The sequence below is a fragment of the Photobacterium sp. HL06 genome, assembly GCF_059552575.1.
On the sequence record NZ_CM183914.1, the window covers coordinates 2,822,559 to 2,880,229 of the forward strand.

The window sequence follows — 57,671 nt, forward strand, 5'->3', positions numbered from 1 at the left end:
AAAATTGCATACATGGCACCATTGATGAAAACGCCAGTACCACCAAACATTGAACGTTTCTCATAGCAACCAAATTCGCGAAGATAATTAAATAAGTCATCCTTGATCGATCGCACAATATTTTCCCCCGTTAAACGTTATTGGTCGTTTAATTTCCAGTAACATCAGACAAAATGCGTCAACAAATTGACAATGACACATTGAAGCAATAATTTCCACATATGAAACAGGTAACACCTGGATTTGAGATTTGAGGCATATTACTCAATGCGAAATAAGTAAAAAGGGACAAATTTTGACCATATTTTTTGCGTACAACATCCCAAAAAACGACGGTACAATTCGGTTCCCCGTTATCGTTATTCTTGCCAGTCGAGACTATGGTTATAAATAATAAGTGGAGGGTATATCATGGTCGACATTGCACTCTTTCCGTCATCTAACCATCTTCTGCCTAATGGACGGCTAGAAATCACGATTGCTGAAGAACGATATATCCGAATGGTCAAACAGTCTTTGGCTGCCGAAAGAAGCTTTGCGCTTTGTATGCTTAACGAAGCTGAAGTGCATGACGAAATTAAAAAAATTCCAGCCATTGCCACCGAAGTTCATATCATTGACTTCAATGCGCTTGAGGGTGGGCTGTTGAGTATCCTGGTTGAAGGCCTGCAAACTGTTCGCTTGCTAGCCATTCGGATCGACAGTGACGGATTACTACTAGCAGATTATGAGCCCTATCCACACTGGTCAGCCGCCCCAATAGACCCCACCACCCGCTGTTTATCTGAAAAGCTGAGACTATTTTATGCCACGATGCCAGAAATTGGCTCTTTGTATCCGACTCCTGGATATGACGATATTACTTGGGTCTGCCAGCGCTGGCTCGAAATTCTCCCGTTAGAAGTTCATTATAAACAGCTATTAATCACCCAAGAAAACATAAGGCTCACAGTGCGCTTTTTGCTCAAATTATTAGACAACGACGACCTTCCTACGACAGAGCTTGTATAAGTTAAATCTTTAAGAACTATTTCGATTTTTTTTAGATTCAATCGCTGTCTATCAGTAACAGCTCAAGATAGAATGAAGGCCTCGATTTCAAGTTAGTAGTTGTAATGGCACACGTATCTTTTTTTTGGCTAAAACCAGAGAATGACAAAATCGTAAAAGGGTTGGAATCTGAATTCTGTTCTTTAGTCAAAGACGCTGTCAAACAGAACCGTCTTACCCTACCTCCTATTCCAGATGTCCTCGTTAAGCTCCACGCCCTATGTAATAGCGAAGATACAACCATCCGCGATGTTGCTGATTTATTGCTTGATGATCCTGGTATGGCGGCATCCATTGTCAAAATTTCCAATACCATGATGTTTAATCGACGTAATGTCGTTTGTCACGATATCCAAACCGCGGTTAGTCGACTCGGTATTTTAAGAGTCCGCGATATTATCACAGCACGGGCAATCGAAGAGCTCAAGAGCAAAGGCAACTTCAGCACTGCATGCAATTCACTGTTAATACAGAGTGCTATCCGCTCCAGACAACTCGCTGCAACCATGGCAATTGTTAGCCAAGGGCTAATCAACCACCCCGACACACCTGTTAAGGTTGAGCAGGAAAAGTCGCTACTCGCCGGGTTGTTTGCCGATATAGGCCTATTTAGTCTGATACATGAATACCAAGCCTACTTGGACAACGGCAATTATCTGGATATTGATGTTGCCAAATATGTATTTGAGCATTGCTGCCAGGAAGCCAGCTTAATTATTCTCAAACACTGGGGCTTTGATAATGATTACCTTGAAGTGGCCTGCAACACAGCATTGCCATATCGAGGCCAGCGCCAAGACACCAGCTATTTAGATATTGCACGTATGGCAAATCATCTATTGCTATTCAAAAACAATGATGATGCCATTGAAGACCACCATGTTGAGCTCGACCTGGCTGGTGCCGAAGTCATGTATGAGCTGACTAATATGCCTGAAGCCGAGTTTGACTCCCAAATTCGAAATGTGATTAAAAATAGCGGATTTTAATTGCTGCGCCTTCCCCCAGATACCCTCCGGCCAGTGCGTTACCACAGTTGCTATATTGACCCTGTCTAATTGATACTGATAAGCTGCTTGATTCATGGAGGAGTAGCAGCTTATTCATTTGAATTTATTCAGTTTTGGACAAATTTATCATAGCAAGCCCCTACATAGCATGACTACACAAGTATAGGCGCTACGCAACACACATCAAACTATCGTCGTAAGGATACACATGTTTTCGGGAATGCTTTATATCTTCTTGCCGTTGGTGATCGGTTACCTGATCCCGGTTGACAAGGAATCAGTACTGAATTTTATCAACACACAAACTAGCCGCCTGGTTTTGGTGATCCTTGCGCTTATGGGATTAAGCCTGGCAGGATTGGATAACCTGGGGCAAAACCTAAACCAAATTCTTACCTATACTGCTGTTTTCTTTATCTCTATCAGCGCTTGTAACCTACTCGCACTGCCACTGGTCGATAAACTCTGGCCGACAGCCACTAGCCAGGATCATCGCCAGCTGCCGTTTATGAAAATGATAATGGAATCAGTCAAGCTGGTGCTGGTCGTTGCCGGGGGGCTGGTTATCGGCCTGTTATCAGGTATCGGACTTGACTGGGTCGACCAGGCCAGCGAAGTCATTCTTCTGATCCTGCTGTTTCTGATCGGGATCCAGCTTCGCAATAGCGGAATGACCTTGCGTCAGATCTTACTCAACAAAAAAGGCATTACCATTGCGTTAGTCATTGTCTTGACCTCTTTGCCTGGCGGGATCATCGCAGCTACCATCCTGGATATTCCGATGACCCATGGCTTAGCGATGGCATCGGGCTTTGGCTGGTATTCGCTTGCCGGTATCTTGATGGGTGACGGCCTGGGGCCTATTTTTGGGGGAGCAGCCTTTCTCAACGAGCTACTGCGGGAACTCATCGCCCTGAGCCTGATACCAGTTATGATAAGCCGCTACCCAAGTACCGCGATTGGCTACGCCGGGGCCACAGCAATGGACTTCACCCTGCCGGTGATCCAGAACTGCGGCGGGATCAGGTGTGTGCCAATTGCGATAGTCAGCGGGTTTATCCTCAGCTTGCTGGTACCGTTTTTGATGTTGTTCTTTCTATCGCTATAGGTTTTAGGTAGCTAGTTCCTGGATCCTCGTTCCTAGGTAAAAGCAAAAGCGCGCAGCCGTTATTTATTAAGAGCTTACTTATTTAGTCAAGCTCTTAGCTTTTCCCAGGGCCTGCGCCTCCAAGGACCCGCTTTTTCTCTAGGAACCAGGATCTAGAATCTAGGATCTTCCCCCCTACAACGAAAAAGGGAAGCCGAAGCTTCCCTTTATAATCAGATGATTAAATAACCGTATTAATGATTACGGATCCACTCATCCATATCAGATTTCAGGTTGTCAGACTTAGTACCGAAGATCGCCTGAACACCACCGCCAGCAACAACAACACCTGCAGCACCTAGCTTCTTCAGCTTTTCTTGGTCTACTTTATCAATACTTGCTACCGCAACACGCAGGCGGGTAATACAAGCATCAAGGCCTGTGATGTTTTCTTTGCCGCCAAATGCCATCACTAGCTCTTTCGCTAGCTCAGAACCCGTCGATGCTTCAACGGCGCCTTCTTCCTCATCTTCACGACCTGGCGTTTTTAGATCAAGTTTGGCAATAACAGTGCGGAATATGGTGTAGTAAATCGCCGCGTAAATCAGCCCCATGAATGGGAATAGCCATAGCTTTTGCGAATTAGCAGAAAGTACTACGAAGTCAATAAAGCCGTGCGAGAACGTCGTACCATGAATCATACCCAGCATATTGGTCATCACGAACGCAGAGCCCGCTAGCAGTGCATGGATTCCGTACAGCACAGGTGCAACAAACAGGAAGGAGAACTCGATAGGTTCGGTAATACCTGTCAGGAATGAAGTCAGCGCAGCTGAAATCATAATACCACCGACTTTTGCGCGGTTCTCAGGCTTGGCCGAGTGCCAAATCGCAATTGCTGCAGCAGGCAGGCCGTACATCTTGAACATGTAACCACCCGCCAGCTGGCCAAAGCCGTTACCCGCGATACGTGAGGTTTCATCGGCAACCAAATAACAGGTCAACACGCCATTCTGGGTTTCACCCGTAGCATTTACACAGCTACCCGCTTCGAAGAAAAACGGAACGTTCCAAACATGATGAAGACCAAAAGGAATAAGAGAACGTTCAACGACACCGTATATACCAAAAGCCAGCGTTGGATTCTGATGGGCTGCCCAGTCAGAAAAAGCGGCAATACCGCCGCCAATCGGCTGCCAAATTACCGATAGCAACAGAGCAAGGCCAATTGCACAGAAGCCCGTCATAATCGGAACAAAACGCTTACCCGCAAAGAAACCCAAGTAATCAGGGAGTTGAATACGGAAGAAGCGGTTAAAAGCCCATGCCGCCAAGCCACCGACCAAGATACCGCCTAGAACACCGGTATCTATCTTGTCTACACCCATAACGGAAGCCATAACCGCAAGTGTTGCGGCCATGATGCCATAACCAACAATAGCGGCAAGACCCGCTACACCGTCATTGTTCGTAAAGCCTAATGCTACACCCACTGCGAACAGCAGCGGCATCTGGCCAAATACAGAACCGCCCGCCTGCTCCATAATTTGAGAGACAACGTCTGGTAGCCAGCTAAAATTAGCGGCACCAACCCCCAGCAGAATACCTGCTACCGGCAGAACCGATACAGGCAGCATAAGCGCCTTACCGACTTTCTGCAGGTTAGCAAAAAGGTTCTTAAACATAGTGTGCTCCTGAGTGAGATTGTTTTATTTAGATTTCAAGTCAGTGCAAGCGACCTACCCCCGTAGTCATAATGCTAGCACCACTTTCCTTTTTTATTGCGGCATTAGTATAAAATGCGGCGCTAAATATAACTTGATAACCATCAATAATGCCAACAAAGCATGAAATAAAGTTTCATTATTATCAATAAGAAACAATCAACTCACTACTAAAAACAATCGAAATACACACTTAACCAATTGATAAAACTAAAATAAATCAATAATCACCCACCACAAAGTAAATGTAATTATATTTCACCTTTGTAAGTTAAGTTACTTTACGTAACGAAGTTAAACAGATGAGAAGTTGCAGAATAAATAATCAGAACAGCAGGTTATTCTTTTACACCCAACAAAATAGGCTAAAGAAAAAACAACACTTATAAAAAAAGGAGCCAGAGCTCCTTTTTTTATTTAATAAGTGTTCAGTTAGCGTTCGGGGACCGGTCGGCTCGCGAAAAAAGGGTAAAGAAGTTATTAGTGGTTACTTCTTCAACTTCTTCTGCCGATACACCTTTTAATAAGGCAATATACTCAGCCACTTCACGCACATAGGCAGGCTGGTTCTGCTTACCACGGTATGGGATCGGAGCCAGGTAGGGTGAATCGGTTTCAACCAGTAAACGTTCCAATGGCAGGCTGCTAACGACGTGCTTTAACTCGCTGGCCTTATTGAAAGTCACAATGCCCGAAATAGAAATATAGAAGCCAAGCTCAATGGCTTCCTGGGCCATCTCCAGGCTCTCAGTGAAGCAGTGCAAAACACCACCACACTTTTCAGCCCCCTCTTCGCGTAGGATCCGCATCGTATCTTCACGGGCCATACGGGTATGGATGATCAGAGGCTTATTCAGCTCTACTGCCAGACGTACATGCTGGCGGAATATTTCTTGCTGCTGCTCGGCTAACTCAGGCTGGTAATGATAATCCAGGCCGGTTTCACCAATGGCAACGACACGGTCATGCTGGGCAAACTCCTTCAATTGGTCGAAGTCAAAGCCCGCCTCAATATCTAACGGATGCACACCGCAAGAGGCAAATACATTCTCATACGGCTCAATCATTTCCATCATGGCCGGGAAGCTTTTCAGGGTCACGCCAACAGACAGGAAGTAATCGACTCCCCGCGCCTTTGCCTTGGCTAACACATCATCAATCCCTGTATGCAGTTGCTCGTAATCCAGTTTGTCCAGGTGACAATGTGAATCAACTAACACGGTTCTTTCCTCAAATTTATCTATCTACGTTAATCGGCAATAAAGCCAGTTAGCCACTCAACAATTAGCAGCTCTTCATTCAAACCCGTATGCTTTTCCAGCTTCTGGTGCAGCTCATTGGCCTTACGCACCTGACTCAACAGCACGATCGAGTTTACCTGCGAGGCGACGGCCTGTACTTTATCCAGTGACTCATCATGAACTAAATGAGCTCCGACACCTTGCTGAAGTTTAATACAGTCAACCAGGAAGTAGCTGAGCCACTTGAGGCTAACCACTCCCTCGCTGGTGCAAAGCGCCGCGACATCATAAATGCCGGTAAAGGGGGGCTGCAGAAACCCGCTAAAAGCCTCAAGCAGGTTTCCATGGCGAATGTCCTGCCCCTGCTCAATAAACTGCTGGGTAGCCAGTGGTGCGCCACCGTTTAGGCGTACCGACTCCAGTTTGACTGTCTGCATCATCTGTCTCTCAACCCAGCGTCGGGTTTCTTGCTCATCCGGAACAGGAAGACGCCATTTATTACAGCGGCTGTTAACGGTCGGCAGTAAACTGTCCAGTGACTGGGCCGTCAAAATATACTGGCACCCCGACGGCGGCTCTTCCAGCGTCTTTAGCAAGGCATTGGCTGCCGCTTCACCCAGCGCGTCAGCATGCTCTATCATGATCACCCGCTGTCCGGCCAATTGCGAGGTTTCGACCGCCCACCGGTTACACTGGCGAACCGCATCGACACCAATCTGCTTGCCTTCTTGCAAAGGGGCGATGATATGGAAATCAGGGTGGGTCCCTGCAGCAAACAGCTGGCAACTATGGCACACACCACAAGGCTCGGTCTCACAGTTTTGACATAGGACTGTCTGTGCTAGCTGTTTTGCCAATACTTCACGACCGCTCCCTTTTGCCGCAAGCAGTAGTATTGCATGATGCAGGCGCTCCTGGCCGAGTAACTGCTGCCAGTTTTGCCACAAAGTCTGCTGCCATGGGTAAAGCATACTATTGCTGCTCCAGCCAGATCGTCAGCGCCTGAGCAATATCAGCCGTTACGGCTTCCAATGACTGGCTTGCATCAATGATGACCACCCGAGGGTCATTTTCTGACAGCTCGAGAAAGCGAGCACGGGCACGATGGAAGAAATCAATGTTCATCTGCTCAATACGATCTAGCTCTCCCCGGCCACGAGCACGCTCAAGGCCAAGTACCGGATCAATATCCATGTAGAGGGTAAAGTCAGGACGGAAGTCACCCAGCACGGTATTGCGTAAATTTTCCATCAACGCGGTGTCAAAACCACGGCCACCGCCCTGATAAGCCTGTGATGACATGTCATGGCGATCCCCAACCACCCAGCGACCTTCTGCCAGGGCCGGCTTAATCACGTTGTCGACCAGCTGAATACGCGCCGCATAGAGCAACAGCAGTTCAGCCATGTCCGTAAGAGGCTCATCGGGATGACCTTCCTTGACCAGTGCTCTCATTTGTTCGGCAAGCGGTGTACCACCTGGCTCACGCGTTAACGCCGGGGTTTCAATCCCATGCTTTGCCAATACGTCGGCGACTTGCTTGATTGCCGTACTCTTGCCAGCCCCTTCAAGGCCTTCAATTACGATGAATTTACCAGTCATTATTTTTTCTTTAGTGTTCTTAAATATGCACGTACAGCACGGTTGTGCTCAGTTAGCGTTTTTGAAAATTTATGGCCACCTTTGCCATCGGCGACAAAGTAGTAATAGCTACTGTCTTGCGGTTTCACCGCCGCAAGAACCGATGCCTTGCTTGGCATTGCTATCGGTGTTGGTGGTAAGCCGAAGATGGTATAGGTGTTGTACGGTGTCGGTGTTCGTAAGTCACGCTTGCGAATATTACCGTTATACTTATCACCCATGCCGTAAATTACGGTTGGATCCGTCTGGAGACGCATTTTCTTATTGAGACGGTTCATAAAGACAGACGACACCACTGTACGTTCGTCATCTACCGCCGTTTCCTTCTCAATGATCGATGCCATGATCAGGGCTTCATAGGGTGTTTCCAGCGGGATGGTCTCATCACGGGCATCCCACGCCTGATCCAGTAAACTGGTCATCTGGCGGTATGCGCGTTGCAAAAGCTCTAGATCCGTTGTACCTGCCGTATAGTGGTACGTTTCGGGCAATAAGTAGCCTTCCAGCTTATTGATATCCGCGCCTATTGCCTTGGCAATCTCGGCCTCGGACATGCCTTCAGTCTTGTGGATCACCTCAGGTGCCGTACTCAGCTGTGCCAACCAGTCAACAAAGCGATCGCCTTCAACCAGGGTAATCGCAAATTGGTATTCCTTACCGGACGCAATCAGCGCCAGGACATCACGTAACGTACCTTCGTTGGATATTTGATAAGTACCCGTTTTAATATGGGTAAGCTCTGGCTCTAGCCGGTAAATCCATCGCGTCCATGGCGAGGCTGGCACGATGTTCTTTTCCGCGAGCTGATTCAGCAGGCCACGGAAACTTGTACCCGGGTTTACCGTTACAAATAGTTCTGTGTCATGAGTAACCGGTTGTTGCAACGAAGCCTTCACCTGCTGATATGACCACCCTAGCCCTCCAGCAGCAATCAATCCCATCAAAACAACTGCTATTACCAACTTCTTTAGCACGTATACAACCTCTTGTTTAATGCATTCAGCGCTGTGCGCGCTGTAAATCGAATTCCGTTTATTTCCGTGACTGGCACTAACGCCATCAGGGCATTAGTAATAAAGACTTCGTCGGCGCAAAGCAATACATCGAGCGGCTTTTTGACAAACTCTAAACAATACCCGCTCTTGGCCGCGAGTTCGATCACATGAGCACGCATCACCCCATGGACGCCGGACATGTCCAGCTCTGGTGTATAAAGCGTATCGCCTTTACGCCAGAAAATATTAGACGCGGTCGCTTCTATCACATTGCCATTGATATCAAGCACGATGGCATCGAGCCAGCCTTCCTGATCAACTTCTAGCTTGAGTAGCACCTGCTCTAAACGATTGAGATGTTTATAACCCGCCAACATCGGCGCAAGTGCCAGCCGTTGCTGACAGACACCGAGAGCAATGCCTTGTTGCTGCCACTCGATATAGTGAGCCGGCCAGGCAAAGTCAGAAATGATCACCTGGGTCGCAACACACCCTGCCGAGCTATACCCCCGGCCACCCGTACCGCGGCTAATCAGTACCTTGACCCCACCTTTGTCCGGGTAAGTTGCCGCCAGTTGATGAGCCTTCTCGGTTAACTGTTCCCAATCAGGCTCTTCAATCTGAAATGCAGCCACATTCTTCTTGAGTCGCTGCAAATGCATCGGCCACAGCTGCGGCCTGCCCTGCTCAACAAGAATGGTTGTAAAGCAACCATCGCCATACTGCATGGCACGGTCGGTAATAGGAACTTCACATTGCTCGATGCCGTTTACCAGTATCATCCCAATATCTACCCAGCAAAAATCACAGATAAAAAAAAACGGCCCGGTGCAAAACACCGGGCCGTTCAATGATAACAGGTTATCGCTAGATTTTCTTAAATAGCAACGAGCCGTTAGTACCGCCGAAACCGAACGAGTTACACAGCGCATACTCTAGATTAGCCTGACGAGCTTCACCTGGAACATAATCCAAGTCACAACCTTCATCCGGGTTGTCAAGGTTGATTGTTGGTGGAACAACCTGATCAACCAGTGTCATTGCAGTAATGATAGATTCTACAGAACCCGCTGCACCCAACAGGTGGCCAGTCATCGATTTAGTCGAAGAAACCAATACTTTATCAGCTGCAGCACCCATAGCGCGTTTGATACCTAAGGTTTCAGCCACATCACCTGCAGGTGTTGAAGTACCGTGTGCATTCACATAGCCAATTTCTTCTGCGTTGATACCCGCATCGCGGATCGCCGCTTCCATTGCCAGTGCGCCGCCAGAACCGTCTGCGCTTGGTGATGTCATATGGAAAGCATCGCCACTCATACCAAAGCCAACTAGCTCAGCATAAATTTTCGCACCACGAGCTTTCGCGTGCTCGTATTCTTCAACAACCATCATGCCTGCACCGTCACCTAGTACGAAACCGTCACGGTCTTTATCCCACGGACGTGATGCTGCTTGAGGATCATCATTTCGGGTTGATAGTGCTTTCGCCGCAGCGAAACCACCCATGCCGAGCGGCGTTGATGCTTTTTCCGCACCGCCTGCTAGCATGGCATCTGCATCGCCGTAAGCAATCATACGCGCAGCATGGCCAATGTTGTGAAGGCCAGTTGTACATGCCGTAGAGATAGCGATGTTCGGACCACGAAGACCATGCATGATAGACATGTGGCCTGCGATCATGTTTACGATTGTCGAAGGAACAAAGAACGGGCTAATTTTGCGCGGGCCTTTTTCCAACAGAGCATGATGGTTAGCTTCAATAAGGCCTAGACCACCAATGCCAGAACCGATAGCCACACCAATACGTGGGGCATTTTCTTCAGTAACTTCAATACCAGAGTCTTTTAACGCTTGTACGCCTGCTGCAATGCCGTATTGAATGAACAAATCCATTTTGCGGGCATCTTTCTTGGTCATGTACTCTTCGCAATTGAAGTCTTTGACCAGACCAGCAAAACGAGTAGCAAATGCGCTAGCATCAAAATGCTCAATAGTGCTAATACCGCTAGTGCCGGCCAGAAGAGCTTTCCATGAAGATTCAACAGAATTGCCAACCGGTGATAGCATACCCATGCCAGTAACAACTACGCGACGTTTCGACACGATTAATTTCTCCGGGAATTGAGGATAAAACAGATTTTGAAATAAAATCAGGCGGTCATGGTGACCGCCTGGAGGGTGTTCTTAATTACTCAGATGCGCCAACAACGTAGTCGATAGCAGCTTGAACTGTAGTAATTTTTTCAGCTTCTTCGTCAGGAATCTCAGTATCGAATTCTTCTTCAAGAGCCATTACTAGTTCAACAGTATCTAGAGAATCAGCACCTAGATCGTCAACGAAAGAAGCTTCGTTCTTAACTTCTGCTTCGTCTACGCCAAGTTGCTCAATAATGATTTTTTTTACGCGTTCTTCGATGTTGCTCATTAATCTATTTCCTTAAAACAAGAATTCGCTAATGCGATTTGCTGTAGTTTATTCATTACTGCAAAAGTTGCAATACTCAACCCGCTGGTCAAACCACGATTTTCAGAGAAAACTAGATGAGTTTGACTTGCATCATCAAGTTATGCAACTTTTTTGTTTAAATCATGTACATGCCGCCGTTAACATGCAGTGTCTCGCCGGTTACATAACCAGCATCTTCCGAGGCCAAAAATGCGACGGCTGCTGCAATTTCACGCGGATCACCCAAACGACCAGCAGGAACACCTGCTAGTGTAGCAGCACGTTGCTCATCATTCAGGGCTTTAGTCATATCAGTTTCGATAAAACCAGGCGCAACGGCATTCACAGTGATGCCACGTGAAGCAACTTCTCGTGCCATTGATTTGGTAAAACCAAGCAACCCGGCTTTTGCCGCTGCATAGTTAGTCTGGCCAGCGTTACCCATTGTACCGACAACAGAGCCGATGCTGATGATGCGACCGTGACGTTTCTTCATCATTGCACGCAAAACGGCTTTAGACAGGCGGAAGATAGACGTCAGGTTGGTATCCATGATGTCCTGCCACTCGTCATCTTTCATACGCATTAGCAAGTTATCACGGGTAATACCTGCGTTGTTGACCAGGATGTCAACGTCACCGTACTGCGCTTTGATGTCTTTCAGTACTGCTTCGATTGACTCCGGTGACGTTACGTTCAGCGCCAGGCCTTTACCGTTGTCACCCAAATATGCACTGATGGCTTCTGCACCGCTTTCAGATGTCGCAGTACCGATAACGGTAGCGCCACGCTCAACCAAAATTTCAGCGATAGCACGGCCGATACCACGGCTTGCACCTGTTACCAGAGCAATTTTACCTTCCAGGCTCATTGTCATTCCTCTTTTATAAATAGCATGCAGCCTGCCCGTCTTCTGTCATGGCTGAAACAGCAAAAGGCTGATTCACCCTCCAGAGGCAGGCCACAACCTTACTTGGCAGCGTCCAGGCTAGCTGGATCGTTGACAGCAGCACTGCCAAGTGCGCGATTAATACGTTTAGTCAGGCCGGTCAACACTTTGCCCGGGCCCATTTCAAGTAGTTGCTCGATGCCTTCTTCAGCCATGCGCTCAACAGATTCTGTCCAGCGAACCGGGCCGTATAACTGCTTAACCAGCGCTTGCTTAATGGCAGCGGGATCAGTTTCTGTTGCTACATCAGCGTTGTTGATCACTGGCACTGCAGGGGCGCTAAACTCGATGCTCTCTAGGGCAACAGCAAGCTTGTCAGCGGCTGGCTTCATTAGCGCACAGTGAGATGGTACCGAAACCGGAAGTGGAAGTGCGCGCTTCGCGCCAGCTTCTTTACACAGAACGTTTGCACGCTCTACCGCTTCTTTATTACCGGCAATAACAACCTGGCCTGGTGAGTTGAAGTTTACAGGGGAAACAACTTGGCCCTGCGCCGCTTCTTCACACGCTTTTGCGATAGCATCATTATCTAGGCCGATAATTGCAGACATCGCACCAACACCCGCAGGTACCGCTTCTTGCATTAGCTGACCACGTAGCTCAACCAGTTTCACGGCTTCTTTAAAGTCAATCACTCCGGCACAAACCAGTGCTGAGTACTCACCCAAGCTATGACCCGCTAGCACAGTTGGCTGTTCACCACCCTGCTGCTGCCATACACGCCAGATAGCGACTGAAGCTGTCAGTAGTGCAGGCTGGGTACGGTGAGTCTGGTTAAGATCTTCTGCAGGGCCATTTTGAACAAGTGCCCATAGGTCATAACCCAGTGCATCAGATGCTTCAGCAAAAGTTTGCTTCACGACATCAAACTGCTCCGCTAGCTCTGCTAGCATGCCAACAGCTTGAGAACCCTGGCCAGGGAAAACAATCGCGAACTTAGACATTCGATAATCCTTATTCGTTATTACTGATTATTCAGTATATTGACGAGCTATCCGTTTTGGTAATCATGCTGCTATACAAAAAGCCAAAATGCGACGTTATAGCAAAAAACGAATAGCTACCTATTAATTTAAGCGCGTAAGCGACTTGTTCTAATTCAGAGAACTGAATTAGAACTTCACTAATGCAGAGCCCCAGGTGAAACCACCACCAAAGGCTTCTAACAACAAGGTTTGGCCTCGTTGGATACGGCCATCGCGTACGGCTTCATCGAGCGCCGTCGGTACTGTTGCTGCAGAAGTGTTTCCGTGACGATCAAGCGTTACAACCACTTGATCCATCGACATCGACAGTTTTTTCGCTGTCGCCGAGATAATACGCAGGTTTGCCTGGTGCGGCACCAGCCAGTCAAGCTCAGACTTATCCATATTGTTGGCAGCAAGCGTATTTTTAACGAGGTTCGACAGTTGCGTCACAGCAACTTTAAACACTTCGTTACCCGCCATGTACAGCCATTTGTCATCGCTAAACTCTTGACCGTGGTCTGGTACTGCAACGCTTAGCAGACCGCCAAAGTGGCCATCGGCATGAAGGTGAGTGGAGATGATCCCCTGCTCTTCGCTGGCACCAACAACAACAGCACCGGCGCCATCACCAAATAGGATAATCGTTGAACGATCTTCTGGATCACACTTGTGTGACAACGCATCAGAACCAATAACCAATACATTCTTGGCCATACCTGTCTTGATATGCTGGTCGGCAATACTCAGGGCATAAACAAAGCCTGAGCACGCTGCGGCGATATCAAACGCCGGGCAGCCTTTAATATCGAGCATGCCCTGGACCTGACATGCTGCAGACGGAAAAGAGTGACTCGCACTGGTCGTCGCTACGATGATAAGATCAATATCTTCTTTATCAATGCCCGCCATCTCGATAGCGTTTAAAGAAGCTTGATATCCCATCACAGCTACAGTTTCATCTGCAGATGCAATACGGCGCTCACGAATACCGGTACGAGCAACGATCCATTCGTCGGTGGTATCAACCATCTGCTCTAAATCGGCATTAGAACGTACTTGATCTGGCAGGTAGCTGCCGGTACCTAAAATTTTGCTATACATGAAGACTAATAATGCCTCTCGAGTAAGACTTCTTCCAAACGGTCACTGATTTTTGTCGGTATTTGCCGTTTGACCTCGTATACCGCTTCGCCAATTGCATTTGAGAAAGCGGCAACATCAGCACTTCCATGGCTTTTGACCACAATACCGCGCAATCCTAACAGACTTGCACCATTGTACTGGTCGGGGTTCAACTGTTTCAGACTGGTGAATAGGTCACTAAACAACCATTTAGCCACTAAACGTTTCAGCGGGTTAGTGGTTATTGCACTTTTAATGCTGTCTATGAATAAATTTGCGACCCCTTCGCTGGTCTTTAGACTCACGTTGCCAACAAAACCATCACACACAATGACATTGGCACGGCCACTATAAAGCTCGTTACCTTCAAGATAGCCGATATAGTCTATGTCTGGTGAGTTTGCCAACATTTCGGCGCAACGTTTGACTAGATCATTGCCTTTTATCTCTTCCTCACCAATGTTGAGCAGAGCCACTCTTGGGGAGGCAGACGTATCCTGCTCGGCCAAGACAGCGCCCATCACCGCGAATTGGAACAGAGTATCAGCATCGCATGACACGTTCGCCCCTAAATCCAGCAACCAGGTCTTATTCGCCGTTTTCGTCGGGATCGCACAGACAAGCGCAGGTCGGTCGACACCGGGTAGCAGTTTCAGGGTATAGCGAGACAGTGCCATCAGCGCACCGGTATTGCCGGCACTGACACAGGCATCAGCCTGGCTATCAGAAACCGCATCTAATGCCATGCGCATTGATGTTCCCTTGCTCCGGCGCAGGGCCTGAGAAGGACGGGTATCATTAGCGATAACATGTTCACAGTGAACAATACTGATTCGAGGGTGTTGAAGTTGGTTTAGAAGGGACAGTTGAGATGTGATCGCACTTTGATCACCATAAAGAATAACTTTGAGCTCTGGGTATTGTAACAATGCCTGCACGGAGGCAGGCACTGTTACTTGAGGACCGAAGTCCCCACCCATTGCATCAAGTGCAACGGTTAGACCACTCAAGGTTCAACCTTATTTGTTGATAACCTTGCGGCCACGGTAGAAACCGTCAGCAGTTACGTGGTGACGTAGGTGAGTTTCACCACTTGCAGAATCTACAGATACAGCTGCAGTTGTTAGTGCATCGTGAGAACGACGCATACCACGTGCTGCACGTGATTTTTTGCTCTTTTGTACGGCCATTAACCCTACTCCTGTTAAATTACTTACTTAGATTTTTCAATACTGCAAACGGATTCGGACGCTCATCAGCAACGGGGATCTCACCAAAAGACATGCTTATTCCACTGGCCTTACAGTCAGCGTCATCATGCATGGCAATTTGAGGCAATTCCAGAATCAACTCGTCTTCGACGATTTGAATCAGGTTGATCTCACCATTTTCATCGACCTCAGCCGGCTCATAAGCTTCCGGAAACTCATCAGCTTCCTCTGGTTTGAGGAGCGGACTATAACAGAACTCCACACTGTAAGAGTGTTTAAATCCTTCCTGACATCGCTGACAGGTCAACATCACTTCAACATCTGCACTACCGCGCATAAATGCCAAGTGACGTTGGTCAAAGTCAAATGATAAGGTGACGTTTGCATCACGTGTTACGCTCTGAGTTGACTCGGCTAGACGCTCAAGTAAATCGGCTTTGATGATGCCATCATAGTCGAGTTTTTTCTGAGCAGCGCGAACCGGATCAACCGTTAGCGGCAATTTTACCTTTTGCATAGGGCGCGAATATTAGCCTTCTAATCAGTTTGAGTCAAAGGAAATGTGCGCGAATTAACAGCATTTAGCCAATTCACTTGCTCTCGATAAAGCGTGCTTCGCCAAACGAGGACATTTCCACCTTTTTGTCTGTTATCTGCCTGACTCTCAACAAGTTGAGACCAGCCATTTGAGTGGGCAAATAACACACAAAATATGATTAAAACTCAATCAGGCTTCTTCATTATTAGGCACACCTTCAGTATGGTGCGCGCTCAGAATAAATACCGCTTTTCTTGCAATAGCCAGCGCGCCAATCAGTCATAGCCTCGCGACCATTTGGCCGCTAGACTAACACAACCTCAGACAACCCGGGTACCACTATGACTCAACCCTTGCTCTTAGCATCAACTTCACCATTTAGAAAAGCCTTACTGGATAAGCTGCAGTACCCCTTCGACACCGCTAGCCCAGAGACTGACGAGAGCACACTCCCCAATGAGACAGCCGAGCAGCTGGTTACCCGGTTAGCCGAAGCCAAAGCTAAAGCCTGTGCACCCAACCATCCTAAGCACCTTATTATAGGCTCGGACCAAGTGTGCGTGATCAACGGCTCTATCATCGGCAAGCCCCACACTGCCGAAAAAGCCGTCCTGCAACTACAGGCTGCCAGCGGCCAGGTGGTCACCTTTTATACCGGCCTTTGTCTGCACAATGCGAAAAACGGCCACAGTGATGTGATCTGCGAGCCTTTTCATGTTCATTTCAGGGAGCTGACTGATCAGGAGATCCGCAATTATATAGAGCGAGAAGCCCCCTTAAACTGCGCTGGAAGTTTTAAAAGCGAAGGGCTCGGCATTGCCTTATTCGACAAACTTGAAGGCCGGGATCCCAACACCCTGGTGGGCTTGCCTTTGATCGCCTTGCGCGAAATGCTCGCCAAGCAAGGTGTCCGTATTCTATAAAAGAAAAGGCAAAACCAAAATTGCTAAGTAAAAGGCGAGAAGCTAGTAGCAGCACCTCGCCTGGTGAATACAATAAACCCTAATCCTCAACACACCGCCTGCGATTAGTTTTTCCGCAGCTGCTCTATCGCTTTAGCCAGCATTGGCTCCATCGGTGCACTGATGTCCATCATCTCTTCTGTTTTAGGGTGCTTGAACTTGATGTTCGCAGCGTGAAGGAAAAGACGATTGAGGCCCGCTTTTTTTGTGTAAGCATCAAAGCGCGGATCACCATAGCGATCATCCCAGGCAATCGGGTGGCCGGTGTACTGGCAATGAACGCGGATCTGATGGGTACGTCCCGTCACGGGACTCGCCTGCACTAAGGTCGCCTGCTCCAGTCGCTCAAGGACTTTAAATCGCGTATCCGATGCCTTACCGTTCGGATTGACCCGCACAATACTGTTCACTTCGTTCTTAAGCAATGGTGCCGTGACTTTCTTGCAGCTAGCCTTCCACTCCCCCATCACCAAGGCAAAGTAATACTTCTGTACCGTTTTATTGCGGAACTGCTCCTGAAGCTGGCGCAATGCCGAGCGCTTTTTCGCCACCAAGAGAATACCTGACGTGTCACGGTCGATTCGGTGAACCAGCTCCAGAAAACGCGCATCCGGCCGCAGCGCACGTAATGCCTCAATGGCGCCAAACTTCAACCCGCTGCCGCCATGAACTGCCGTTCCCGATGGCTTGTTCAAGATAAGCATTTGATCATCTTCATAGATGATACAAGATTCTAGCTCAGCAACCTTGTTCAGTTTAGTACTGACTGGCGCCTGCTCTTCTTTCTCAGGCATTTTTACTGGCGGTACCCGGACAAGGTCACCATCCTGCAATTTATATTCAGGTTTTATACGTTTTTTGTTTACTCGGACCTCACCCTTGCGCAAAATACGGTAAATCATACTTTTTGGAACATTTTTAAGCCGAGCACGGAGAAAGTTATCGATCCGCTGGCCTGCAAAGTCATCAGTAATCTCGATGAATTGCACTTTTGGTTTATCATCTTTCATAGGGTGTGATTGTATACCCAAATTACTCCATGATGCTATGTTCAGCGAGATATCAATGGTATTTAAGCAAGGCAGGCCTTTGAATGCTTAGTGGTGCTAAGTAGAAAAGGCCCTAACGCAGCATAAATGACATTGAAGTTCGCCCTTCGGGAGCCTCTCTGAGTTAAGCAACTTGGAGTAGTTTGGGTATAAGACGCATACAAAGCAGATTGCCGCAAAAAAGTCACCCTGCTATCATTGCGTGCAGGAGTAGGAAAAAGTGCCTACTTTTGTAACACGGTGAACAGAATATCACCTAACTGACTATTATTCATACAGCTCTGGCGGAAAGCGCAGCAAATGGCGTAAGACGTTATAACCTCCGGAGTGTTTTTTAGTGTGCTCGATTATAGATTTATTATTGGTGTGACAGATACCGCCGCGTGAAACGGTGATGACAGCTGTATATTTTCTGATCTAATCATCTTGATACAGCTGGACAATACGTGTTGTCAGATAGCACTCCTGAATTCCAGCCGTGAGGCTGCATTTGTAAATCAGACTTGGAGTCAGGCACCACCAATGGTAACTCGCTAATCGAGTCACTAGCACAACGACAAAAACGAGTACAATATAATGAAAAGAATGTTGATTAACGCAACTCAAAAGGAAGAGTTGCGCGTCGCATTAGTTGATGGGCAGAAGCTCTTTGATCTTGATATCGAAAGCCCTGGTCACGAATCTAAAAAAGCAAATATCTATAAAGGTCGTATCACCCGCATCGAGCCAAGCCTGGAAGCAGCGTTCGTTGACTACGGTGCTGAACGCCATGGTTTCCTTCCATTAAAAGAAGTTGCCCGCGATTACTTCCCAGCTAACTATTCCTACCAAGGCCGCCCTAACATTAAGGAAGTGCTGAAGGAAGGTCAGGAAGTTATTGTTCAGGTTGACAAAGAAGAGCGTGGCAACAAAGGGGCCGCACTAACAACGTTCATTTCTCTTGCCGGTAGCTACCTAGTACTGATGCCGAATAACCCTCGCGCCGGTGGTATTTCACGCCGTATCGAAGGTGAAGAACGTACCCAACTAAAAGCAGCGCTAAGCACGCTGGAACTACCACAAGGTATGGGCCTGATTGTACGTACGGCCGGTGTTGGCAAATCAGCTGAAGATCTGGAATACGATTTAAACTACCTGCTAAGCCACTGGGATCGCGTACGAGATGCCGCAGATTCTGCACCTGCACCTTTCCTGATCCACCAAGAAAGCAACGTCATCGCACGTGCTATCCGTGATTATCTGCGCCGTGATATCGGCGAAATCGTCATCGATAGCCCGAAAATCTTTGACCGTGCCCGTGATCATATCCAACAGGTTCGCCCTGACTTCCTGTCTCGTGTGAAACTCTACGAGCACAGCGAAACACCGCTATTTAATCATTACCAGATTGAGAACCAGATCGAATCCGCGTTCCAGCGTGAAGTTCGCCTGCCTTCTGGTGGCTCAATTGTTATTGACCCGACAGAAGCACTGACCTCAATCGACATCAACTCCGCCCGCGCAACCAAAGGCGGCGATATCGAAGAAACTGCACTTCAGACTAACCTTGAAGCGGCAGATGAAATTGCTCGCCAGCTTCGTCTGCGTGACCTAGGTGGCCTAGTCGTTATCGACTTCATCGATATGACCCCTGTTCGCCATCAGCGTGAAGTTGAAAACCGCCTACGCGAAGCTGTTCGTATGGACCGCGCCCGTGTTCAGATTGGCCGTATCTCACGATTCGGTCTGCTTGAAATGTCGCGCCAGCGCCTGAGCCCGTCTCTGGCAGAAGCAAGCCATCATGTCTGCCCACGCTGTACGGGTACCGGTGTTATCCGTGACAGCGAATCACTGTCGCTATCTATTCTTCGCCTTATTGAAGAAGAGGCCCTGAAGGACAACACTTCCCAGGTACTGGCTATTGTACCTGTCGCGATTGCTTCCTATCTGCTGAACGAAAAACGCCGCTCAGTGCAGCACATCGAGAAATCTCATGATGTGCGCGTGATCATCGTACCAAACGCAGAGATGGATACTCCGCATTTTGAAGTACTGCGTGTTCGCTCTGGTGATGAGCAAGACACCCTGTCTTACCATCTTCCACGCACGCTTGAAGCGCTGAAAGAAGCAGAAGCTGCTGAAGCACCTCAGCAAGAACGTATCGTGAAGAAACGTGAAGAGCCTGTTTTACAGGGCTTTGCGGCACCAACCGAGCCTGCGAAAGCGAAGAAGCAAGCACCTGCGAAAAAAGACGTAGCAGTGAAGAAAGAAGAAGAGAAACCTAACTTCTTCGGTCGTATTTTCTCTGCCCTTGCAAACCTATTCTCAGGTTCAACTGAAGCGGAAGCTGAGCAACAGCCTAAAGAAACCCAGGGCAAGCGCGGCCGTCGTGACAGTCGCCGTGGTGAGCGTCAGGATAGCCGCCGTGGTGAGCGCCAGGACAAACGTCAGGATAGCCGCCGTGGTGAGCGCCAGGACAAGCGTCAGGGCCGTAAACGCCAGGAAACTGAGCGCGATGATAGCCGCACTGCTGCTACAGGCGAGCAGCGTCAGCAGCGACGCCGCAGCGAAAAACCAAAACAGGACCGCCAGCAGCAACAGCTAGATAAACAAGCTAAGCAGCAGCGTCCGCAGCGTGATGAGGAAGCTAAAGAGCAGAAACGTCAGTCTCGTCGTGAAGAGATTCAGGCGCAGAAACAACGTCGTCAGGAAGCACAACCAAGCAAAGCTGACAAACCTGTAGCGGAAGAGAAGCGTGAGCACGAGCAGGAAAAAGCGACAAAAGTAAAACAGCGTCGCCAACGCCGCCAGCTACGCAAGAAGATCCGTATTGGCGATGAGCTGGAAACGGCGCCAATTCAAAAGCAGCAAGCAGAGCCTGTTGTTGAAGAGAAGAAACAAGCTTCTCCTCTGCAAGAGCTAGGTACCGCTGTGGCGAAAGAAGCATTGGCCCAAGAACCTCAAACTGAGAAAGATCAGGCAGAGCAAAACAACGAGCAGGAAAACGGCCAGCGCCGCAACCGTCGTTCGCCACGTCACCTGCGTGCAAGCGGCCAGCGCCGCCGTCGTATTCGTGACACTCGCCCTGAGAAAGAGGAAAACGTCGATGCAGCCGTAACAGAAGCCGTCGGCCACGCCGTCGAAGAAGCGACTGATACGCTAAACGCATTGGAAAACGTGGTTTCTGTGGTTGAAAAGCCAAAGGCTAATCGTCCGGCATCTGGTGTAGCTTCACCTGAAATGGCGATGGGCAAAGTATGGGCTCCGGCTCAAAAGCCTGCTGTTGAAGCAGTAACGACACCGGTAGAAGCAGTTGAAGCGCCTTCAGCAACCCCTGCTGAGGAAGTGACGATTGAAACCGCTGTACTGGGTGGTGTTGCAATGCCTGAGCTAGCCATGGGTAAAGCATTCCCGCTACGTACCCCTGTCCAAGCTGACCCTGTTGTTGAAGAGGTGACTTCTGAACAAGATGTGGCTGAAGAAACTACCCCTGAAAGCCCTGTAGCAGTTGAAGTTCAGCCAGCTCCTGTTGCTGAAGCTCCAGTTGTGGAAGTTGTAGAAGAAGCAGCGACTGAAGAACCAGTTTCTACACCAGAAGTGACTGAGGTTGAAGAACCTGCACCTGTAGAAGTCGCTGTTGATGCAGAGCCAGTTGCAGAAGTAAAAGCTGAAGTTGCAGCTGAAGAGAGTGTCGCGGTAACAGCAACCTCTCCACGCGGTCGACATGCAATTTCACCGATGGCTAAAGCCCCAGCTCCAGTAGAAACCGCTGACCGTACTGTTGTGGCTATTGCGCCATTGCGTGAAGAGCACGTGGCTACCCGCCAGGCTGGCAGCCAGACAGCGACTAATGTTGCTGCAGCGCCAATGACGAAACCTTCTATGGACTAAGTCAGTAAAAACACAAAAAAGCCATGCTAAATGCATGGCTTTTTTTTTACTTTATTTCCTGCCAAGCCAAAAATGAAAATTTTGGTGAATTTTCACGATTAACCCAATTGACATCAAAGTTTCTTACAGTTAATGACAATTATGTGCTCAAATCACGCTTGAAAGTTGAACTAAATCACATATTTCTGTAGGATTCGCGTCTTTCCTACGCTCTTTACATAACCGAATCGGAACAAAACTAAAGAAAATGTTTGAATTCCCACAATTTTCGCGTCAATCCGTCAAAAATGACGTACTTTCAGGGCTTACCGTCGCCCTGGCCCTGATCCCTGAAGCGGTTGCCTTTGCCTTCGTGGCAGGCGTCGACCCTATGGTAGGCCTATACGCAGCCTTCATTGTTGGCCTAGTTACTGCTGTTTTAGGTGGCCGCCCGGGTATGATCTCTGGTGCGACAGGTGCGATGGCTGTTGTGATGGTAAGCCTTGTTGCTGAACACGGTATCCAATACTTGTTCGCAGCTATCATGCTGGCAGGTGTACTACAGATCCTTGCAGGTGCATTCAAACTAGGTAAATTCATCCGTATGGTACCCCATCCGGTGATGATCGGTTTTGTGAACGGTTTGGCAATTGTTATTTTCCTTGCTCAGCTTGGTCAGTTCAAGGTACCAGATGCAGCAGGCGTAATGCACTGGATGCAAGGATCACAGCTTTACATCATGCTTGGCCTAGTTGCCCTTACCATGTTTATTATCCACTTCCTGCCAAAAGTCACGACCGCTGTACCGTCTTCGCTGGTTGCTATTATCACTGTAACCGCATTGGTTCACGGCTTGGATCTCGATTCACGTACTGTTGTTGATTTTGTCCGCAGCATGAGCGGCGATGAAAATGCCACCCTAGCAGGTAGCCTACCAACTTTTGCTATACCTGAAGTTGGCTTCAATATGGAAACGCTGCAGATCATTCTGCCATACTCATTGGTTCTTGCAGCCGTTGGCCTGATTGAATCACTACTGACACTAACTGTTATTGACGAAATGACGGGAACTCGTGGCCAGGGCAACCGTGAATGTGTGGGCCAGGGCCTTGCTAACATCACCTGTTCTGTATTTGGTGCAATGGGTGGCTGTGCAATGATCGGCCAGTCAATGATCAACATTAACTCAGGCGGCCGTGGTCGACTATCCGGTATCACCGGTGCTGTTGGTCTATTGCTATTCATTCTGTTTGGTTCTGCACTGATCGAAATGATCCCGCTCGCGGCGCTGGTTGGTGTCATGTTCATGGTGGTGATTGGTACCTTCGAATGGGCTAGCTTCAAGATGGCACGCAAAGTACCGAAGCACGACTTCTTCGCAATTATCCTGGTTACCTGTGTCACCGTTGCTGCAGACCTTGCACTCGCCGTTATTGTTGGTGTGATTTACTCGGCACTTGTTTTTGCTTGGGATCACGCAAAACACATCTACGCCTCAAGCCAAATCAACGAATCCGGCTCTAAGGTATACGAAGTCAATGGTCCGCTTTTCTTTGGCTCTGCCTCACACTTCCTGGAGCTGTTTGATGCCAAAAATGACCCTCGTGATGTGATTATCGACTTTGCAAATTCACGTGTTTCCGATCACTCGGCAATCGAAGCTATTGATACCATCGCAGAGCGTTATGCAAGCCAGGGGAAAACCCTGCACATTCGCCACTTGAGCCCAGAGTGCCGCTCGCTTCTTAAGAAAGCCGGTAATCTGGTAGAAGTGAACATGATGGAAGATCCAACCTACAAGGTTGCGACCGATACCTTGGGTTAATCAACTTTTTCATAATAAAACGCCCGCAGATGTGGGCGTTTTTTATATCAGAGGCCTAATAATTCTTGTCATTAAGCGAGAGCTAAACCCTTTCCAGCAAGCACTCTGAAGCTTCTTCGATCAGATCTAAAACAGCCTCGAATCCATTCTGCCCACCATAATAAGGGTCAGGAATTTCATTAATCTCGTCCTGCGAATAACTGAGATACAAGGCCAGCTTGCTTTGGTATTGTGCTGGGCAGATAGCTTCTAAATCTCTCAAATTGGCTTTATCTGCAGCCAGAATCAGATCGAAATATTCAAAATCACCTGCCTTCACTTGTCGGGCGCGGATGCCAGCAAAGCTGTATCCCCTCGCCTCGCCTGCCGTCTTCGCCCGAGGATCCGGCTTCTCTCCCTGGTGATAACCAATGGTTCCTGCAGAGTCTACTTCTAAGCCTACGCCCTTCTCAGCAGCTTTCGCACGCAGAACAGCTTCTGCTGTCGGAGAACGACAAATGTTCCCCATACAAACCACCAGTACCCTGTAGGTATTATTAGACATATCCATTCCTAATGATAATATCCTCACCAGCAATAAAAAGTTATTGCTTAGCTACTCATTGCATTTAACTTGACACCTTTAACACTATACATTTCATCTTATCGAAGAGGGAACATCATCGTGGTAAATAAAGTCGCTGTTTTATATGGTGGTTCTTCAAGTGAGCGTGACGTCTCACTAATGTCTGGCAAGGCAGTCTCTCAGGCCTTAAAGCGAAAAGGCTATGATGTTGTAGATATCGACGTTGATCACAGCTTTGATATCACATCGCTGCCGAGCATGAGAATAGAAAAGGCCTTCCTCGCCTTACATGGCGGGGATGGTGAAGACGGTACCCTTCAAGCTGCACTCCAACTGCTCAAAATCCCCTACACAGGGAGTGATCACCGAGCATCAGCGATTGGCATTGACAAGGCCATGACCAAAAAAGTTTGGCAAGCTTCTGGTATTGCTACCCCCCGCTTTTTTGAGCTGCACAAATCACGTTACAACTCAGACTCCCTGCCAAGCTTCATCCAAGATTATTCCTTCCCTCTTGTTGTCAAACCTGCCACCCAAGGTTGTAGTATTGGCATCAATAAAGCCCATAATATTGACGAGCTCCATGATTTCATTGAGGAAGCTTTCAAGTACGAGGGCAAGGTACTGGTTGAACAGTATATTTCAGGGCGAGAGTTTACCGTGGGGATCCTTAACCAACAGGTACTTCCAACAGTAGAAATTGAACACTCGCACTCTTTTTTCAGCCATGAAGCCAAATTTAAAGCAGTGGATACCCAATATCACTGTCCCGCCAATCTATCTGCAGATCAAGAAAAGGCTATTCGTGCCCTGGCTCTATCTGCGTTTCAGGCTATCAATGCCTCAGGCTGGGGACGAGTGGATATCATTGCTGATGAAAATGGCAATTTTTACGCGATTGAGGTAAATACTGCGCCTGGTATGACGACACGCAGTGTCTTCCCCTTAGCAACTGAACAACTAGGAATCGACTTCGACGAAACCGTTGAAGCTATTCTTCGCTGTGCCTGACAAAGCATCCAGAGCAGGGCCCAACTCTGCTCATTCTTGCTCATAACGGCCTGCTTTTTATCTCTCACACCCACTTAATGACAAACCACACTGTTAGATGGAACAATTGTTATCTCCTACCAACCCTATGATGCTTCAACCTGAAACTTTTCTTACTTTGCCATTGCCTTAGCGTCTATCCTGACGCAAAATTTCTTCTTACTCATTGCAGTACTGCAAACAAACGCAAGAATCAGCGTAGTCGCCGATTGCCAGAAACAGGGAGAATGGCATCCATGTTCACCATCACCTCACCCAATACCGCGGTTTTACCTCAGATCCAGCATAAAATTAATGACAAAACCAAACCACAAGGCGCACTGGGCCAGCTTGAAGATATCGCAGCCCAGATCGCGCTCATACAGCAAGCCGATTCCATCACTGTCAGCCAGCCACATTTGCTGGTTTTTGCTGGCGATCACGGTATTGCAAAGCATGGACTGAGCATTGCGCCGAGTGAGGTCACAACACAGATGGTGATGAACTTTATTGCCGGGGGCGCGGCTATCAACTGTTTTTGCCGTACCAGTGATATGGCGCTGAAAGTGATTGATGCCGGAACAAAACTAGAGGCAGACGATCACCCTCAGTTGCTAAAGCAGCGACTTGGTAACGGTACTGCAGACTTCAGCCAACAGGCAGCAATGCCACTTGCTACCGCCGAGCAAGGACTAGAGCTCGGTGCCTGCCTTGTTGCCAAGTTACACCAGCAAGGCTGCAACTTAGTCGGCTTCGGTGAAATGGGGATAGGTAATACCAGTAGCGCTGCAGCCATTATGGCTGCCATATTAAATATCCCTGCTGATGAGTGCGTCGGTCGAGGTACGGGTATTTCTGATGAGCAGCTCGAACGCAAACAGGCATTGATCACCCAAGCCCTGGATTTGCACCAGGCACAACTCAATGATCCACTGAACATTCTAGCCTGCCTTGGCGGTTTTGAAATCGCCCAGATCACAGGTGGTATGCTGAAAGCTGCCGAGCTGAAAATGACGGTATTAGTTGACGGGTTTATCTCGACAGCGGCAGCCATGCTAGCCACTGCGATGCATCCCGAGGTAAACCACTACTTCATCTACTGCCACTGTTCTGAAGAATCGGGCCACCAGCGAATGCTGCAGCACCTCAATGCCAAACCACTGCTCGACCTTGGCCTGCGTTTAGGGGAAGGAACAGGAGCGGCACTAGCACTACCGATGATCCGTTCTGCCTGTGAGTTTTACAACGAGATGGCAAGCTTCAGCGAAGCAGGGGTAACCGTGTGAGTAATCCGAGCGACTCCCCATCCGGCATAGCGGTTGAACCCGCTGAAACGGAGACTGTAGGGCTGAAAAATCAATGGCAAATCTTCCTGATCGCCTTGGCTTTTTTTACCCGGATCCCGATCCCGGCCAATACCCCCTACTCCGCCAAGCGGCTCAATCAGGCTAACCGCTACTTTGGGGTTGTTGGCATTATCGTCGGTGTTATCAGTGCCATAACCTACCTGTTAGCAATCGCACTTTTTCCTCCTGCCATTGCGGTAGCCCTGGCAATGGTTAGCAGCCTGCTAATCACCGGGGCCTTTCATGAAGATGGGCTGGCGGATGTCTTCGATGGGTTTGGCGGTGGCTGGGAGCCCGAGCAAAAGCTAGATATTATGAAAGACTCGCGGCTCGGTACCTATGGTGCAGCCGCTCTCGTGATGGTACTGGGGATGAAATGGCTCACCCTCGCTGCCATCGCCGAGATAGATTTGTTACTACCAGCCTTGATGATGGTTGCCATGCACGGCCTTAGTCGGATCTGTGCCGCTAGCCTCATTTTTTCATACCCTTATGTTAGGGAGGATCAAAACAGCAAGGTAAAACCGCTAGCCAATCAGCAAAGCCAACAAGATTTGTGGGTTTTAATTGCTACCGGATTGATTATATTACTCCTTCTGCCGCTCACTTCGGCGCTGACAGTGCTGATAGCCTTGACGACGACCCGTTTTTTGTGTGGCCGATGGTTTATGCAGCAACTCGGCGGCTATACCGGAGATTGCCTGGGAGCAACGCAACAGCTCACCGAGCTGGCGGGATACATGACACTACTCGTACTACTCTAGAAAGAGGAGCAACGGGCTTGGCTTTCAAGACCTCCTTGCTCCTTATACCAATTTTGAGAAGTAGATTGCTATTAGATAACAATTAGATTCAGACAGATTAAGGGAACCCCATGGTTGATCAGACCCAAAAGGACGACCGCTATAAAGCACGTCAACAGAAAGTTAAAGAAGAAGTCGATGCGCGTGTTGAAGCCGCCCAGGAAGAAAAAGGGATCTTTTTGATCATCACCGGTAATGGCAAAGGCAAAACGACCTCAGGTTTTGGCACCGTTGCCCGAGCTGTCGGCCACGGACAGAAATGTGGCGTCGGCCAGTTTATCAAAGGTACCTGGGACTGTGGCGAAAGAAACTTGCTTGAGTCACATGGTGTTGATTTTGCAGTAATGGCAACTGGCTTTACCTGGGAAACCCAGAACAAAGACGCCGATACAGCAGCAGCCCAAAGCACATGGGCTGCGTGTAAAAAAATGCTTGCCGATGAGCGTTATGATGTCGTATTGCTGGATGAGCTGACCTACATGGTTACCTACGGCTATGTCGAGCTAGATGAAGTCGTTGAAGCGATTAGCAACCGACCAGCGATGCAGTCAGTGGTTGTTACTGGCCGTGGCGCACACCGTACCTTGATTGAAATGGCCGACACCGTCTCTGAAGTACGCAGCGTCAAGCATGCTTTTGAAAGCGGGATCAAAGCCCGTAAAGGTGTTGACTGGTAACACATAAAAAATCCCGTCAGGTGAGGCCTCCTGACGGGATCCGCTGCTGTTATCCTGCAGGTGACAAGTACGTTTTCACCACTTTCTGCAGTTCAATGACTTCCGGCTCCGGTATATTTTCATCTGGATAAGCCCGGCGAACTTTGTCACTCAGCCCTTTGGCAAAGACCTGATAAAGCACACGAGTCGATACCGTTAATGGATATTCAGCCCCCTTTGGTAACTCAAACAGCTCACTACGGGTTTCACCTGATTTAATCCGGGTATCTTTACCAATTTTCACATAGCGCCAGAAACGCAAACCAACTGGCTTGCCATCCTTATCGACTCCTACCTTGATAAACTTACGGGCATCTTTCGGGATAACGCCGTCTTTCATCACGCCACTGGTATAAATACGCTGGCCATTGGCATCAGTCGCGATCACTTCCAGCCACACCTGACGACGCGCGCCACCCGGCATATCATGGCCGGAGTTCACATTTGTAACCTTAGCGTTCAGCAGGTTCCCCTGTTTTTCCACTTCAAGACTCAATGCCGTTTTCAAAATATCGACACTCATCTTTTTGTGTTCAGGGTTGCGCATACCAGTAAAGAAATAGTTTCCCCCAACCAAATGGTGCGAACGCAGGTTCGATTTCATCGGGCCATCATTGGTTGATTGGCCGCTAACCTTATTATTAAAGTCGGTCACATCCTGGGTCATATGGCAGTCAATACAGGTTTTATGTTGCTTGGGATCATCCGGCGCATTAAACGGTGATGCCAGCCACTCACCAAAGTTATCGTTAACATTTGCACCCTGTCCGGTTGTGAACTCGTTATGACACGTCGCACAGTAGAGCGAGCTCTGGTAAAGCTCAGGATTGGAATATGACGCCTTGTGCTGCTCTGGCGAGGCATTGATTTGTTTTTCCGACATCCACTTCAGCATGCTGTTTTTAGCATCTTCGAACACATAGCTATCACGGTCTTTGATATTAACCGTCATGTCGGTGTTGCCTCCGGCATTTTCTGCCTTAGTGATCCGGTGGCAGAATACACACCCCGTACCCCGCTCGCTGACCGACTGGCCATGGGTATAGGCCTCTTTCAGCGATGACCCGCCTTTTTCCCACATATCACCAAAATCAGTCATCGGCCCGTTGTCACCATTAATCACCATTTGCGGTGCATGGCAGCCACGGCAAAGTACACGGAACTCCTCACCTTCAGTTTTCGCAGCGAAATCTTCATGGAAGCGATAATAAGGGTGATCCATATTCATGCCATGGTTGGAATCGGCCCACTGATCGTAAATTGTTGTATGGCAGTCAGAACACTCGGCAGAATTGAGCCACTCGTCCGGGTGGGTATAGCGCTTGTTATCATCCAGTCGCAGCCAAGTTGAGAGGTATGGTAGGTTCTCTGGAGCGCGTACGTACTCATTCAGGGCCGACATCATTTTAGCAGCTTCAAGGGGCGGATTTTCAATACTAACTGGCGGTAACGACTCTTCACGCGGATCGCCCCCCATCCCACCTTGGGTTTTCTGAATAATATCAATGTATGCCCCCACCGGATCACCAGCGATCATTTTACGGACATCGACATGGCCGGTTAGGGCGTTGCTGAAACGATCTTTTTTACCGTCTTCCATTAACTGGCGGTTGGTAAAGTTAAAGCCGTCAAGGTGGCATGAGTTACAGCTCATCCAAAAGTCCCCTGCCATCGGGAAGTTCGGGTTATCAGCCATATTGGCGCTGTTAAAGAGCGTCTTGCCCTGACGCAGCTGCTTTGGTAGCGGATCTGCAGACACTAAGGCTGCAAAGTTGGCCTGAGCCAACTTAACCTTGGCAAACGGGCCAGCAGCACCGGTATCGAACTTGGCAATATCAAGCGACATCGCATTTTGCACATAAAGCTCACGCCCGGTCACCAACAGGCCCCGAGGGTTATCACCCGGCACATTGCGATAAATCTGGGTTGCTTTCACCCCGCCCTGAAATTTCTTACGACGGTGACGTTTTTTGTTTTTCTTGCCCTGGCGTGACAAGTCAAACACCATGAGATCTTCGGAGCCTGCCAGGGAAATAATGATCTTTTTGCCATCATCGGTAAACACTGCATCATGCGGGTTGGACACAATACGGATCCGGTTACCGCTTTCGATGATATTGATCTGCTTGAACAGCTGCTTACGCTCATCAACAATTTCATGCTCGTTACCTGCTTCCAGATCCAGCAAAGAAACGGTTGGGAACACCGTCGACTGGAACTGAAAATCATGACCGAATGACCATAGTACATGGGGCAGCCAAGCCTGGCGGCCATCAGGAGAGATAGCAATGGTATCCAACAGTCGAGGCTTACCCTGTGGGTTCGTCTTAACCGGATCGGCTACAGTGTCTGCTAGCTGTACTACCTTGATCAGCTTGGGCTGCTCACCGAGCACATTGTAGATAGAGACCTGACCGACAAGTGAATGGGTCACCAGCAGCCGGCCATCATCGGTCAGCGCCAGGCCGCGTGGCGTTGATGCCGTATCAAGTGTCTGGGTGATCTCACCCTCTGTATTGATGACCAGCAGCTTATCACGTTCAAAACTGGTCACGAAAAACCGCTGATGTCGCGAGTCGAAAACAACCCCAAACGGGCGTGACGGCACGGCTGTCACCCGTTTGGTCTGCAAGGTCTTGGCATCAAGCAGCACGACCTGATCATTCAGATAATCCGTTGCCAAAAGCAGCTTGCCATCATCCGTCATGGCAATTCGGCGGATATCTCGACCTATTGTTGACTCCGCAACCAACTTGCCATCTTCCCGAGAAAGAATACTGACACTTCCCGTATCAAAGTTAGCACTGATAATCTGTGCCTTATCCTGAGCAAACAACATTGAGCTGCTTTTCTCGATAGCCAGTGCCGATTGACTGAGCAGCACTAGCATCAACACAATAAGTTGCTTTGCAGGCTTATATTTACTTCTTAACATCATTCGCCTATACACTCACACTACATAAAGCCAGAGACCGGGATCACTGGCTAATTTGATATAAAAAGAGACGCCTTTCACCGATAAATCGTGGTTTGAACTGGGCTATCAACTTATGCTGAGGTAACCGCGTGCCAGATAACCGCCATGCACTTCGGGGAGAACGCCTAGCGGCATTGACCAGTGCCAATTTGCTGCTGGGATAATACATGTCATAGATTGCATGACTGCCTAATTGATCGCGTAGCAAATTCACACTGTAATTGGTGCCGATAACCTTTACTTGCGGGTTGGCCTTAATCCAGGTAATGGCCTGCTGAACCGGCGCTTGTCGCGGCGCAGCATGAACATTTTGGTAACCAAGCAGCAGGCAATACAAGGCGGCACAAGTACTGAGCACAGTAGTGAGTTTTATTCTCAAACGGCTCACTTCTACCGTGTGCTGTAACCTAGCTAGCTGTACCGGAAATACCACCAAAACCAGAAAAAGCACAGGTGCCCAATGGCGCAAGTTATCTGGGTTTTGCCCGACGGTGATCCAAACCCAGTACAACCAAGCAACAGCGGCGATTAGGGCAAGCTCTTGCCTTCTCATTCCCGGGCTATTTGGGCTATCAAGCCTAGGCGTCTTCATCACTACCAACCCGATAGCAGCACTAAATAATGAAATCGCGACCGCGGTTAAGCCAAACCAACCGAAGCCTTCCCCCAAAGCCAATAACCACTGCCAAAAACTGGCGCTATCACCTTCGACAGTATTGCCCCAAATCGCAAAGTGACCCTGGGTAAAACGGAGCCCTTCCTCAAAATAGGCTGCGCCATCATGAAACCAGATAAAGCCCAGGCTCAGTAAACCAATCATGGCAATAGCAATACTTGCCTGCAGGTATGCTCGTATTTTCGAGCTCGTATAACTCCCCCACCACGGTACCATCACCATGCCCAACGCCAGGGAAAAATACGATGGCCGGGTGGCAAGCATTAGGCCAATCCAGAGTCCGACCATCTTATTTTTCTGCTGCATAGCAGCGTTCAACGCCAGCATGAACAACATGATTGCCGCAGAATCAGATAAACCGCTCAAGGCTATCGAAGCCAACAGCGGTTGCATTAGCGCCAGCAGACTGCCTAAGGTGGCTGCCAGCCATGAGCTGGAAAGCAGAAGGATCATCCTCGCCACAAGAAGCGGGATCATCGCCGCCGATAAAAGCGAAACCCAAATAGGTGCAATCCCCGGCTCTACCCAAATGGCCGCCAGCCGGGAAAAACCGATAAAAGCAGGATACCCCGGAAAGTGGGGACGAAACTCCAACACTGAAAACCGTTCAATACCCCGTGAAAAGTTAAGCGCGTCATCACTGGTTAGTTCGAGGGGAAAACTACGTATCCACTGCCACCAAACCACGTAGGCCAACGTGATAACAATCACGTATGGCAGCTTACTGGCCGTTAACTTAACCACGGAATTGCCGGAGAAATCGCGCCGCATCGGTTGTTATTTCAGCCCACTGATTGCATTGATGAGCAGCTCACGCTGCTGCTTAAAGGCTTCGGGATCCGCCGGTGCCTGGCCAACACCGAATACGCCAGGATTACCGATTGCACCTAGCACGCCCTGGATGGCCGCTGTCGCCTGCTGCCTATGCGCTTCATCTAGCTTGGGCATGATCAAATCAAGAAACAGCTTACTTTTTACCACCAGTACTTTTGCAACCTGATAGTCGCCAAGGTTGTTCTCAGCACCATCAAGACGGCGGACTATCTCCTCAATCACGGTACGATCCATCACCGCTTCCACCTTAGCCGCATCTTTATTTTCTAGCGCTTGTGCCATTGGTGTTAGCAAATCCACCTGATGCTCATTAAGCAAATAGGTAAATTCTTCATGCAAACCGTCAACAGCCAATTGAACAGCCGCGAAATCGTTATTGGCTAACGCCTGCATAATCGCCTCTCGCCCATCAATCACGGGCTCTTTTCCAGCGGCAGCATATGAATACGCATGACTTGCAGTGCTGACCATTAACCCCATAATAACGGCGAGGCATGTGCGCAATACACCAGCAAACATTGTCAGTTTCATTTATTTCTCCTTGTGCAGCAGATCGCGGTTATGCAACGCTCTGAACTTCAATCACGGTTTTCTCATTACGAAAATCAAAAATTTCACGACGGCGATCTTTACCGTCAATCACAGACTGCGCAGCCATCATGCCCATTTCCATCGCGGTATCGGTGAAAATGTAACGGAAAGTTCCCTGACGACCGGTCATGATCAGATTGCCAAACTGCGACAAATGGGTGATCGCCTTTTCTCGCTTGGCCTGATAAGTCATATCCATTAGCGGGTAGGCATGCTCGGTATAGGAGGTGAAATACTCCCCCGTTGCCAGCTTGGGATCGACGCCTAAGGATTCAAGGTCGCTAAAGACACGCTGTTGCAGGCAATCACCATCCATCGACCAAACGTCATCCCCTTTATTACATGGGATTTCAATCATTACCGATGAGCGACCTTCGGGAGCCATATAGGACGAGCGGCGCTTGGGCTCTTGCAATCTGGTTCCCAATATTTCGGGATCAGACAGGTACTGCCAGGTGTTATCAGAGATATTGTCGGTTTCCATTGGCATATTCATAAAGCGCAATGCCCTAAACTCTAGTCCGCTATCAAAGCCTGTCAGCTTACACATCAGCGGTAGTGGCAGTGTCGAGATCACCTCGTCACAGGCGAGTGTTTTGACTTCACCCTGGTGTCGGTACTCGACAGTTTCAATCTGGTTATTGGTGCTAACATTTAATCCGCAAACATCGCTGTTCAGAACAATCTCTACGCCTTTCTTTTCCAGCTCTTGTGCCAAACGGGTGTAAAGCTGACCAAATCCCCACTTCGGATAACGATATTGGCGGGCATAGGTACGAACCGACGAACGGCGTCCCGGCAATAAACGACGGGCAACATCTTTTAAGTCCATCAGGCTGATACGCTGAGAGGCCCAGTCCCCAGACAAATTCATCGGATCAATCCCCCATAGCTTGGCGGTATAGCCTTCAAAAAAATGTTTATACAAAGTGGTGCCGAAACGGCTTTCAATCCACTCGGCAAAGCTCACCGCCGACTGATCTTGCGGCTTGGCTTTAAATAGCTGCTTACCAAGGTCGACCGCGCCGCCAACCAGCAAAGGCAGCGGTGCATTTTTGATTAAATCAACCATTGCCAACGGGTATTGGTAGATCCGCCCGCGATAGCGAATAACGCTTTTACGCTGCGCGAAAAGCAGCTCCTCACCCATCAGCTCATCAACAAATGCCAGCAGTTTGGGATTTTTGGTAATAAAGCGGTGTCCACCAAAATCAAAGCGGTACTCGCCATGTTGGCCGCTGAACGTCTGGGTCGCACACATGCCGCCGACATGATCGTCACGATCAAGGATGGTGACCTGAAACCCGGCTTCAACCAATTCCCATGCCGCCATTAACCCCGCAGGACCAGCACCAAGTACGGCGATATGTTTACCTGAAGAGACACTCATGCTTGCTTATAACCTCGGTTCCAGAAAAAAGTAAATGTCAGCATATAGCCGACCCAGACCATCAGCTGTAGCAAGCCTGGCGACGAGTTATAGCCAAACAACGCCCGCAAGAAGGTGCCAAATACGCCACGATCATCAAGAATATGTGAAATATCAAATAGCTGGGCATGAACAATAGGCAGTACATGGGCCGCCTGCAACATGTTGATTGCCGATGACAGCAAACCTGCCGCAATGATAATAATGAATAGGCTAGTCCAGCGGAAAAATGATCGTAACGGAACATTTCGGGTGCTTTTCAACATCAGCCAGACCAGTACAATTGACAGGATCAATCCTGAAATAGCCCCGATCAGTGCATCCTGGGTGCTGAACTCGCCAAAGTTTGAATACATCAAGGCAGAGAAGAACAAAATAGTTTCAAAGCCTTCACGCAACACAGCCAGTGTTGAAAGCAAAACCAGGCCCAATAGGTTACCGGTGCTGACCATGTCCGTCAGCTCTCTTTGCACCTGGGCTACTTGGTTTTTGGCCTGCTTCTGCATCCAAATTGCCATGTACGTCAGTACCACGGTGGCAAATATCAAGATACCGGCCATCAAATAGTTGCGATAGAGCTCGTTGCTAAACTGATCCACAACAACCTGGAAGACAACGGCCACCGCCAAGGACAGCAACAAACCGACAAATACACCTAAATAGATATATTTGTTGTAATGACGGGCATTTAACTTGGCGAGATACGACAAGGCAATGCCTACTAACAAAAACGCCTCTAGCCCTTCACGGAGGGTAATTAAAAAACTGGCTAACATAGGCTCCCCAATGTAAATAAATTCAATGTATTACGGCCTTTTCTGGCTCTTATCGATGACGAAACTTGTTTAGGTTCAATACGCTCCATCGCATTGCATGACGGAACACTAAAGGTGCCAGCAACCACGATGAATAGAAATGTACGTCTTGAATGATGACCCCCAGAGTGTTTCCCTGTTTGCCATAGAAAAACAGGTAGAAACCGCTTAGGCTACAAACAATCAGCAGCCATTCAATCACAGTCCCCGTTTGGCGCAGAAAAGACTTATTGCTGGAAGTGATCAGACGTCGGTGAGCTCCCCAGAACGCCCCGACAATAACAGTAAAAAGTGTGGCACCCACCAGCATGTGCACCAGCAACGTCCAGCGCTCAATTTGCCAGCTCACAGCGACCGCCTCCCACAGCAACAAGCCGCTAAAAAACATCACATAAAGCAACGACTCAGCCCATTTGTGATGGTAAGCCAGACGTTGCCACCATTGGCTAAACCCACCAGCGACAGGCTTTTGATCAGAAACCAGGGATACTGACATAACAACAACCTCAACCCACTAACAGCAAGAATTCTTCATCATTCAAGGACAATTGATAAAAACGACAAAGGCAGCGACTCATCGTCACTGCCTAATTGGTAACAGGTTTACTTACCTTTTACTTAACACTGGCTTTGCTAGCCATTGTCATTGCGGTACCGAACTTGCCACCCGCAGCAATGATCTGGTGTACACCATCTTCATCGGTGTCAGTAGAGTTGCTACCTTTGATTTGGTTTTCACCAGAATCACCCATCCATTCGGCTAGCTGCATACCGCCGTTAATGACAGTACGGAACCAGCTTACATAACGGTCGGTTAGCGTAGTCAGCTCAAATGCTGGCTCATTTTCGCCTTCTTCATTTTTCAGGTGAAGAATCGCTTCACGTAAACCGCCTGAAATAGCCGCTTCTGTATATGGGGTATGGATCGTTGCTTTACCCGGTACCGTTGCCCATGTGTTGATGTTCTCATCAAACATGTTTTTCTCTACCGCAAGATAAATTGAACGAGCAGCTTGCTTATACTTCACATCATCTGTTGCAAGGTAAGCCGCAACCAGGCCGCGGATCGCTGCAAACTGTGCATCCAGTGACTTTTCTTTGCTTAGCTTGTTAACTGTATTCAGTGTCAAACCATCGAACACCAGGCCATCTTTGCCCGTTAGCTGGTTGATAATAAAGTCAGCCTGAGCTTTGATCATCGCCAGAGCCTCTTTACCAGCCGCAGATTTCAGATCAACATCACCCGATTCAGCCGATGCATAACCAACCGGTAGGGCATCTTTCGCACGCTGGTAAATAGACAATGCAACAAGAGAGTATGCTGCGTCGTAGGTATCTACTTTGTTGCCCTGCTGGCCATCTTTGTATTCAGTAACAAAAGTGCCATGGGCTTTGTTGTAGTGCAGAGCGGCAATGTTTTTGAACAATAGGTTAGAGATATTGTTAGCTAGCGAGAACGCATCATCAGCCGCAACATCATTGCTCTCGTTCGCATCAGTGTTGGCTTTTGGTGCAGCTGCAAATGGTGCGCCATCAAAGACAGCCAAGAATGCAGGATTTTGTGCACTATTTGCTGTGCGCTGATCACTGTATGCGAAAAATTCAGCAACAGGCCATAGCGTTGACCAGGTATCACGCAGTGTTGATGCACTGTCGGTCACTGTTAGACCAGCAATTGATTTCACACCGTTGTTGGTACCTTCAGTCACTGCCACTTTATGGGCAAACCAGATAGGGCCTTTGGCCGGATCATAGTCAGGGCCGAACTTAACGCCCAGATCCTTGCCATTGAAGCCCAGCTGCTGTTGCATGATTTGCAGCTTGTCGATAGACATTTCAGTCAGCATCATACCGTTAAAGCCATCGGCAGCTGAAACACCTAGGCTATGCTTGCCGTCGTGATCCATAGTGGCTGAATCAGCTTCAACTTCTTCGTCAGTCTCAGTAACGTGCATACCCCCCAGGAAGTCTTGCGACCACATCACTTCTTTTAGAAGAATGCCACCTGTTGCAGCCGGGTTGAATGACTTATCAAATGTCGCTTCATTCCAAGCCAGGCTCTTGTAGTCGCGGAAGTAGGCAGGAACAACTGTCTGAACCGTTTTGCTATTGCCTTTTGCAGTAACAATTTCTACTTCGTCACCATTTACGGTGGTGGTATCAGGCTTTTGCGCAAATTCTGGGCTGCCCGAAACATAAGGGATAGAAATCGGGTACATGTTCTGTGGGATTTCACTCACTGGGAAACCTACCGCGTCAGCCATCTCGATAACTCGCTTACCTAGATCAGCTAGCTGGCCGCCGCGTGCACGGTTAACCGGGCCATTGACAAGGTGTGGGCCCATCGTCGACTGGTAGTTAAGCGCGTACATTGCTTCTTCTGAGTATTCATAGCTTTCAATACCAGCAGCAAAGTCAAAAGGAGTGGGATCGTTGGCCATATTTGGATCTAGGACATCTAGATCCAAGCCGAGTGATTCAGCTAGCGGCTCACCCGACAGCTCAAATTCGGTATAGGCTAAAAAGCTACCTGCTGGTTGATGGGTTTTATCTAATACTTCTACTTGGGCTGTCGCACTTACCGCTGTTGTGAACACGGCGGCAGCGATTGCAACGCTAAGGACTGACTTCTTCACTACTTTTCCTTTTTATACTATCCATTTACAGAGTACGTAACTCTCAATTTATTGTTGGATAAAGCTTGAAACGAGAACGATTTGCATTCTATATGTTTCAAAATGTAAATCAAGGTATTGAGAGTAATTATCATTTTTATTGTTGATCAAAATCAATATTTGAAATGCAACTTATCAGTCGAAGTACGCAACCTGATGTATTTACTTTATTTTTATTGTGGTTTTTTTACTCTACTTAGAACTAAGCAGAGGTAGAGGAGCATTAGTCAAACAGGGAGCCTTGACTCCCAGCTATAGCAATCAGGGTATGTAGGAGTCCGACTTTTCATAAGAGAGGTAACTACCAAACACTGGTGGTAAGGGTATTTAATTCCTCACTCAGCTTACTCGAATATTAGTTTCTTCATTAGTTTTACTTTTCGACGCAATATACCCTTATATAATAAGGCGATCGATAATAAACATAATCGCCTTATGCGAAAGGAAAATTATATGCCTTCAAGTCTGCCCAAAGGGTTCAGTCGCCCATTTTTAAAGTTATTTCACATACTCGAGGCTATTCTCCTCGTGGCGATCACCCTGGCTACCATTACTGCGATGGTGACTGAATTTGTTCATGTCTATGTGAATAGGGAAATATTGTTGACAGATATTCTGTTGATGTTTATCTATCTGGAAGTGCTTGCCATGGTTCAGCAATTTGTCTCCCATGGCAAGATCCCGGTACGCTACCCGATTTATATCGCTATTATGGCTATCGCCCGTTACATCACGCTAGGTATGAAGGAGCTAGACGGACTATTTGTGGTCTGGTTGGCACTCGCTGCATTTATCTTGGCAGCCGCCACCTTGATGATCCGCATTGGCCATCATTATTGGCCATATGAGCTTGTTACTGATCCAACAAAGAATCAGCCTGAAGATTAACAAACTATACGGCATACCATAAAACAACCAACTAAAGGGAGCTCTTGCTCCCTTTGTTATTGTTAATCAACACAATTATTGCCTCACGGCTTTCTGGTTTTTCTTCTTATAAAAGTTCAATGCCTGCTCCAGTGCCCTTTCATGCATCTTTTCTCTTAGTTTTTCGAAGTCGACCTTTTTTTCCATTAGCTACCTCAGTGATGCAATAGGTAAACACATAACTTACATCACTAATCCTAGTATAAAACATTGAGTTATATGGCTTTTTATTATCTATCTAATCAGAAAACAAGATCGGTATTTCAAACTGGAGTACAAACACTTTCTCAAGCAACAAAAAAATGCCAACCAGATCAAACTGGCTGGCATCGTAAGTATTATGCAATAGAGAATTCTTCGTGTTTTATGCGGTTCATGTATGAATTCACCGCGAATGCAAGGGTACAAAGCCCCAGTCCCCATAGCCAAATTGGCAGCATACCTACTGATAATGCATATCCAACACAAGTGGCAGTAAACACGCCAATGAAGCCGGGGATCAAGAAGCTGTGGTTTAGAACATATTTACCTATTCTTGTTGTACCTGAGCGGTCGAAAGTAATCGCAGCAAGATCTGACGGGTAGAATGGGAAGAAATAATAGGCATAACAAGCAGGAAGCACACCGATTAGTACTTCAGCTGGAATACCCAACGCAAAACCAAGTGGTAACATGATAGTAAGAACTGCGGCTTGGCTCTTTAAAAAGATCGAAGATACATACATTGCAATAGCAAAGGTCCAAGGGTGTGTCTTAACCACATCTTCAACAAGGCTTATAATGTAAGGTTTATTGAAAGATATTATTGTGTCACTCATCCATGCGATACCAAAGATGATAATGACCGCGCTCATACCGGCTATAAAAACATTTGTCTGGACAATCTTTTTCGGATCAACGTTGGTCGTTAACAAAATAATTGCGCCGACTGACAACATCAGGAACTGAAGAGCTGTTGATGTTTTAACGCCGTCCGGAAGTAAACCAATATCTTTACCAAACATTGCCACGCAGATCACCACTAAAATACCGAGTAAGAAGACACTTAAGCCCATCTTCGCTTCTTTATTATTAGCCTGAGCATTCTGAGTGTTGGAAGTATCGGATTTATCAATTAGCTGTGCTTTAAACTGAGGGTCTTCACATCTTTGCAAAAACTCTTGGTCATCCTGCAATTCTTTACCGCGTTTAAGGCTCCAAGTCGCTGCAATCAATACACCCGTAAGTGTTGCTGGGATGGTTACCATGAGCACTTGGCCCAACGAAATATCCAGATTGTTTGTGGCTGCTGTTGCCATTACCACAGCCGCTGCTGCCGCAATTGGGCTTGCTGTAATACCCATTTGAGACGCAACAGTCGATATTGCCATAGGCCTTTCTGGACGTATCCCTCGCTTGATACTCACATCGTAAATTACTGGTAACAAAGGATAAACAGAGTGACCTGTACCGACCATAACGGTTAGACAGTAAGTACAAAGTGGCCCGAGAAAAACAATTTTCGAAGGATGTTTTCTTAAGAGTTTTTCTGCATAATTAACCAGTAGCTTCAATCCTCCGGTCGCTTCTAGCGTCGCCGAAGCAGCAACCACAGCAAGAATGATCAGCATAACACCGATTGGAGGTTTGCCCGGGGCAATACCAAATACAAACGATAGAATAGATACACCCAATCCACCGAGAAGGCCAAAAGCTATGCCTCCGTATCGGATACCTATAAAAATAACGGCGAGCAACAACATCATATGAACAAAGAACATATTTTTTCCTTAAATATAAAGTAATTTGTCTTTTAAATAAGTTAACTGGAATGTTTTTCAATGCTGCTTTCTTAAGCACATTGCTAAATGTATCCCATCTTTTTTTGTGGGGTTATTATGATTTTTGTAGTCTACCAACACTTGCCGACCGGAAGATTGAGTACCCTGCTAATGTAACTATTTTAGGCTTTTGTAACTTTTGTAAATGGGTGGTTTAGCGAGGAGATATTGAAGTGGTTTGGGTATATACTGCCCCCGTCACTAACATTGCTATTCTAAGAACTATCATGAAACTTAAGAGTTATCTGATCTTAACCATCGTTGCAGCTACCTCTTTTCTTGTTATCGTCGTAACCACCGCCATCTTTTTTTTACTGCAAAATTCGTATCAGGAAGGCATTGAAGCACGAGGGTTAGAACTTGCTCGCGTGGTTGCACATGATCCTATGGTCATTAACGCGGTTGATGCCAAAAATAAGCAGCAGAAATACGACCTACAAGACTATGTGGAAGATATTAGAGCACGTACTGATGCTTCCTATATCGTGGTCGTCGATAAAGAGACCATCCGTTTGAGCCACCCCAAACCAGATAAAGTCGGTAAGTATTTTATCGGTGGCGACATTAAACCTGCGATAGAACAAGGTGATGAATTCAGCAGTGTGGCATCTGGCTCACTCGGCAAAGCTATCCGTAATTTTTCTCCTATTATGTTAGATGGCAAAGTTATTGGTGCGGTCTGTATTGGGTATTTATCTGAAAAAACATCTGATATTTTTTTAAAACAATATGGTCATATTGGCATGCTTATCGGCGTGGTCTATTTGCTTGGTATTGGCATTACAGCCGCGTTCATGTTCAAGATGAAACGTACCTTCCTGGACTATGAGCCAGAGTTTATTGTGAACAAATTCCGCGAACATGAGATGGTACTCGATAGTATTCGTGACGCCATTATTGCGGTTGATAACAACATGAACATCACCACCATTAATAACAGCGCAATTAAGATGCTTTCTATGGGGGTACTGGATCGCTATGACTATGTGAATCACTCTTTATCGCACTATTCCACGCCGTTAAGTCACTTAGTTCTCGCCAATCAAGGAGTATTCCATCAAGAGGAATTCAAAATTGGCAAACTCAACTACACAGCCAACGTTTATCCAATCAACACCCCGAAAGGAGCGCTGGGTCACGTCGTCGTATTCTTCACGAACCTTGACCCAAATGAGCTTGAACGCGAAGTCACGTCCTTGAATAGTTATGCAGAATTACTCCGGAGTAAAACGCATGAGTATTCCAATAAGCTCAATGTACTTTCGGGCATGCTACAAATCGGTAAATATGATGAAGCCGTTGACTTTATTCAACAAGAAACTGATCGCTACCAATCAATAATTCACAATATTGTACTGTCGGTGACAGATAGTGCCGTTGCTGGTTTGTTGCTCGCGAAATTTAATAAAGCTTCAGAGATTGGTGTGAAATTCACTATCGATATGGATACAAATTTGTCGAGTTACGAGAAGAATATTTCGGAAAAACTCGTCACAATGGTCGGTAACTTGATCGATAATGCCCTACTCGCATCGTGGCAAAACAGAGAGAATGCAGAGCCTGAAGTACATGTGTATCTGAGCGATCGCAGCAATCACATCATTTTAGAAATTCAGGACAGCGGCGCTGGTGTGCCCGACGATATTTCCGATCACATTTTAGAGTTCGGTGTAAGCTCTAAGATCGACGATGAACAGAGCGGCATTGGCTTGTACCTGGTCAAGCAACTGGTCGATTACTTCCGTGGTAGTATTGATTGGGAGCGCACAGAGCAACACACTACGCTATTCAGTATTTACTTAGATAAAAGTGAAATCGCTAATCATGGATAAAACCACTGTAATGCTTATTGAAGATGATAGTCGAGCCAGCTACACCCTCGAATCAACCATCAATCAACACCCTGATTTCACGGTGGTTGCTGCTAGCGAAAGCTGTTCAGATGCCTTGTTGCAATACGGGGCGTTCAAACCAACATTAATCTTTGTCGATATCACGCTGCCCGATGGCAATGGTATTGATGTTATTCGTCAACTGCGTGAACAAAACGCGGATTGTGATTTCATTATGACGACCGCCGAACGAGAAACCGCAACGGTCGAAAAAGCCGTTCAGCTTGGTGTGACTGATTATTTAGTCAAGCCGATCCGCATGTCTCGCGTTAACCAAGCCCTTGACGACTATAAGCAGTACAAACAAAAACTAGCTCGTGCTGCAACCGTCGATCAAGGTGATATCGACCAGATATTCCGTAAAGCACCGGTAAAGCAATTACGCCAGACACCTAAAGGGATTGATGCAACAACTCTTGCTTCATTGCAGGCGATTCTGTATGCAGATAAACCACACGACTTTTCTGCAGATGATATTGGTGAGCGAATGAATGTCAGCCGTATTACAGCAAGGCGCTATCTGGAGTTTTTAGAATCGGAAGGTATGATCCGCTTAGTTCTAAACTACAAAACTGGCGGTCGCCCTCGTCGTTTGTATCAAATGGTCGAGTAACAGAGAAACCTTAGCGAGGGCGTCAGTGAGTTATCAGGTGAACGTGCAGAAATGCTGGTGAAAGAAGGGTATGCCGTTTTTGCCATTGTTCTGTTTGGTGCCGGTGTCAGGTCGACAAAAGTTGAAGATAAGCGCCAGCATACAGACGAACTTTTTATGCACGTGTATGGTTGTATGACGCTAACACAAACAAGCCCAGCTTATGCCGGGCTTATGGTTTGATTAGACATCAACTAACTATTTAGGTTAAGCATCTGTCTTACCGAGTTTCGGGCACTCTTTGGCATGACACAGGTTGGCATCAATATCCTGGTTTCCTAATAAGCGCAGCCACAACGCAGGCAAATGCTTAGGCCGTACATTTGGACTTTCCAGCTGAACAGGAAGCGCAGAAGACCAAGCGCCCTCTTCATCTAGGCTTGCAAACGCGAATTGGAACGGCAAATAGTTGACAATACCCAAGCGTAGGTCCGTCGCCGTCAGGCTATCGCCCACCTGCTCATATTTCACAAACTGCCGGGTAAAGTCTTCCAGCATCACTAAGTGTTGCGGCTTCTCTTCCAGAGTCCACTGTCCTCGCTCTTTAGCAATGAAATCAATCGTTTTATCTTCATCAAGCAGTGAGGTTAAGCCTTCCCTATAAGTATCGCCATCTAATATCACGACTCGCCAAAGCACAGTGTTTATCGGTGTCGGAGTAATAAAGACAGGCTGATCGGCAAGCGGAGTATTGGCCAGCTGGCTCTGTACCCGCTCTTCAACAATGTTGAGTGCGATAACCGACCAGAGCAAGTACAAACTCGATATCGTCAGCCCGATACCACATAACTTTGCCATTTTCTCTCGCCATAACAAACTAGCGGCAATCATTACCAGCAAGGGAACGGTATAGAGCGGATCAATAATAAAGATACTGGAGACCGCAATACTGACCGGGAAAGGCCACAACAACTGAGTTCCGTAAGCGGTAAAGGCATCAAGTAAAGGGTGAGTAATGAGACAAGCAGCCACTAATAGCCATAGATGTGCAAAGCTAAATTGCGTTGCCCGCCCTTTTTGCCAACACCAGGCCAGCAATAGCGAGAACGGTAACAAGACTAATAGCGAATGACTAAACCCCCGGTGCTTCACCATATCCGATACAGGATCACCATAGCTCAGAAAAACATCCAGATCCGGCAAGGTACCAAGGGCGGCCCCTGCCAATAGCACTTTTGGCGAACATTTCTTGCCTGCCACCAACCCCGCAACAGCGGCGCCTAACGCGGCCTGAGTAACTGAGTCCAACTTTTTCTCCTTTTTCGGCCAGGCTATATATTATTTTTTCTGGCCGTAATCCTCGGCTGATTCGGCACACCTTACCAAAATTACGTGCTTAAAGGGCAAAAAGCTCATCGCGGGTAAACTAGACAAAAGTAAAAGTATGGGCTTGGTCGCAGTTCACACTGGCTGAATTCGATAATTTAAATCAGGCAACATCAATTCACTCTGACAAAGGGAAGATGTATATGCCAACAAAAGTTTCTGAGTACATGACACGCAAAGTCATCACTATCCAGCCTGAAGCAGGCCTGCGTGAAGCCTTCTTTCTAATGCGCGATGAAGCCATCCGCCATTTACCTGTGACTAACGAAGAAGGCGAGCTGATAGGCATTGTCAGTGACCGCGAGTTGCGGCGCCCTGGCTGGGTTGATGAATCACCGGATATCGGGCACGAATACAATCTGACCGATGACCTGCATATCGGTGATGTCATGATCAGAGATGTCGTGCACGTTCGTACCTATGACACGCTAACCAAAGCCGTCGGAACCATTCTAGACTTCCATGTAGGCGCGGCGCCTGTACTGGATAAAACCGGGGATCTGGTCGGTATGCTGTCAGCTGTTGATTTACTCAAGGCGTTTCAGGATACGCTTGAATCACAAAAGTCGAACAAAAAGAATAAGGCATTCGCTTAAGCCGTTGTAAATAAAGTTCTTTATATACTACTGCATTCACAACGTAAGCGCTTCATATAGCAATAAGGCTTGCCATGCTGGCAAGCCTTATCTGTTTGGCAAAGTTCTAGTTAAACAGCCCTTTCAATAATTTGTCAGCCGCTTTTTTAACTTCGTCATCTTTGGCTTTATCGCCTAGTAACTTTTCAAGTCCGCGTTCAACTTCCTTCTGTGCTTTTTGCTCCAGCTCGTTGTTTTGTTTTAACAACCCAGCAAGATCCATCGAGAACTTAGGCTCTGTCCAGTCACCTTTCACATCAATCGGTACCGTCAGATCGGCCACTTCATCAACCTGTTTGCCGCCCTGGCCTTTGCTGGTCGCAACAACTGAGGTATTTACCTTGAAATCAATGGCCTCACTAACAAGGTTGGTCTGTCCTTTGCCCGCAATACGTAGCAGCGGAGAGTCAAGATCCAGGTTATTGGTCGATGCCTTACCTGAGCCGAGCTTAATGGTTGCTGTCATTGCTGAGAAGTCAGTCTTCTTCTCTTCTTTGACATACTCAGCTTTCTTACCTTTCAGCGTCGCCCTGGCTTCACGGATCATCTCAGGAATATTCACTCCGTTAACAGCACCATCTGCAAAATTGATATCAATTGTACCTGCAACATTTTCACGAATACGCTTTTCAGCCAACCCGGTTCCGGCCAGGCTAACGGTAATATCCCCTTTGCCTGCCAACACATCATTATCGGCAACATCAACTAGCATAGGCTGAACCTGGACGCCACGGATCTGCTTGGTCACTTTATAGGTTGGTAGCTTACCGTTGGCATTAATCGTTGCCTGGGTTTTAATACTGCCATCATAAAGATCAGCATCGAAATGATTCAGCTTTAGTACACCTTTGGCCACTTTCATGTCCACCAGCACATTGGCCAGTTTGGCGTTAGCTGCTTTGAACTTGCCCAGCTTTACGGTACCGGCAACATCAAGGGTTTTCAGTACTGACAGATCTGGTTCTTTGTCTTTTTCTGGTGTTGGACTTGCCTCCGAACCAGCACCTGTCGTTGTCGAGGTTGCTTCCGCTGGCCCAGTCTCCGCCGCAGTATCCGTCTTGTCCAGCCCCAAGAAAGCATCAAGGTCAATGTTATCGCTGTTTACCGCAAAGCGGATCACCGGGATATCCGCACTCTTAAAAGAGCCGTGTCCATTTAGGCTGATCTCATCAATGTCAGTCTGGAACTGGCTCAGGGTTGCCATCCCTTGCTTCACATCATATTCCGCATCGGCTTTGAGCTTCACTGACATCTCGGGGCGAGGTAATGTCGCGCCTTTAAGGCTGGATTGCAGAGCTAATTTTTGCAACTGGACATCATCAAATGCCTTATTGAGCTTCAGGCGGGTTTCACCCTTGGCATCGAAAGCAAGATCAGGCAGTTCGCCTTGCGCTGTGAATGTCACAGCAGACCAATCTCCGACCTTGAACTGATCCATGGCCAAGGTGAACGCCTGGATATCATTTATCGGATCTTTAGCGGTTGCTGATAGTTGCAAATTCTTCAGCTGCGCATCATCCATCGCAGGCACAATAAACAGCTCACTGCCTCCCTGTGCTGTAAATGCCAGCTCACCATTTTGGCCAACCACATCAAAGTCAACCTGAGCCCACTCTCCTGGCGCAAAACGGCTCAGGGTAAAATTCAATGCACTAACTGCCGTAAAGGTTCCGGCTTGATCATCACGAATTTCGGCACTGGCATTAACAAGCTCTACGCCTTCCAGGCTGATTGTCCATGGCTCTGCCGCGCCTTCTGGCTGCGGTGCCGGCTCTGAGGCTGAAGGCTCCTGGCTGGTTGCCGTGTCAGGTTGAGCAGGCTGTTCCTGCTTGGCGGCTTGACCTAGCCCATCAAGGTTATTGACACCGTCTTTGCGAGTCTGGATAAACACCCGGCCATCCTGCAGGCTGATATGGCCGATTTCAAGATGACGGGAGAAAAGAGGCATAACAGATACAGACAGTTCAGCGCTGCCTAACTGGATCAGGTTTGGCTCAGCAAAGCCTTCCGGGTTTCTAAATTCAGTTTGGCCCAGTGTAAAACCAATACTCGGAAAGAAGCGCCAGCCGATGTCTCCACTAATGACTAACTCTCGCCCGGTGGCTTTTTTCACTTGCTCGGCTATTAATGGCTTAAACTGGTTAGGATCGATCAGCGCCAGCAACGCGCCAATGCCTAGTACAATAACAATTACAATTGCCAATATGGCATACAAAAGCTTTTTCATCGTGTCCTCGTGTTATCCGTCCACATTGAATTTGGTTACGAGCCGATGTTGATATCATCATGACCCGGCTCCGTTATGACAGCGAATAGACTTATAAGTTTTTAATTATCTTTAGGAAATATAGTAATACTTAGAAGTGTATAGTTTGATTAAAGCAAAAAAATGGGCAGCCGTTAAGGCTGCCCATTAAATATCGCAATATATAATTAAGGCTGACAATGTCAGCCTTAATGGTGGTTATTATGATTTTAGCAACCTAGCGATATGTGCTTTCAGCACGTCAATCGCAATACGGTTCTTGCCGCCGCGAGGAACGATGATGTCAGCATATTGCTTTGATGGTTCAATGAACTGCATGAACATAGGGCGTACTGTTTTTTGGTACTGCTCAAGAACCGACTCCATTGTACGGTCACGTTCAGCAACGTCACGCTGCAAACGACGCAGCAGACAGATGTCCAGCGGTGTATCCATAAAGACACTGGCGTGCATGATCTCACGCAGGCGCGGATCAGTCAGCAGCAAAATACCTTCCAAAATGATCACCTTTTTCGGTGTCATTGGTGTGGTTTCTACCATGCGAGTGTGCTCGCTGTAGCTATACTGCGGTACTTCAACCGCATTACCTTCAACCAACATCTGCAGGTGATCACAAAGCAAATCGTGATCAAGGGCATTTGGATGGTCGTAGTTTGTTTTGACCCGCTCTTCCATGGTCAGGTGACTTTGATCGTTATAGTAACAATCTTCCGTAATAACACCGATCTGATGATCGCCGACTTTTTCTTTTAGCTCTTTATAAACTGTGCTGGCAATCAGACTTTTACCGGACGCAGAAGCGCCTGCGATACCGATAATGACGCATTGGTGTGAGTTTTCAGACATATCAGAAAGCACCTGTAAGACAACGTAGCGAGGTGAAAATACTCATTTAAACAACTATCTGTATTTGATGGTTAACCAGATAATTGTGCGAATAGGTATAAATAAACCGCCTGATTATAGGGATTCGTACCGCCAGATGCCAGCATAAATGCGACACCCGGCACAATTTGCGACGAACCATTAACAATTTTAACAAGTAAAGGTTTACATTGTACGAATTGTGATCTGCTCGGCGACTGGCTCACCTTGCCAGAACAAGCGACTGGCCACCTGACCCGCCAGATCAATATAGGCACAAGCCTGTTCCGAGTCCGGCGACGATGCAACTGTTGGCTTACCACTATCAATATCTTCACGGATCTTGATATGCAGTGGAAGCTGTGCAAGAAGTGGCACCGCATATTCCTCCGCCATGCGCTCTGCCCCACCGGTACCAAATATCGCCTCGTGGTGACCACAGTTGCTGCAAATGTGGTAGCTCATGTTTTCAACCACACCAACCACAGGCACATTAACCTTGCTAAACATATTGATCCCTTTGATGGCATCTGCCAGGGCCAAATCCTGAGGCGTGGTAATAACAACCGCACCTGTTACCGGAATTTGCTGAGCCAGCGTTAGCTGGATATCTCCAGTGCCCGGCGGCATATCAATCACCAGGTAATCGAGATCCGGCCACCAGGTTTCGTTGATAATTTGCGACAACGCTTTTGAGGCCATCGGTCCGCGCCAAATCGTGGCGCTTTCAGCCGGAACAAGATAACCGACAGAGTTGGTAAACAACCCATACGCTTCTATCGGCATCATCATTTTACCATCGGGCGATTGTGGCTTCTCATCCACCGTACCGAGCATCATAGGCACTGACGGACCGTAAATATCAGCATCCAGCAAACCGACTTTGGCACCTTGCTTTTGCAGTCCCAATGCCAGGTTAACCGCCGTAGTCGACTTACCGACTCCGCCTTTGGCAGAGCTAACCACAATAATGTTCTTCACCCCTTTTAGAGGCGTTTTATCCCCGGTTGCCAGGGGCGCAACCCGGGTAGTCACGGTAAAAACCATGCTCTGCGAGATATGATGGAGCTGCTGCTGAGTAAGGATCCAATGCTCTAGCAGCTCTGTTACTGAAGCCGCAGCAAACGGCAAGGTGATCGATACTACCCCTTGGGCTGATACCGATACCACGTTCGGTGTTTCGGCCCATTCATGATGCAGCCACGGATGCTCGAACTGATTTAGCCAACGGCAGATATCAGCCACACTCTCAAATCGGATCATTGAATCACTACCCATCGTTTTTAGCGCTCCATTCTTATTGTACTCATTCATCGTATCACCAAAGCCTATTTATCGCTGCTATTTAGCGTGATTATCCCCTGATGATGCTAGGCAACACGCTGTCCATCAGGTAATATTTAAGGCTACGTTTTTTTACCCATCACGAGCGAAATAAGTAATTATGGCTGCAAATCCAAGAAAAATTCTGGTGACCTGCGCCCTACCGTACGCTAACGGTTCTATCCACTTGGGTCACATGCTTGAGCATGTACAAGCGGATATCTGGGTGCGCTATCAGCGCCTTCGCGGCAACGAAGTTCATTTCATCTGTGCAGACGATGCACACGGTACTCCAATCATGCTTAAGGCCCAGCAGATGGGTATGGAACCTGAGCAGATGATTGCGGAAGTGAGCAAAGAGCACCAGGCTGACTTTGCTGGCTTCGATATTAGCTTTGATAACTACCACAGCACACATTCCGACGAGAACCGTGAGCTGGCATCGTTCGTCTACACTCAGCTTAAAGAGAAAGGCTTTATTACTAGCCGCACGATTTCTCAGCTATTCGATCCTGAGAAAGAGATGTTCCTGCCGGATCGTTTTGTAAAAGGTACTTGCCCGAAATGTAAGGCAGAGGACCAATACGGCGATAACTGTGATAACTGCGGTGAAACATACAGCCCGACGGATCTAATCGATCCGAAATCAGCCGTTTCTGGTGCGACACCAGTGATGAAAGATTCCGAGCACTTCTTCTTCGACCTGCCTCAGTTCGAAGGCATGCTGAAAGAGTGGACCACATCCGGTGCTCTTCAGGATGAAACCTCCAACAAGATGCAGGAATGGTTCGAATCTGGCCTGCAACAGTGGGATATCTCGCGTGATGCGCCATACTTTGGCTTCGAGATCCCAGGTGAGACAGGCAAATACTTCTATGTTTGGCTGGATGCACCAATCGGCTACATGGGCTCATTCAAGAACCTGTGTGACAAGCGCGATGACCTGAACTTCGACGAGTTCTGGAACAAAGACAGTTCAACCGAGCTTTACCACTTCATCGGTAAAGACATCGTTTACTTCCACAGCCTGTTCTGGCCTGCAATGCTGGACGGTGCTGGACTGCGTAAGCCAAATAACGTCTTTGTTCACGGTTACGTTACAGTAAACGGCGCGAAAATGTCTAAGTCGAAAGGTACCTTCATTAAAGCAGGGACTTACCTACAGCACCTAGACCCAGAATGCCTGCGTTACTACTACGCAGCGAAACTGAACAACCGTATTGATGACTTGGATCTTAACCTTGAAGACTTCACCCAGCGTGTAAACAGCGATGTGGTGAACAAGATTGTTAACCTTGCATCCCGTAATGCCGGCTTTATCGCCAAGCGTTTTGAAGGCAAGCTGGCAGACAACTTTGCCGAGCCTGAGCTGTATGCTGAGTTTACAGCAGCTGCCGATCGCATTGCTGAGCTTTTCGAAAACCGTGAATACAGCCGTGCTATCCGTGAGATCACTGCGCTGGCAGACAAAGCCAACCAGTATGTGGACGAAAAAGCACCTTGGGTTGTTGCTAAACAAGAAGGTAAAGATCAGGAACTACAGGAAATCTGCTCTGTCGGTATCAACCTGTTCCGCGTTCTGATGACTTATCTGAAGCCAGTAATGCCTCAGCTAGCTGAGCGTACCGAAGGCTTCCTGAACGAAACACTGACCTGGGAAGGTATCGCGCAACCGCTAACTGGCCATGAAGTGACTAAGTTCAAGGCGCTATTCAACCGTATCGATCCTAAGCACGTTGAAGCAATGGTAACATCATCTAAAGAAGAAGCTGCTGCAGCTAAAGCCGCTGTAGAAGCTGCCGAGAAGCCAACAGGCCCGCTAGTGGAAGAGCCTATCGAAGCAGAAATTGAGTTCGATGATTTTGCCAAAGTTGACATGCGTATCGCTAAGATCGTGTCTTGTGAAGAAGTACCAAAAGCAAACAAGCTACTGAAATTCCAACTGGATATCGGTGGTGAAATGCGACAGGTATTCTCAGGCATCAAATCTGCCTACACGCCTGAACAGCTGATTGGTAAGCATACTGTGATGGTTGCTAACCTGAAGCCGCGTAAAATGAAGTTCGGCATGTCTGAAGGCATGATCCTGGCTGCTGGACCGGGTGGTAAGGATCTGTGGATCCTAGAGCCGCACGAAGGCGCCCAGCCAGGTATGCGTGTGATGTAACTGACATCATCATTAAAAAGGAGCTTCGGCTCCTTTTTTATTGTGCTTTTATCTAATCAAAATGACTGTCTTTTTATTCATATACCTAATAGCTACCCTCTTTGCTTCAGCACTCCGCCCTGTGTACCTCGCTTCCTGCCAACCGGGTTCAATTAACCAAATCATTACTTATCAAAGCCCATGCCGTTGCATAGGGTATTTTCTCGACAAAAACAGATGTTAACGACTACTTTTATCATGGCGGTAAATTTCGCTTTTACTCAGTATAAACGCTGCCGATATTCGCTATTATCGATAGGACAACACAAAAACTGATTAATTATCAATCACCAGGTTAAAATTTGGTTAATATTCATGTTTTCAGAATACCATTCTGCACTTAAAAGTGTGATCTGAAACATAGCTTTTAATTTTGAACAGCATTTTACTTCGCTTTAACACCTAAACTGCTGTTAATCTGCTCCGCGCTCTGATGAATGATTTACAGAGTGAATAATTATAAGGAGTGTTCATTTCATGCCAACACAAAAGAAAAAAATGTCCCTGACAGGCCGAGTGATCCTCGGCATGCTGCTGGGCATCTTGACAGGATTCGCTATTCGCTCCCTTTTTGCAGAGACCTCATTTGTTCACGAATACATAGTAAATGGCCTGTTTGACGTTGGTGGTGCAATCTTCATTGCTAGTTTGAAGATGCTGGTTGTACCTTTGGTATTTGTTTCTCTGGTTTGTGGTACCAGCACACTGAATGACATCAGCACACTTGGCCGTCTTGGCGGTAAAACCTTGCTGTTCTACCTAACCACAACAGCAATTGCGATTACCCTTGCATTAACGATGGGTAACCTGTTCCAACCGGGTGCAGGTGCCGATCTGTCTGCCGCAACCACCTTTGCAGCCAAAGAAGCGCCATCTTTGGGTGATGTGATCATCGGGATGTTCCCGACTAACCCAATCAACTCAATGGCTCAGGGCAATACACTACAAATCATTGTGTTTGCTATCCTGTTCGGTATTGCCATCAGTGCTGCGGGCAAGCCTGGTGAGCGAATTGCTGCTGTCTTCGCCGATCTTAACGAAGTGATCATGAAACTGGTCGCGCTGTTGATGCACATTGCACCTTTTGGTGTGTTCTTCCTGATGGCGAAGCTGTTCACAGGAATCGGCCTGGATGCCATCTATAACCTGCTTGGCTACTTCTTAGTGCTAACTTGTACGTTGCTGATCCACGGCCTAGTGGTATACAGCACGATGCTGAAAGTATTTACCGGCCTAAGCCCGAAAACGTTCCTGAAGAAAATGGAAGATGCAGTCATGTTTGCCTTCTCGACAGCTTCTTCGAACGCGACAATTCCAGTGACCATGGAAACTGCGACCAAGCGTCTTGGTGCTTCTAACCGTATTGCTTCATTTACTGTACCACTCGGTGCAACCATCAATATGGATGGTACTGCTATCATGCAGGGTGTGGCGACAGCATTCATTGCTCAGGCATTCAACATTGACCTGACGATGGGTGACTACATGGCGGTTATCGTAACGGCTACCCTCGCTTCTATCGGTACTGCGGGTGTACCAGGTGTTGGCCTGATCATGCTGGCAATGGTACTGAGCCAAGTTGGCCTGCCAGTTGAAGGGATTGCCATCATCATGGGTGTTGACCGTCTGCTTGATATGATCCGTACTGCAGTCAACATCACAGGTGATAGCGCCGTGACATGTATTGTGGCTAAATCTGAAGGCGAACTGGATATTGATCGCTTCAATGACCCAGCTGCAGGTGAAAAAGATGAAGAGGTCCATCTTCACCCTGAAGTAAAAGTCACAAATATTGATTAAAATGGTGATGCTTCATAGTTAATTTCAAAGGCTCCTTCCGGAGCCTTTTTTATTGCCTTTCCCTCGCACCACAATGATGCAGCTTGTGCCCTGACAATGCTCAGTCAACGCTGACAGCAATATACGCAATTAATTACATGCTTGATTTTGCTTGATAAATTAACAACACAATGCAACTTGTTGTTAGGAACAGTTATTGCAGATCCAAGCATATTAAGCGCCGTCTATGCTGGAGGGAATATGCTAATCATCACGCTATTCATTGGGCTTCTTATTTGCCTTGGTTACTATGCTTATCATTCAAGACAGAGCAATTCACTGCTGCAAAGCCGTTTTAACCAAGTGATCGGGCTACGCCAGCTTATTCACCTGTTACGCTTTCACCGCCGCAAAACCCATCAGCTATTGAGCCATGGTGGCATCAATAACATTGAAGATCAGCCACTTAACGAATCATTGGCTGTTCAAAGCCTGCTCAGGACGTTGATAGGCCAGGCAGAACAACCACAAAAACCCATGTATCGAATTTTGATGAAGCGTATCACCACCCTATTGGATGAATGGCCACGCTATTCACTTCAGCGCAATCAGGCAGTACACGGGAAGGCAATCCGCCACGTACTGTATCTGATTGATGATACGGTTACCCAAAGCTTACTGGCCGCAGACAAAGAAGAGCTGTTCAAACAGTACCAATCGGTCTGGCCTGTGACCTTAAATGCCATCGATAGCTTGAGCCGTTTCCGGCATACCATTAACAGCTATACGCCTGGCAGTATGGCAATGAAGCGCGAACTCGGGCTGCATACCCAAATTCTACGCCGTCGGCTAGGCCAAATGAGCATTCTAAGCAGCGAACAGGTTTCAGCCCTGCTCATTGAATCATTATTTGAACAATTCGATAAAATAGATCTCGATAACCCAAACCACGCCCAGACAAAAGCGCAGCTATATTACTTCTCACTGCAAGTATCTGAAACGCTTTTCAACCTGTTTGACTTGGTGCTTGGCGATATCGGTAGGGAGATTTCTATCCGGCTTCCTGAGCTACCAATAAATAGTAATAACGTCGTTAGCATATCGAACCATGGCAAGGGTACCGATGAACAAGGCGAAACAAAAAACCCAGCCTAGGCTGGGTTTTTTCATTCTCGATATTGGCAATTAGCCGATGTGAGTTTCACCGTTCATGTACTTGCGTAGTACTTCAGGGATCATAATACGGCCATCTGCTTCCTGGTTATTTTCCAGAATCGCGACCATAGTACGACCAACAGCAAGGCCTGAACCGTTTAGCGTGTGAACAAGCTCTGGCTTCTTCTCACCCTTACGACGGAAACGAGCCTGCATACGGCGCGCTTGGAAATCCCACATGTTTGAACAAGAAGAAATTTCACGGTAAGTTTCCTGAGCAGGAACCCACACTTCAAGGTCATAGGTTTTTGCGGCGCCAAAGCCCATGTCACCGGTACAAAGAACAACTTTGCGGTAAGGAAGCTCTAGCAGCTGAAGAACTTTCTCAGCGTGACCTGTTAGCTCTTCTAGTGCTGCCATTGAATCTTCTGGCTTGGTGATCTGAACAAGTTCAACTTTATCGAACTGGTGCATACGGATAAGACCACGAGTATCACGGCCGTAAGACCCCGCTTCAGAACGGAAACACGGTGTATGGGCAGTCATCTTAAGAGGAAGTTCTGCTTCATCGGTGATGGTATCGCGAACCATGTTCGTCACTGGCACTTCCGCCGTTGGGATCAGTGACATCCCTACACCTTCTTCAGTTGCAGGTTGCGTATGGAATAGGTCTTCACCGAATTTCGGTAACTGACCGGTACCAAACAAGCTATCTTTGTTCACAAGATATGGGACATACATTTCTGTATAACCGTGCTCATCAGTGTGAAGATCTAGCATAAACTGAGCAATTGCACGGTGCAGACGGGCAAATTTACCCTTCATCACGATAAAGCGCGACCCAGAAATCTTAACCGCGCTAGCGAAATCAAGACCACCCGCAATTTCACCTAGATCAACGTGATCTTTAACTTCAAAGTCATAAGACTTCGGTTGACCCCAACGAGAAACTTCCACGTTCTCATTTTCATCTTTACCCGCTGGAACAGCGTCATCTGGCAGGTTAGGCACAGAAAGCGTAATATCTTGAAGCTCATTTTGCAGATCAGCTAACGCTTTTTTCGCTTCATCTAGCTCACCGCCAAGGTTGGCAACTTCAGCAAGGATCTTTTCAGCGCCTTCATGATCACCTTTAGCTTTAGCTTGACCAATCGACTTCGATCGCGAGTTACGCATAGCCTGTAGCTCTTCAGTCTTAACTTGAAGGGACTTACGTTGCTCTTCTAGGTTGCGTAATTTTTCTACGTCAAGGGTAAAACCACGACGCGCGAGTTTTGCAGCTGTTTCATCCAGCTCAGTTCGAAGTAATTTAGAATCTAGCATGCTAATCCTGTGCTCTTAATATTCTGAAATGCACGTTATTTAGACAATTCTTGTCAAAATAATCTTAGGTTTACGGAACGCCAGTAAGTCTGGCGCCAATTGTTCAACGATACCCAAAAAGCCTTATTATTGGTAGCGCTTTAGTGTGCTTTTTGCATCTAAAGAAGCAAGATAATCCAACTTTTCGGCAATTTTAGTTTCCAAACCACGATTTGTTGGATGATAGTAGCGAGTACCTTCCATTTCTGACGGGAAATAACACTCACCAGCCGCATACGCCCCCGGCTCATCATGGGCATAGCGGTACTCGGCGCCATAGCCCAAATCTTTCATCAACCGGGTTGGGGCATTGCGCAGATGATTGGGAACCTCATAGTCCGGGTGGTTCATCGCATCGGCTTTGGCTTGCTTAAAGGCCGTATAGACAGCATTACTTTTTGGTGCACTGGCAAGGTAAATAATCGCCTGGGCAATCGCTCGCTCCCCTTCATAGGCGCCGACCCGGGTATAACAATCCCATGCTGAAATCGCAACCTGCATCGCCCGGGGATCAGCATTGCCGATATCTTCTGACGCAATTGCCAACAAGCGACGGGCCACATAGAGAGGATCACACCCTGCCTGCAGCATACGGGCAAACCAATACAGGGCGCCATCAGGGCTCGAACCGCGGATCGACTTATGGACCGCAGAGATCATGTCATACCAAAGATCCCCTTTGTTATCGAAGCGGGCAATTTTTTCCCCTGCCACCTCAGCCAGCAGCGGCAAGGTGATCTGCTTGGTGCCTTGGCTATCCTCTTCCGCCATGTCAGTTAGCTGCTCAAGATAGTTCAGCGACATACGTGCATCGCCACAAACCAGATCAGCCAGTCGCTCTTTCACATCATCGACAAACTCGAGATTCGTTTCGCTGATACCCCGTTCCTGATCGGTCAGGGCCTGCTCAATCACCTCAAGAATTTCAGCCGCCTCTAACGATTTAAGCTTATAGACCCGGGCTCGGGATAACAATGCGTTGTTAAGCTCAAACGATGGGTTTTCTGTTGTCGCGCCGATAAAAGTGACAGTGCCATCTTCGATATGTGGCAAGAAGGCATCCTGCTGGCTCTTGTTGAAACGGTGCACCTCGTCGACAAACAAAATAGTTCGTCGCCCAGCCATCTTGTTCTCACGTGCTTTGTCGATAGCAGCCCGGATATCCTTGACACCGGAGGTCACCGCAGACACGCGCTCAACCTCAGCATTGGCATAGTTTGCAGCCACTTCTGCCAACGTCGTTTTGCCGGTACCCGGAGGCCCCCATAGGATCATCGAGTGAAGCTGGCCGGCTTCCAGAGCACGCCTGAGTGGCTTTCCCTCGCCCAGAATATGACG

Annotated in this window: 49 protein-coding genes (2 of these 49 cut by a window edge); 18 read left to right on the top strand and 31 right to left on the bottom strand. The window is 47.7% G+C overall.

What is annotated here, in order from left to right; translation table 11 throughout:
- Positions 1-50: the 5' portion of a TfoX/Sxy family DNA transformation protein gene (locus AC51G0_RS12855; RefSeq protein ID WP_496301941.1), read on the bottom strand. It extends 472 nt beyond the left edge of the window; only the first 50 of its 522 coding nucleotides appear in the window; it begins with the start codon at positions 48-50; its stop codon lies beyond the left edge, outside the window.
- 361 nt (positions 51-411) lie between these two features.
- Here AC51G0_RS12855 and AC51G0_RS12860 point away from each other — a divergent pair, with 361 nt between their 5' ends.
- From AC51G0_RS12860 to AC51G0_RS12870, 3 genes are all read left to right on the top strand, one after another.
- Complete coding sequence (locus AC51G0_RS12860) at positions 412-1,011, top strand: LON peptidase substrate-binding domain-containing protein (RefSeq protein WP_496298931.1); 600 nt, start codon at positions 412-414, stop codon at positions 1,009-1,011.
- Between the two features lie 104 nt (positions 1,012-1,115).
- On the top strand, positions 1,116-2,039 hold the full coding sequence (locus AC51G0_RS12865) for an HDOD domain-containing protein (RefSeq protein ID WP_496298932.1): 924 nt from the start codon (positions 1,116-1,118) through the stop codon (positions 2,037-2,039).
- A gap of 229 nt (positions 2,040-2,268) precedes the next feature.
- Entirely contained in the window at positions 2,269-3,168 is a 900-nt protein-coding gene (locus AC51G0_RS12870) for a LysO family transporter (RefSeq protein WP_496298933.1), read from the top strand.
- 233 nt (positions 3,169-3,401) lie between these two features.
- Here AC51G0_RS12870 and ptsG read toward each other — a convergent pair whose 3' ends face one another.
- The 14 genes from ptsG to yceD form a co-directional block, all read right to left on the bottom strand.
- Positions 3,402-4,832 carry a PTS glucose transporter subunit IIBC gene (ptsG, locus tag AC51G0_RS12875; protein WP_496298934.1) on the bottom strand — a complete coding sequence of 477 codons (1,431 nt, stop codon included), beginning with the start codon at positions 4,830-4,832 and terminating at the stop codon, positions 3,402-3,404.
- Between the two features lie 467 nt (positions 4,833-5,299).
- Positions 5,300-6,091, bottom strand: coding sequence for a TatD family hydrolase (locus AC51G0_RS12880; RefSeq protein WP_496298935.1), 792 nt, complete (start codon positions 6,089-6,091; stop codon positions 5,300-5,302).
- 29 nt (positions 6,092-6,120) lie between these two features.
- A complete protein-coding gene (gene holB / locus AC51G0_RS12885; protein ID WP_496298936.1) occupies positions 6,121-7,083 on the bottom strand; it encodes a DNA polymerase III subunit delta' in 963 nt (320 codons plus the stop codon).
- A 1-nt stretch (position 7,084) separates the two neighbouring features.
- Positions 7,085-7,714 carry a dTMP kinase gene (tmk, locus tag AC51G0_RS12890; protein WP_496298938.1) on the bottom strand — a complete coding sequence of 210 codons (630 nt, stop codon included), beginning with the start codon at positions 7,712-7,714 and terminating at the stop codon, positions 7,085-7,087.
- Positions 7,714-8,727 (bottom strand): endolytic transglycosylase MltG, encoded by a 1,014-nt coding sequence (gene mltG / locus AC51G0_RS12895; protein WP_496298939.1) that lies wholly within the window; start codon positions 8,725-8,727, stop codon positions 7,714-7,716. The genes tmk and mltG overlap by 1 nt, the downstream gene beginning before the upstream one ends.
- Positions 8,721-9,530 (bottom strand): aminodeoxychorismate lyase, encoded by an 810-nt coding sequence (gene pabC / locus AC51G0_RS12900; protein ID WP_496298941.1) that lies wholly within the window; start codon positions 9,528-9,530, stop codon positions 8,721-8,723. Before pabC ends, mltG begins: the two co-directional genes overlap by 7 nt.
- Positions 9,531-9,615: 85 nt before the next feature.
- A complete protein-coding gene (gene fabF, locus AC51G0_RS12905; protein WP_496298942.1) occupies positions 9,616-10,854 on the bottom strand; it encodes a beta-ketoacyl-ACP synthase II in 1,239 nt (412 codons plus the stop codon).
- An 85-nt stretch (positions 10,855-10,939) separates the two neighbouring features.
- Complete coding sequence (acpP, locus tag AC51G0_RS12910; protein WP_016961388.1) at positions 10,940-11,176, bottom strand: acyl carrier protein; 237 nt, start codon at positions 11,174-11,176, stop codon at positions 10,940-10,942.
- Positions 11,177-11,333: 157 nt separating this feature from the next.
- The gene (gene fabG, locus AC51G0_RS12915) at positions 11,334-12,068 is read right to left on the bottom strand and encodes a 3-oxoacyl-ACP reductase FabG (RefSeq protein WP_496298945.1); all 735 of its coding nucleotides are present in this window, start codon (positions 12,066-12,068) and stop codon (positions 11,334-11,336) included.
- A gap of 98 nt (positions 12,069-12,166) precedes the next feature.
- Positions 12,167-13,090 carry an ACP S-malonyltransferase gene (fabD, locus tag AC51G0_RS12920; protein WP_496298946.1) on the bottom strand — a complete coding sequence of 308 codons (924 nt, stop codon included), beginning with the start codon at positions 13,088-13,090 and terminating at the stop codon, positions 12,167-12,169.
- Between the two features lie 168 nt (positions 13,091-13,258).
- Positions 13,259-14,215 carry a beta-ketoacyl-ACP synthase III gene (locus tag AC51G0_RS12925; RefSeq protein WP_496298947.1) on the bottom strand — a complete coding sequence of 319 codons (957 nt, stop codon included), beginning with the start codon at positions 14,213-14,215 and terminating at the stop codon, positions 13,259-13,261.
- A 5-nt stretch (positions 14,216-14,220) separates the two neighbouring features.
- On the bottom strand, positions 14,221-15,246 hold the full coding sequence (gene plsX, locus AC51G0_RS12930; protein ID WP_496298949.1) for a phosphate acyltransferase PlsX: 1,026 nt from the start codon (positions 15,244-15,246) through the stop codon (positions 14,221-14,223).
- 9 nt (positions 15,247-15,255) lie between these two features.
- Complete coding sequence (gene rpmF, locus AC51G0_RS12935) at positions 15,256-15,426, bottom strand: 50S ribosomal protein L32 (RefSeq protein ID WP_006231206.1); 171 nt, start codon at positions 15,424-15,426, stop codon at positions 15,256-15,258.
- 19 nt (positions 15,427-15,445) lie between these two features.
- Positions 15,446-15,964 (bottom strand): 23S rRNA accumulation protein YceD, encoded by a 519-nt coding sequence (yceD, locus tag AC51G0_RS12940; RefSeq protein ID WP_496298952.1) that lies wholly within the window; start codon positions 15,962-15,964, stop codon positions 15,446-15,448.
- 362 nt (positions 15,965-16,326) lie between these two features.
- Here yceD and AC51G0_RS12945 point away from each other — a divergent pair, with 362 nt between their 5' ends.
- Positions 16,327-16,908 carry a Maf family protein gene (locus tag AC51G0_RS12945; protein WP_496298954.1) on the top strand — a complete coding sequence of 194 codons (582 nt, stop codon included), beginning with the start codon at positions 16,327-16,329 and terminating at the stop codon, positions 16,906-16,908.
- A gap of 104 nt (positions 16,909-17,012) precedes the next feature.
- Here AC51G0_RS12945 and rluC read toward each other — a convergent pair whose 3' ends face one another.
- Positions 17,013-17,957 carry a 23S rRNA pseudouridine(955/2504/2580) synthase RluC gene (rluC, locus tag AC51G0_RS12950; protein ID WP_496298955.1) on the bottom strand — a complete coding sequence of 315 codons (945 nt, stop codon included), beginning with the start codon at positions 17,955-17,957 and terminating at the stop codon, positions 17,013-17,015.
- A 624-nt stretch (positions 17,958-18,581) separates the two neighbouring features.
- Here rluC and rne point away from each other — a divergent pair.
- Together rne and AC51G0_RS12960 are read left to right on the top strand one after the other, a co-directional pair.
- The gene (gene rne, locus AC51G0_RS12955; RefSeq protein WP_496301942.1) at positions 18,582-21,866 is read left to right on the top strand and encodes a ribonuclease E; all 3,285 of its coding nucleotides are present in this window, start codon (positions 18,582-18,584) and stop codon (positions 21,864-21,866) included.
- A gap of 247 nt (positions 21,867-22,113) precedes the next feature.
- The gene (locus AC51G0_RS12960; protein ID WP_496298956.1) at positions 22,114-23,670 is read left to right on the top strand and encodes a SulP family inorganic anion transporter; all 1,557 of its coding nucleotides are present in this window, start codon (positions 22,114-22,116) and stop codon (positions 23,668-23,670) included.
- 82 nt (positions 23,671-23,752) lie between these two features.
- On the opposite strand, the gene AC51G0_RS12965 is transcribed toward AC51G0_RS12960, so the two are convergent.
- The gene (locus tag AC51G0_RS12965; RefSeq protein ID WP_496298958.1) at positions 23,753-24,220 is read right to left on the bottom strand and encodes a low molecular weight protein-tyrosine-phosphatase; all 468 of its coding nucleotides are present in this window, start codon (positions 24,218-24,220) and stop codon (positions 23,753-23,755) included.
- A 114-nt stretch (positions 24,221-24,334) separates the two neighbouring features.
- On the opposite strand from AC51G0_RS12965, the gene AC51G0_RS12970 reads away from it, so the two are divergent.
- From AC51G0_RS12970 to cobO, 4 genes are all read left to right on the top strand, one after another.
- A complete protein-coding gene (locus AC51G0_RS12970) occupies positions 24,335-25,246 on the top strand; it encodes a D-alanine--D-alanine ligase (RefSeq protein WP_496298959.1) in 912 nt (303 codons plus the stop codon).
- Between the two features lie 275 nt (positions 25,247-25,521).
- Positions 25,522-26,550, top strand: a complete 1,029-nt coding sequence (gene cobT, locus AC51G0_RS12975; protein ID WP_496298960.1) for a nicotinate-nucleotide--dimethylbenzimidazole phosphoribosyltransferase — start codon at positions 25,522-25,524, stop codon at positions 26,548-26,550.
- Positions 26,551-26,576: 26 nt separating this feature from the next.
- A complete protein-coding gene (locus AC51G0_RS12980) occupies positions 26,577-27,374 on the top strand; it encodes an adenosylcobinamide-GDP ribazoletransferase (RefSeq protein WP_496301943.1) in 798 nt (265 codons plus the stop codon).
- A gap of 110 nt (positions 27,375-27,484) precedes the next feature.
- A complete protein-coding gene (gene cobO / locus AC51G0_RS12985; RefSeq protein ID WP_496298961.1) occupies positions 27,485-28,090 on the top strand; it encodes a cob(I)yrinic acid a,c-diamide adenosyltransferase in 606 nt (201 codons plus the stop codon).
- A 49-nt stretch (positions 28,091-28,139) separates the two neighbouring features.
- Here the strand turns inward: cobO and AC51G0_RS12990 are convergent, their stop codons facing one another.
- The 7 genes from AC51G0_RS12990 to AC51G0_RS13020 all read right to left on the bottom strand — a co-directional run bounded on the left by AC51G0_RS12990 (position 28,140) and on the right by AC51G0_RS13020 (position 38,087).
- Positions 28,140-31,067, bottom strand: a complete 2,928-nt coding sequence (locus AC51G0_RS12990) for a cytochrome D1 domain-containing protein (protein WP_496298962.1) — start codon at positions 31,065-31,067, stop codon at positions 28,140-28,142.
- A gap of 40 nt (positions 31,068-31,107) precedes the next feature.
- Positions 31,108-32,526 carry a hypothetical protein gene (locus AC51G0_RS12995; protein ID WP_496298963.1) on the bottom strand — a complete coding sequence of 473 codons (1,419 nt, stop codon included), beginning with the start codon at positions 32,524-32,526 and terminating at the stop codon, positions 31,108-31,110.
- A gap of 33 nt (positions 32,527-32,559) precedes the next feature.
- The gene (locus AC51G0_RS13000) at positions 32,560-33,147 is read right to left on the bottom strand and encodes a hypothetical protein (protein ID WP_496298965.1); all 588 of its coding nucleotides are present in this window, start codon (positions 33,145-33,147) and stop codon (positions 32,560-32,562) included.
- A 28-nt stretch (positions 33,148-33,175) separates the two neighbouring features.
- Positions 33,176-34,597: an FAD-dependent oxidoreductase gene (locus AC51G0_RS13005; RefSeq protein ID WP_496298966.1), complete on the bottom strand. Its 1,422-nt coding sequence runs from the start codon at positions 34,595-34,597 to the stop codon at positions 33,176-33,178.
- Positions 34,594-35,412: an FTR1 family iron permease gene (locus tag AC51G0_RS13010; RefSeq protein WP_496298967.1), complete on the bottom strand. Its 819-nt coding sequence runs from the start codon at positions 35,410-35,412 to the stop codon at positions 34,594-34,596. The genes AC51G0_RS13005 and AC51G0_RS13010 overlap by 4 nt, the downstream gene beginning before the upstream one ends.
- 49 nt (positions 35,413-35,461) lie before the next feature.
- Positions 35,462-35,947, bottom strand: a complete 486-nt coding sequence (locus AC51G0_RS13015) for a hypothetical protein (protein ID WP_496298968.1) — start codon at positions 35,945-35,947, stop codon at positions 35,462-35,464.
- A 118-nt stretch (positions 35,948-36,065) separates the two neighbouring features.
- Positions 36,066-38,087 carry a hypothetical protein gene (locus AC51G0_RS13020; protein WP_496298969.1) on the bottom strand — a complete coding sequence of 674 codons (2,022 nt, stop codon included), beginning with the start codon at positions 38,085-38,087 and terminating at the stop codon, positions 36,066-36,068.
- 492 nt (positions 38,088-38,579) lie between these two features.
- Here AC51G0_RS13020 and AC51G0_RS13025 point away from each other — a divergent pair, with 492 nt between their 5' ends.
- Positions 38,580-39,014, top strand: coding sequence for a phosphate-starvation-inducible protein PsiE (locus AC51G0_RS13025; RefSeq protein WP_496298971.1), 435 nt, complete (start codon positions 38,580-38,582; stop codon positions 39,012-39,014).
- Between the two features lie 377 nt (positions 39,015-39,391).
- Here the strand turns inward: AC51G0_RS13025 and AC51G0_RS13030 are convergent, their stop codons facing one another.
- Positions 39,392-40,813 (bottom strand): anaerobic C4-dicarboxylate transporter, encoded by a 1,422-nt coding sequence (locus AC51G0_RS13030; protein ID WP_496298972.1) that lies wholly within the window; start codon positions 40,811-40,813, stop codon positions 39,392-39,394.
- 287 nt (positions 40,814-41,100) lie between these two features.
- Between AC51G0_RS13030 and AC51G0_RS13035 the strand changes: the two genes are divergently transcribed.
- From AC51G0_RS13035 to AC51G0_RS13045, 3 genes are read left to right on the top strand one after another with little or no spacing between them, the layout of a single operon-like run.
- Complete coding sequence (locus AC51G0_RS13035) at positions 41,101-42,705, top strand: ATP-binding protein (protein ID WP_496298974.1); 1,605 nt, start codon at positions 41,101-41,103, stop codon at positions 42,703-42,705.
- A complete protein-coding gene (locus tag AC51G0_RS13040) occupies positions 42,698-43,378 on the top strand; it encodes a response regulator (protein ID WP_496298975.1) in 681 nt (226 codons plus the stop codon). Before AC51G0_RS13035 ends, AC51G0_RS13040 begins: the two co-directional genes overlap by 8 nt.
- Before the next feature lie 51 nt (positions 43,379-43,429).
- Entirely contained in the window at positions 43,430-43,600 is a 171-nt protein-coding gene (locus tag AC51G0_RS13045) for a hypothetical protein (protein ID WP_496298978.1), read from the top strand.
- Between the two features lie 24 nt (positions 43,601-43,624).
- On the opposite strand, the gene AC51G0_RS13050 is transcribed toward AC51G0_RS13045, so the two are convergent.
- The gene (locus AC51G0_RS13050; RefSeq protein ID WP_496298979.1) at positions 43,625-44,665 is read right to left on the bottom strand and encodes a metal-dependent hydrolase; all 1,041 of its coding nucleotides are present in this window, start codon (positions 44,663-44,665) and stop codon (positions 43,625-43,627) included.
- 221 nt (positions 44,666-44,886) lie between these two features.
- Between AC51G0_RS13050 and AC51G0_RS13055 the strand changes: the two genes are divergently transcribed.
- The gene (locus AC51G0_RS13055) at positions 44,887-45,339 is read left to right on the top strand and encodes a CBS domain-containing protein (RefSeq protein ID WP_496298981.1); all 453 of its coding nucleotides are present in this window, start codon (positions 44,887-44,889) and stop codon (positions 45,337-45,339) included.
- 106 nt (positions 45,340-45,445) lie between these two features.
- Here the strand turns inward: AC51G0_RS13055 and AC51G0_RS13060 are convergent, their stop codons facing one another.
- The 3 genes from AC51G0_RS13060 to apbC all read right to left on the bottom strand — a co-directional run bounded on the left by AC51G0_RS13060 (position 45,446) and on the right by apbC (position 49,771).
- On the bottom strand, positions 45,446-47,605 hold the full coding sequence (locus tag AC51G0_RS13060) for an AsmA family protein (RefSeq protein WP_496298983.1): 2,160 nt from the start codon (positions 47,603-47,605) through the stop codon (positions 45,446-45,448).
- 240 nt (positions 47,606-47,845) lie between these two features.
- Positions 47,846-48,490 (bottom strand): uridine kinase, encoded by a 645-nt coding sequence (gene udk, locus AC51G0_RS13065; protein WP_075765379.1) that lies wholly within the window; start codon positions 48,488-48,490, stop codon positions 47,846-47,848.
- A 204-nt stretch (positions 48,491-48,694) separates the two neighbouring features.
- Complete coding sequence (apbC, locus tag AC51G0_RS13070) at positions 48,695-49,771, bottom strand: iron-sulfur cluster carrier protein ApbC (protein ID WP_496301944.1); 1,077 nt, start codon at positions 49,769-49,771, stop codon at positions 48,695-48,697.
- A gap of 181 nt (positions 49,772-49,952) precedes the next feature.
- Between apbC and metG the strand changes: the two genes are divergently transcribed.
- The 3 genes from metG to AC51G0_RS13085 all read left to right on the top strand — a co-directional run bounded on the left by metG (position 49,953) and on the right by AC51G0_RS13085 (position 54,971).
- Entirely contained in the window at positions 49,953-51,998 is a 2,046-nt protein-coding gene (gene metG / locus AC51G0_RS13075) for a methionine--tRNA ligase (protein WP_496298984.1), read from the top strand.
- 516 nt (positions 51,999-52,514) lie between these two features.
- Positions 52,515-53,837, top strand: coding sequence for a dicarboxylate/amino acid:cation symporter (locus AC51G0_RS13080; RefSeq protein ID WP_496298986.1), 1,323 nt, complete (start codon positions 52,515-52,517; stop codon positions 53,835-53,837).
- A 240-nt stretch (positions 53,838-54,077) separates the two neighbouring features.
- Positions 54,078-54,971 carry a hypothetical protein gene (locus AC51G0_RS13085; protein ID WP_496298987.1) on the top strand — a complete coding sequence of 298 codons (894 nt, stop codon included), beginning with the start codon at positions 54,078-54,080 and terminating at the stop codon, positions 54,969-54,971.
- A 30-nt stretch (positions 54,972-55,001) separates the two neighbouring features.
- Here the strand turns inward: AC51G0_RS13085 and serS are convergent, their stop codons facing one another.
- On the bottom strand, positions 55,002-56,294 hold the full coding sequence (gene serS / locus AC51G0_RS13090; protein ID WP_496298988.1) for a serine--tRNA ligase: 1,293 nt from the start codon (positions 56,292-56,294) through the stop codon (positions 55,002-55,004).
- A gap of 126 nt (positions 56,295-56,420) precedes the next feature.
- Positions 56,421-57,671: the 3' portion of a replication-associated recombination protein A gene (locus tag AC51G0_RS13095; RefSeq protein WP_496298990.1), read on the bottom strand. 90 nt of this gene lie beyond the right edge of the window; the window shows 1,251 of its 1,341 coding nt (coding positions 91-1,341); the start codon falls outside the window, past its right edge; the stop codon is at positions 56,421-56,423.

Bases quoted from the DNA above. Each gene is read 5' to 3' on its own strand.
- holB (WP_496298936.1), bottom strand. From the start codon at position 7,083: ATGCTTTACCCATGGCAGCAGACTTTGTGGCAAAACTGGCAGCAGTTA.
- AC51G0_RS13060 (WP_496298983.1), bottom strand. From the start codon at position 47,605: ATGAAAAAGCTTTTGTATGCCATATTGGCAATTGTAATTGTTATTGTA.
- acpP (WP_016961388.1), bottom strand. From the start codon at position 11,176: ATGAGCAACATCGAAGAACGCGTAAAAAAAATCATTATTGAGCAACTT.
- AC51G0_RS12925 (WP_496298947.1), bottom strand. From the start codon at position 14,215: ATGTATAGCAAAATTTTAGGTACCGGCAGCTACCTGCCAGATCAAGTA.
- rluC (WP_496298955.1), bottom strand. From the start codon at position 17,957: ATGAAAGATGATAAACCAAAAGTGCAATTCATCGAGATTACTGATGAC.
- AC51G0_RS13040 (WP_496298975.1), top strand. From the start codon at position 42,698: ATGGATAAAACCACTGTAATGCTTATTGAAGATGATAGTCGAGCCAGC.
- AC51G0_RS12865 (WP_496298932.1), top strand. From the start codon at position 1,116: ATGGCACACGTATCTTTTTTTTGGCTAAAACCAGAGAATGACAAAATC.
- rne (WP_496301942.1), top strand. From the start codon at position 18,582: ATGTTGATTAACGCAACTCAAAAGGAAGAGTTGCGCGTCGCATTAGTT.
- udk (WP_075765379.1), bottom strand. From the start codon at position 48,490: ATGTCTGAAAACTCACACCAATGCGTCATTATCGGTATCGCAGGCGCT.
- AC51G0_RS13025 (WP_496298971.1), top strand. From the start codon at position 38,580: ATGCCTTCAAGTCTGCCCAAAGGGTTCAGTCGCCCATTTTTAAAGTTA.
- AC51G0_RS13000 (WP_496298965.1), bottom strand. From the start codon at position 33,147: ATGAAACTGACAATGTTTGCTGGTGTATTGCGCACATGCCTCGCCGTT.
- AC51G0_RS13055 (WP_496298981.1), top strand. From the start codon at position 44,887: ATGCCAACAAAAGTTTCTGAGTACATGACACGCAAAGTCATCACTATC.
- AC51G0_RS13010 (WP_496298967.1), bottom strand. From the start codon at position 35,412: ATGTTAGCCAGTTTTTTAATTACCCTCCGTGAAGGGCTAGAGGCGTTT.
- fabG (WP_496298945.1), bottom strand. From the start codon at position 12,068: ATGAGCCTGGAAGGTAAAATTGCTCTGGTAACAGGTGCAAGCCGTGGT.
- AC51G0_RS13030 (WP_496298972.1), bottom strand. From the start codon at position 40,813: ATGTTCTTTGTTCATATGATGTTGTTGCTCGCCGTTATTTTTATAGGT.
- apbC (WP_496301944.1), bottom strand. From the start codon at position 49,771: ATGATCCGATTTGAGAGTGTGGCTGATATCTGCCGTTGGCTAAATCAG.
- yceD (WP_496298952.1), bottom strand. From the start codon at position 15,964: ATGCAAAAGGTAAAATTGCCGCTAACGGTTGATCCGGTTCGCGCTGCT.
- cobO (WP_496298961.1), top strand. From the start codon at position 27,485: ATGGTTGATCAGACCCAAAAGGACGACCGCTATAAAGCACGTCAACAG.
- AC51G0_RS12960 (WP_496298956.1), top strand. From the start codon at position 22,114: ATGTTTGAATTCCCACAATTTTCGCGTCAATCCGTCAAAAATGACGTA.
- rpmF (WP_006231206.1), bottom strand. From the start codon at position 15,426: ATGGCCGTACAAAAGAGCAAAAAATCACGTGCAGCACGTGGTATGCGT.
- serS (WP_496298988.1), bottom strand. From the start codon at position 56,294: ATGCTAGATTCTAAATTACTTCGAACTGAGCTGGATGAAACAGCTGCA.
- AC51G0_RS13045 (WP_496298978.1), top strand. From the start codon at position 43,430: ATGCTGGTGAAAGAAGGGTATGCCGTTTTTGCCATTGTTCTGTTTGGT.
- AC51G0_RS13035 (WP_496298974.1), top strand. From the start codon at position 41,101: ATGAAACTTAAGAGTTATCTGATCTTAACCATCGTTGCAGCTACCTCT.
- cobT (WP_496298960.1), top strand. From the start codon at position 25,522: ATGTTCACCATCACCTCACCCAATACCGCGGTTTTACCTCAGATCCAG.
- tmk (WP_496298938.1), bottom strand. From the start codon at position 7,714: ATGACTGGTAAATTCATCGTAATTGAAGGCCTTGAAGGGGCTGGCAAG.
- AC51G0_RS12965 (WP_496298958.1), bottom strand. From the start codon at position 24,220: ATGGATATGTCTAATAATACCTACAGGGTACTGGTGGTTTGTATGGGG.
- AC51G0_RS12860 (WP_496298931.1), top strand. From the start codon at position 412: ATGGTCGACATTGCACTCTTTCCGTCATCTAACCATCTTCTGCCTAAT.
- AC51G0_RS12945 (WP_496298954.1), top strand. From the start codon at position 16,327: ATGACTCAACCCTTGCTCTTAGCATCAACTTCACCATTTAGAAAAGCC.
- AC51G0_RS13015 (WP_496298968.1), bottom strand. From the start codon at position 35,947: ATGTCAGTATCCCTGGTTTCTGATCAAAAGCCTGTCGCTGGTGGGTTT.
- ptsG (WP_496298934.1), bottom strand. From the start codon at position 4,832: ATGTTTAAGAACCTTTTTGCTAACCTGCAGAAAGTCGGTAAGGCGCTT.
- AC51G0_RS12990 (WP_496298962.1), bottom strand. From the start codon at position 31,067: ATGATGTTAAGAAGTAAATATAAGCCTGCAAAGCAACTTATTGTGTTG.
- AC51G0_RS13005 (WP_496298966.1), bottom strand. From the start codon at position 34,597: ATGAGTGTCTCTTCAGGTAAACATATCGCCGTACTTGGTGCTGGTCCT.
- AC51G0_RS13085 (WP_496298987.1), top strand. From the start codon at position 54,078: ATGCTAATCATCACGCTATTCATTGGGCTTCTTATTTGCCTTGGTTAC.
- fabD (WP_496298946.1), bottom strand. From the start codon at position 13,090: ATGTCTAAGTTCGCGATTGTTTTCCCTGGCCAGGGTTCTCAAGCTGTT.
- metG (WP_496298984.1), top strand. From the start codon at position 49,953: ATGGCTGCAAATCCAAGAAAAATTCTGGTGACCTGCGCCCTACCGTAC.
- AC51G0_RS13080 (WP_496298986.1), top strand. From the start codon at position 52,515: ATGCCAACACAAAAGAAAAAAATGTCCCTGACAGGCCGAGTGATCCTC.
- AC51G0_RS12870 (WP_496298933.1), top strand. From the start codon at position 2,269: ATGTTTTCGGGAATGCTTTATATCTTCTTGCCGTTGGTGATCGGTTAC.
- pabC (WP_496298941.1), bottom strand. From the start codon at position 9,530: ATGATACTGGTAAACGGCATCGAGCAATGTGAAGTTCCTATTACCGAC.